This window comes from Pseudobutyrivibrio xylanivorans, from assembly GCF_010906925.1.
Taxonomy (GTDB): Bacteria; Bacillota; Clostridia; order Lachnospirales; family Lachnospiraceae; genus Pseudobutyrivibrio.
Genome location: NZ_VTVE01000003.1, coordinates 173,015 through 230,685 on the forward strand (window position 1 = coordinate 173,015; position 57,671 = coordinate 230,685).

46 protein-coding genes (2 of these 46 running past the window's edge) are annotated in these 57,671 nt (G+C 37.7%); 44 read left to right on the top strand and 2 right to left on the bottom strand.

The annotated features are described in order from the left end of the window. From F0Q01_RS10170 to F0Q01_RS10275, 22 genes are all read left to right on the top strand, one after another. A protein-coding gene (locus tag F0Q01_RS10170; protein WP_242869255.1) for a glycosyltransferase family 4 protein crosses the window boundary here: on the top strand, positions 1–611 show its 3' portion. It extends 589 nt beyond the left edge of the window; only the last 611 of its 1,200 coding nucleotides appear in the window; its start codon lies off the left edge, out of view; the stop codon is at positions 609–611. A gap of 90 nt (positions 612–701) precedes the next feature. Beyond that, positions 702–1,340, top strand: a complete 639-nt coding sequence (locus tag F0Q01_RS10175) for a PIG-L deacetylase family protein (protein WP_090488614.1) — start codon at positions 702–704, stop codon at positions 1,338–1,340. A gap of 110 nt (positions 1,341–1,450) precedes the next feature. Beyond that, complete coding sequence (locus F0Q01_RS10180; protein ID WP_090488616.1) at positions 1,451–2,269, top strand: glycosyltransferase; 819 nt, start codon at positions 1,451–1,453, stop codon at positions 2,267–2,269. Continuing rightward, a complete protein-coding gene (locus F0Q01_RS10185) occupies positions 2,259–3,308 on the top strand; it encodes an N-acetylneuraminate synthase family protein (protein ID WP_090154300.1) in 1,050 nt (349 codons plus the stop codon). The genes F0Q01_RS10180 and F0Q01_RS10185 overlap by 11 nt, the downstream gene beginning before the upstream one ends. Before the next feature lie 200 nt (positions 3,309–3,508). Beyond that, on the top strand, positions 3,509–4,207 hold the full coding sequence (locus F0Q01_RS10190) for a cytidylyltransferase domain-containing protein (RefSeq protein WP_090488618.1): 699 nt from the start codon (positions 3,509–3,511) through the stop codon (positions 4,205–4,207). A gap of 32 nt (positions 4,208–4,239) precedes the next feature. Next, complete coding sequence (locus tag F0Q01_RS10195) at positions 4,240–5,421, top strand: DUF6077 domain-containing protein (RefSeq protein ID WP_090488620.1); 1,182 nt, start codon at positions 4,240–4,242, stop codon at positions 5,419–5,421. Then, positions 5,409–6,953: a ComEC/Rec2 family competence protein gene (locus F0Q01_RS10200; RefSeq protein ID WP_090488622.1), complete on the top strand. Its 1,545-nt coding sequence runs from the start codon at positions 5,409–5,411 to the stop codon at positions 6,951–6,953. Before F0Q01_RS10195 ends, F0Q01_RS10200 begins: the two co-directional genes overlap by 13 nt. Before the next feature lie 2 nt (positions 6,954–6,955). After that, positions 6,956–8,230, top strand: a complete 1,275-nt coding sequence (locus tag F0Q01_RS10205; protein ID WP_090488624.1) for an O-antigen ligase family protein — start codon at positions 6,956–6,958, stop codon at positions 8,228–8,230. After that, positions 8,227–9,312: a Gfo/Idh/MocA family protein gene (locus F0Q01_RS10210; RefSeq protein ID WP_090488626.1), complete on the top strand. Its 1,086-nt coding sequence runs from the start codon at positions 8,227–8,229 to the stop codon at positions 9,310–9,312. Before F0Q01_RS10205 ends, F0Q01_RS10210 begins: the two co-directional genes overlap by 4 nt. A gap of 12 nt (positions 9,313–9,324) precedes the next feature. Then, positions 9,325–10,689 (top strand): sugar transferase, encoded by a 1,365-nt coding sequence (locus tag F0Q01_RS10215; protein ID WP_090488628.1) that lies wholly within the window; start codon positions 9,325–9,327, stop codon positions 10,687–10,689. A 179-nt stretch (positions 10,690–10,868) separates the two neighbouring features. Next, positions 10,869–12,026: an N-acetyl sugar amidotransferase gene (locus F0Q01_RS10220; RefSeq protein WP_090154284.1), complete on the top strand. Its 1,158-nt coding sequence runs from the start codon at positions 10,869–10,871 to the stop codon at positions 12,024–12,026. A gap of 210 nt (positions 12,027–12,236) precedes the next feature. Next, the gene (hisH, locus tag F0Q01_RS10225) at positions 12,237–12,848 is read left to right on the top strand and encodes an imidazole glycerol phosphate synthase subunit HisH (RefSeq protein ID WP_090488630.1); all 612 of its coding nucleotides are present in this window, start codon (positions 12,237–12,239) and stop codon (positions 12,846–12,848) included. Positions 12,849–12,867: 19 nt separating this feature from the next. Beyond that, the gene (locus F0Q01_RS10230) at positions 12,868–13,638 is read left to right on the top strand and encodes an AglZ/HisF2 family acetamidino modification protein (RefSeq protein ID WP_090488632.1); all 771 of its coding nucleotides are present in this window, start codon (positions 12,868–12,870) and stop codon (positions 13,636–13,638) included. A 50-nt stretch (positions 13,639–13,688) separates the two neighbouring features. Then, positions 13,689–14,918, top strand: a complete 1,230-nt coding sequence (locus F0Q01_RS10235) for a glycosyltransferase (RefSeq protein WP_090488635.1) — start codon at positions 13,689–13,691, stop codon at positions 14,916–14,918. A gap of 85 nt (positions 14,919–15,003) precedes the next feature. Then, positions 15,004–16,161, top strand: coding sequence for a glycosyltransferase family 4 protein (locus F0Q01_RS10240; RefSeq protein ID WP_090488637.1), 1,158 nt, complete (start codon positions 15,004–15,006; stop codon positions 16,159–16,161). 47 nt (positions 16,162–16,208) lie between these two features. Next, positions 16,209–17,171 carry a GNAT family N-acetyltransferase gene (locus F0Q01_RS10245; protein ID WP_090488638.1) on the top strand — a complete coding sequence of 321 codons (963 nt, stop codon included), beginning with the start codon at positions 16,209–16,211 and terminating at the stop codon, positions 17,169–17,171. 48 nt (positions 17,172–17,219) lie between these two features. Beyond that, positions 17,220–18,239: a hypothetical protein gene (locus F0Q01_RS10250; RefSeq protein ID WP_143096656.1), complete on the top strand. Its 1,020-nt coding sequence runs from the start codon at positions 17,220–17,222 to the stop codon at positions 18,237–18,239. Between the two features lie 26 nt (positions 18,240–18,265). Then, a complete protein-coding gene (locus F0Q01_RS10255) occupies positions 18,266–19,231 on the top strand; it encodes a glycosyltransferase (protein ID WP_090488641.1) in 966 nt (321 codons plus the stop codon). A 6-nt stretch (positions 19,232–19,237) separates the two neighbouring features. Beyond that, positions 19,238–20,659, top strand: a complete 1,422-nt coding sequence (locus F0Q01_RS10260) for a hypothetical protein (protein WP_090488643.1) — start codon at positions 19,238–19,240, stop codon at positions 20,657–20,659. Positions 20,660–20,882: 223 nt separating this feature from the next. Next, positions 20,883–21,551: a cytidylyltransferase domain-containing protein gene (locus F0Q01_RS10265; RefSeq protein ID WP_090488645.1), complete on the top strand. Its 669-nt coding sequence runs from the start codon at positions 20,883–20,885 to the stop codon at positions 21,549–21,551. Positions 21,552–21,594: 43 nt separating this feature from the next. Then, the gene (locus tag F0Q01_RS10270; protein ID WP_090488646.1) at positions 21,595–23,154 is read left to right on the top strand and encodes an aldolase catalytic domain-containing protein; all 1,560 of its coding nucleotides are present in this window, start codon (positions 21,595–21,597) and stop codon (positions 23,152–23,154) included. Between the two features lie 123 nt (positions 23,155–23,277). Then, positions 23,278–23,835, top strand: coding sequence for a hypothetical protein (locus F0Q01_RS10275; RefSeq protein ID WP_090488648.1), 558 nt, complete (start codon positions 23,278–23,280; stop codon positions 23,833–23,835). Between the two features lie 59 nt (positions 23,836–23,894). On the opposite strand, the gene F0Q01_RS10280 is transcribed toward F0Q01_RS10275, so the two are convergent. Further along, complete coding sequence (locus F0Q01_RS10280; protein ID WP_090488650.1) at positions 23,895–25,748, bottom strand: sulfatase-like hydrolase/transferase; 1,854 nt, start codon at positions 25,746–25,748, stop codon at positions 23,895–23,897. Between the two features lie 202 nt (positions 25,749–25,950). On the opposite strand from F0Q01_RS10280, the gene F0Q01_RS10285 reads away from it, so the two are divergent. Continuing rightward, entirely contained in the window at positions 25,951–27,654 is a 1,704-nt protein-coding gene (locus F0Q01_RS10285; RefSeq protein WP_090488652.1) for a glycosyltransferase family 39 protein, read from the top strand. Between the two features lie 5 nt (positions 27,655–27,659). Next, entirely contained in the window at positions 27,660–28,733 is a 1,074-nt protein-coding gene (locus F0Q01_RS10290; RefSeq protein WP_090488654.1) for an acyltransferase family protein, read from the top strand. Between the two features lie 57 nt (positions 28,734–28,790). Here the strand turns inward: F0Q01_RS10290 and F0Q01_RS10295 are convergent, their stop codons facing one another. Further along, positions 28,791–31,115, bottom strand: coding sequence for a YfhO family protein (locus tag F0Q01_RS10295; RefSeq protein ID WP_090488656.1), 2,325 nt, complete (start codon positions 31,113–31,115; stop codon positions 28,791–28,793). A gap of 101 nt (positions 31,116–31,216) precedes the next feature. Here F0Q01_RS10295 and F0Q01_RS10300 point away from each other — a divergent pair, with 101 nt between their 5' ends. The 20 genes from F0Q01_RS10300 to F0Q01_RS10395 all read left to right on the top strand — a co-directional run. Next, positions 31,217–32,716: a hypothetical protein gene (locus tag F0Q01_RS10300; RefSeq protein WP_090488658.1), complete on the top strand. Its 1,500-nt coding sequence runs from the start codon at positions 31,217–31,219 to the stop codon at positions 32,714–32,716. A 34-nt stretch (positions 32,717–32,750) separates the two neighbouring features. Then, positions 32,751–34,238: a DUF6056 family protein gene (locus F0Q01_RS10305; RefSeq protein WP_090488660.1), complete on the top strand. Its 1,488-nt coding sequence runs from the start codon at positions 32,751–32,753 to the stop codon at positions 34,236–34,238. A 54-nt stretch (positions 34,239–34,292) separates the two neighbouring features. Then, entirely contained in the window at positions 34,293–35,312 is a 1,020-nt protein-coding gene (locus tag F0Q01_RS10310) for an acyltransferase family protein (protein WP_090488662.1), read from the top strand. A 179-nt stretch (positions 35,313–35,491) separates the two neighbouring features. After that, positions 35,492–36,826: an MBOAT family O-acyltransferase gene (locus F0Q01_RS10315; protein ID WP_205467978.1), complete on the top strand. Its 1,335-nt coding sequence runs from the start codon at positions 35,492–35,494 to the stop codon at positions 36,824–36,826. 12 nt (positions 36,827–36,838) lie between these two features. Beyond that, positions 36,839–38,218 (top strand): hypothetical protein, encoded by a 1,380-nt coding sequence (locus F0Q01_RS10320; protein ID WP_090488666.1) that lies wholly within the window; start codon positions 36,839–36,841, stop codon positions 38,216–38,218. Continuing rightward, the gene (locus F0Q01_RS10325) at positions 38,215–39,849 is read left to right on the top strand and encodes a hypothetical protein (protein ID WP_090488670.1); all 1,635 of its coding nucleotides are present in this window, start codon (positions 38,215–38,217) and stop codon (positions 39,847–39,849) included. The genes F0Q01_RS10320 and F0Q01_RS10325 overlap by 4 nt, the downstream gene beginning before the upstream one ends. Then, positions 39,833–41,485 (top strand): hypothetical protein, encoded by a 1,653-nt coding sequence (locus F0Q01_RS10330; RefSeq protein WP_090488672.1) that lies wholly within the window; start codon positions 39,833–39,835, stop codon positions 41,483–41,485. Before F0Q01_RS10325 ends, F0Q01_RS10330 begins: the two co-directional genes overlap by 17 nt. A gap of 26 nt (positions 41,486–41,511) precedes the next feature. Continuing rightward, positions 41,512–43,143, top strand: a complete 1,632-nt coding sequence (locus F0Q01_RS10335; RefSeq protein ID WP_090488674.1) for a hypothetical protein — start codon at positions 41,512–41,514, stop codon at positions 43,141–43,143. A gap of 138 nt (positions 43,144–43,281) precedes the next feature. Beyond that, positions 43,282–44,574 carry an MBOAT family O-acyltransferase gene (locus F0Q01_RS10340; protein ID WP_242941867.1) on the top strand — a complete coding sequence of 431 codons (1,293 nt, stop codon included), beginning with the start codon at positions 43,282–43,284 and terminating at the stop codon, positions 44,572–44,574. Positions 44,575–44,586: 12 nt separating this feature from the next. Beyond that, entirely contained in the window at positions 44,587–45,489 is a 903-nt protein-coding gene (locus F0Q01_RS10345) for a hypothetical protein (protein ID WP_090488678.1), read from the top strand. Positions 45,490–45,500: 11 nt separating this feature from the next. Further along, positions 45,501–46,910, top strand: coding sequence for an MBOAT family O-acyltransferase (locus tag F0Q01_RS10350; RefSeq protein WP_090488680.1), 1,410 nt, complete (start codon positions 45,501–45,503; stop codon positions 46,908–46,910). A gap of 2 nt (positions 46,911–46,912) precedes the next feature. Then, on the top strand, positions 46,913–48,400 hold the full coding sequence (locus tag F0Q01_RS10355) for a hypothetical protein (RefSeq protein ID WP_090488682.1): 1,488 nt from the start codon (positions 46,913–46,915) through the stop codon (positions 48,398–48,400). Beyond that, the gene (locus F0Q01_RS10360; RefSeq protein WP_090488684.1) at positions 48,397–50,562 is read left to right on the top strand and encodes a hypothetical protein; all 2,166 of its coding nucleotides are present in this window, start codon (positions 48,397–48,399) and stop codon (positions 50,560–50,562) included. Before F0Q01_RS10355 ends, F0Q01_RS10360 begins: the two co-directional genes overlap by 4 nt. A gap of 2 nt (positions 50,563–50,564) precedes the next feature. Further along, positions 50,565–52,184: a glucosyltransferase domain-containing protein gene (locus F0Q01_RS10365; protein WP_163927227.1), complete on the top strand. Its 1,620-nt coding sequence runs from the start codon at positions 50,565–50,567 to the stop codon at positions 52,182–52,184. 38 nt (positions 52,185–52,222) lie between these two features. Then, positions 52,223–53,827, top strand: a complete 1,605-nt coding sequence (locus tag F0Q01_RS10370) for a glucosyltransferase domain-containing protein (protein WP_090488688.1) — start codon at positions 52,223–52,225, stop codon at positions 53,825–53,827. A gap of 33 nt (positions 53,828–53,860) precedes the next feature. Next, positions 53,861–54,787: a glycosyltransferase family 2 protein gene (locus tag F0Q01_RS10375; RefSeq protein ID WP_090488690.1), complete on the top strand. Its 927-nt coding sequence runs from the start codon at positions 53,861–53,863 to the stop codon at positions 54,785–54,787. 2 nt (positions 54,788–54,789) lie between these two features. Continuing rightward, the gene (locus F0Q01_RS10380; protein ID WP_205467979.1) at positions 54,790–56,091 is read left to right on the top strand and encodes a DUF4910 domain-containing protein; all 1,302 of its coding nucleotides are present in this window, start codon (positions 54,790–54,792) and stop codon (positions 56,089–56,091) included. Positions 56,092–56,106: 15 nt separating this feature from the next. After that, a complete protein-coding gene (locus F0Q01_RS10385; RefSeq protein WP_090488692.1) occupies positions 56,107–56,961 on the top strand; it encodes an AAC(3) family N-acetyltransferase in 855 nt (284 codons plus the stop codon). 8 nt (positions 56,962–56,969) lie between these two features. After that, the gene (locus F0Q01_RS10390) at positions 56,970–57,209 is read left to right on the top strand and encodes an acyl carrier protein (RefSeq protein WP_090488694.1); all 240 of its coding nucleotides are present in this window, start codon (positions 56,970–56,972) and stop codon (positions 57,207–57,209) included. A gap of 24 nt (positions 57,210–57,233) precedes the next feature. Next, positions 57,234–57,671 carry the 5' end (the start) of an HAD-IIIC family phosphatase gene (locus F0Q01_RS10395; RefSeq protein ID WP_090488697.1) on the top strand. The gene runs 1,353 nt beyond the window's last position, so only the first 438 of its 1,791 coding nucleotides appear in the window; it begins with the start codon at positions 57,234–57,236; its stop codon lies beyond the right edge, outside the window.

A 57,671-nucleotide genomic window follows, 5' to 3' on the forward strand; every position in this document is an offset into this window, starting at 1 on the left:
GTTTTTGGCCTCAGTATGCGGAGGAGTTTTATCAGCCACTTCCTAAAAAGGAGCATCAGGGCTTTAATGTAATCTTCACTGGCAATATTGGACAGGCTCAGGGCTTGGAGATTCTTCCTGAGGCTGCGAAAATCCTTAAAGAGCAGGGTAAGAAAGACATTTGCTTTACAATTGTTGGCGACGGTAGAGCAAGAAAAAGCTTCGAGGCTGCCATTACTGAAAATGGCGTATGGCATATGTTTGAATTTGTAGGTAGGGTTAGTCCTGAAGAGGTTCCATCACAGCTTGCCAAGGGAGATGCGGCCTTTATATCTTTTGCCGACGATGAGCTTTTTGCTAAGACTATTCCTGCTAAGCTTCAGTCATATATGGCTTGCGCTATGCCTATTATTGCATCTGCAAAGGGCGAGACAGCCAGAATCATCAGCGAGGCTGACTGCGGTATGTGCTCAGATATTGGAAATGCTGAAGAGCTTGCAGAAAATATTTGCAAGATGGCAGCTATGTCTAAAGAGCGCTTAATGGAAATGAGTGAAAACGCGAAAAAATATAACGATAAAAACTTTAATAAAAAGCAGCTTATGGACCAAATGGATTCTTATTTGAGATAATTTGTCTAATAAGCGCATTGACTTTTAAAGTCCAAAAATATATTTTTTGTACATATACTAAGTTTATTAATTACCCGAAGGAGGTATGACATGAATAATATTTTAGTTATCGGAGCGCATTTTGATGATGCGGAGCTTGGTGCAGGCGGTACTATGGCAAAATATGTTGCTATGGGACATAATGTATACAAAATCACATTGACAGATACAGAAGTTAAGTCAGACTTGATGAACCTTGATATCAAAACAGAGACAGGTAGAGAGAACAGTGCTAATGCATGCGCAGCTATCGGCGCAAAGGAAATCGATTTCCCAGCAGCTAAATATGGTAATTTGACTTACACACAGGAGACTATGCAGGCTCTTGAAAAGGTTATCTCAGATTACGACATTGATACATGTATTTTCCACTTCAAGGAGGATTACAACACAGATCACTTAGCAGCTAATCAGATTTGCTATACTGCAGCTAGACACTGTGACAACCTTCTTATGTTCCAGTCAAATCCATATATCATTGGCGAATCATTCTATCCAAATGTTTTTGTGGATGTGACAGATTACGTAGAGAAGAAGCGTGCAGCACTTCAGTGCTATGAGGCAGCTCACAACAGACAGGGTAACTTGTTTGAGACAAATATCGAGCGCAATAAGATTTGGGGCTACGGTAACCACTGTGGATATGCTGAAGGATTTGTAGCTGTAAAATTAAAATTAGAAGAGCACTAAAATAGAGTGTAGGATTTTGTTTTTCATCAGTAAAACAAAAGGTTATAATAATTATAAATTGACATTTAAGAAGGCGAGCAAGGCTCGTCTTCTGTTGTAAAGGGAAAAATATGAAGGTAGCATTTGGGACAGTTATTTACAAGCAGGCACGAGAATATTTTGATGATTTGATGTACTGCGTCTTTCATCAGACTGATTCGAAATTTGATGTGTTGATTGTAAATGACAATTATTCAAAAGATGAATTAAAAAATCTTAATATGGATGCAGATGTGTTCGTAGACCTGGAGCCAAGGCATGTATCTATTGCTCAGACACGTATTGAGATGATTCGTGCTGCAAAAAAAGCAGGTTATGATTTATTAGTAGTTTCAGATGCAGATGATACATTTGCTCTCAACAGAATTGAAGAGTACAAAAAGGCGTACCAATTAGACAAATCATACGCTTTCTACTATAATGAATTAGTTACGGAAGATGGAAAAGTAGTGCTTGAGAATTTGCCTGACAGGGTGGATTCCGCTAGAGCTATTTCCCAGTCAAATTTTATCGGAATGTCTATTGCAGCTATTAATCTAAACATGATTGATGATGCATTTATAGATACCTTATCAGAGGGGGATTGCCCTGTATTTGACTGGTATTTTTACACAAGACTTCTGATGGATATTGGTCCTGGCAAGCTGGTCAAAAATGCAGCTACAATCTACCGTATTCACGACAACAATCAGGTGGGTACCACACATGATGTGCAGCAGGAACTTAGCGTCAAGCTGACCCACTACAGTAACTTAGCTAAACGCTATCCATACTTTAAGCATCTTTACGATGATCTTAAGGCATTGGATATTAATAAAATAGATACATCAGTCAGCCACAATGGCTACTGGTGGAGCAATATAATTATGGAGGATTCCTATGAGATTTAATTATCAGGATATGGTAGCAGGTGGCAAGAAGCCATATGTTATCGCAGAGCTTGGAGCTAATCACAATGGTGATATGGAGCTTGCCAAGACAATGATTAAGACTGCAAAAGAGTGCGGCGCAGACTGCATCAAGCTTCAGTCATTTACAAAGAGCAATGTATTTTCAAAGAAGAACTACGAGGACAATTACTTCCTTGGAGACGACTATAGAAATCGTACAGACTATACACTTGAGTCAATCGTAGAGGCATATGCACTTACACGTGAGCAGCATTTTGAACTCAAGGCATACTGTGACGAGCTTGATATCGACTTTACATCAACACCATTTGACAAGGCTGGTGTTGATCTCCTTGTAGATGAGCTTCATGTTCCATTTATCAAGGTAGCATCTATGGATGTTGAGAACGTTCCATTCCTTAAGTACATCGGAAGCAAGGGCGTTCCAGTCGTTATCTCTACTGGCCTTACTGGTATGGATGATGTAGTTAATGCTATCGCAGCTATCGAGGCAGGCGGATGCAAGGAGATTTGTGTACTTCACTGCGTATCAATCTATCCACCAGCTGATGAGCAGGTTAACCTTAACAATATCGATATGTATCGTATGGCATTTGGCTATCCTACAGGATATTCTGATCATACATTTGGTGTGGTTGCACCAATCATGTCTATTGCTAAAAATGTTTGCATCATTGAAAAGCATTTCACAATGGACAAAAACATGAAGGGTTGGGATCACAAGATTTCAGCCAACCCAGAAGAGATGAAGATCATCTGCGATGCAGCAGAGCAGGGTTACAAGATGATGGGCTCTTATCGCAAGATAGTTAACGAGAGCGAGCATCAGAGAGGTGAGTACAAGCGCTCTATCGTGGCAGCTCACGACATGAAGGCAGGCCACATCCTTACAGAGGATGACCTTGATTACAAGCGCCCTGGTACAGCCATTTCACCTAAGTTCTACGAGATGTTAATCGGCAAGGAATTAAAGCGCGACATCACAGCCGACGAGCTTTTCCAGTGGGGTGACTTCTAAATAAAACGTTATAGCAAATTTCTTTTATATTTTTAAGAGAAGATTTGCTTTCTATTGTTGATAGAATTAGAGATAAATATTGCATTTGTATTTAAAGATAGCTTGTAAGTATCAAGCTCTGAGTGTTGCTGAAGGAGACGTGTTAGTCGACGCAAGCAATATCTCAGGCTTGAGACTGTAACAAGCGAGGAGTAAATAATATGTTATGTATAATTCCAGCTCGAGGTGGAAGTAAGGGAGTCCCAGGGAAAAATATAAAAGAGATTTGCGGCAAGCCTCTGATTGCTTGGACAATTGAGGCTGCTAAAAAGGCTAAGGGCATCGATAGAGTTATTGTCACTACAGATGATGAAGCTATCGCCAATGTAGCTAGAGAGTATGGGGCAGAGGTTCCATTTATGCGTCCTGCAGAGCTCTCAAGCGACACAGCTTCAGCTATCGATGTGTATCTTCATGCAACAGAGTTTGTTATGAGTGAGACTGGCCAGCAGATTGAGAAGTTTATGGTACTTCTTCCAACAGTTCCTCTCAGAAATGAGAAACATATTGAGGAGGCATTGGCTCAGTTTGAGGCAGATGGTGCCACAACTCTTATTTCATTTGCAGAGGCAGAGGTACCAGCCAGCTGGTATCACAAGCTAGATGAAAATGGTCGAGTTCATAATGCGGGATTTGGTCAGGGCATCACAATGACTAATCGTCAGAACAACGAGACATATATTGTGCCTAATGGTGCTATTTATATCTTAGATTATGACTTGCTTAAGACTAAGAGAACTTATTACTGTGACAACACAGTTGCTTACATTATGAAGCGTGAGGATTCAATCGACATTGATTATCCGATTGATTTTGAGTTCGCAAAGTGCTTGATGCAAAAGAGATTTGAAAACAAATAGTTTAATCTAAATCTACGATGAAAGAGAACTAGATGATAATAATTAGAGCGATAGCCTTTTTGCTACACTTTACAATCATTCCTGTAGCACTGGGTAGACTAATTACATACAAGCAGACAGATAACAAAGATTCAGCCATAGCAACCTATATAATTGGGTTGTTTGGCTCTTTTGCTATATTTTATGTGTTGTGTTCTTTACTTGAGTGGCATCAGTACTGGAACACTTTTACCGAGCCATTTACGGGTTGTTTTACAGTTCTATGCATTGCATATTCTGTTGTAATTGCTATATTGCTCATAGTCTGGATGGTAAAAGACAAGACTGCAATCAAGGCAAGCATAGGAAATATTAAAAAATGGCTTTCAGAGAAATTAAATCAAATCAAGGCTAATAAGTTTCTTGGAATTTACATGATAGCTTTTGCAGCTATACTGATTGTTCAGCTATATTTTGCATTTGCCTACGAGATTAATGAGTGGTCTTATGATGACTATGACTACGTGGTAAATAGTCAGGATACTATTACGACAGATACTATCGCATATGCGAATTTTATTAACGGAGATATGCCATATACAGCAACAAAACGAGCTGTATCTTCATGGCCTACATATATAGCGTATTTGGCTCGCTTATCTAGCTTTGAAGTGACAACAGTTTGCCACACGATTTTACCTGTGATATTGCTGCTAGTTGCATACTTGGCATACTATTATATCTCCACATTTTTGTTTTCGGATATTGAGAATAGATTTATATTTTTAACATTATTAGCAGTGGCTTATATGTTTGGCAACTATTCTCACTATTCAACTACATTTAGAATGTTTGGAGCTATATGGCAAGGAAAAGCTGTGCTTTCTGCAATAGCAATTCCGTTTTTTATGATGTATTTATTTGATGCATACGGTAAAGGCTATACAAAAGGAAGAGTAATTCCGATTGCACTTATTTCACTTGGAGCATGTTCTTTGACTAGCATGGCGGTAATCATGGTAACAGCCTCTGTGGTTAGCATATGGCTTATTATGTGTATTTATTATAGAAAAATCAGTGGAATTAGATATTTGATAGCTAGCTTAGTAGGTCCGCTATTTTTGATTATCTTTTATAAGCTGATGTCTATGCTGATTTCAGATATGCACAGTGTAGAGAATCAATATTTTAAACGTGGTAGAGATATAAATTGGTGGTACAAATGGTTTGGTTAAAATTTATGGTTGGTATCACTAAGACATACTGGGGAGGCGTAGGATTTCTTGCCCTCTTCGCCATAGCTCTATTAGGGATACTATTATTTGAAAAAGAAAAAATAAAACGATATGCATTCCTGTGGTATACAGGGATGATGTTGGTTTTCATATATAATCCGATTACATATATCATCAGTAAGAGGATATTAGAGGAATCTACCTTTGAACAGTACTATGTACGCTTCTTTGGTTTGATACCTATCATAGTGGTGATTGCCTTTGGATTGACTACACTTATTGGTAAGACTGCTGGCAAAAAGAAGCTGCTTGCTACAATTATTTCTATAGCACTTGTGGCTATAATGGGTAATCTGATTTACGCAGAAAATTGGTACACAAAAGCAGAAAATCGAAACAAGGTTCCACAGGACGTAGTTACAATCTGCGATATTTTTGCTGATTATCAAGGTGACAAGATTAATATCATGGCACCTCAGGACATAGCTGTTTATTTAAGACAGATGGATTCCAGATTTTCTATGCCATATTCTAGATACTTACCAGATGAGGCCTATGAACTGACAAATGAGAATCCGGATACCCAGCTGATTTCAGATTACTGCGTTAGCAAAAAGCTTGATTTTCTTGTGGTATCTGCAGCTGAGAGTGTTTTAAATGCATATACAGATGCAGGGTTTGAAGTATATGGAAGGACACCATATTATGCAGTGCTTACACCACCGGATTCAGCATGGATTCTTATGAACTATGCGGACGAATCAGGGGACCAGGGACTTTGCTACTTCATGTACAACCAAAAGGATGGCTCACTCATCGTAGTTGATGGTGGTCATGCTGAGGATGAGAGTTTACTTCGATATGTGATTAATCAGTATGGTGGCCATGTAGATGCTTGGATATTGACCCACTATCACAAGGATCACATTGATGGATTTAATACAATCTATGAGGACCCACAGGGGATTACAATAGACAATATTTATGTCACTCCTTTAGATTCAGAGCTTTTCCATTCAGTAGCACAGGAATGGGATGATGTGGATAGCTATGATAAATTTATGGAGCTCACAAAGGATGCTGACAATATTAATTATATTCATAGAGATGACGTGCTGGAGTTTAGTGATAATCTAAAGCTTACATTCTTTAATGCTTGTGACGATGTGGTGATAGATTCTGCAGAGGATATTCCAAATGATGCATCGCTAGTATTTAAGATGGAGACTGAAAATCGCAGCATATTAATATGCGGAGACTGCCATACAAAATACATGGGAGACTATCTAGTTGAGACTTATGGAGATAAGCTCCATGCGGATATTTTACAGTGCGGACACCATGGAAACAATAGTATTCCATTTGATACAGGTTTCTACGAAGCGGTAGATCCTCAGATCGCTATTTTTGATACGCCTGAATGGATTATGACCAGCGCTAACTACACAGCGGGAGCATTGGCGGGCCAGTTGAAAGAAATGGGTGTAGAGATTAGATATTACAATACTTCACCAAATGGATTTAGGTTTTAAAAATGATTGAACGAATAAAAGACAACAAGAAAATAATTACAACAATAATAGTTGCATTGCTATTGTTTTGCAGATGTAATCTTGGCGTTATTAAAACACCATTTATGTTGCTTAACTTAGCAATTAATGGAATCGCTTTTTTATATTTAATTGTTCTTTCTATAGGTGATTTTGAAAAGACAAAAAAGGGATTATTAAGCGCAGCAATTCTTTGGGTGGTTGCATTTCTTGTTATGGAATATGCATACATAGCATTTCATATTGGAACACCATCTTTGGAGATTTACAGTAGACAGTTTAGAATTCTTACCGTTGGACCAGCTATATTGATTTTTTTCATGCTATGGCACTGCCGTGAGGATATGCTTGAGATACTATGCAATGTTGGAGTGTTAATCATTGTAGCTACTCTGATATTGACATTCTGCTATGATCCACTGTGGAAAACATGGATTGATGGTACACAATATAGATTTGGTGAGACTCCAGGTGGAACAGTTATTGATTCGGGAAATCTGTACATGATTATGTTGATACCGATTCTATACAAGGTTACTGTTGACAGAGAGTTCAAAAGATATTTGCTTCCATCTGTTTTAGGTGTGGCAGGCATTATTATGTCAGGAACTAAATCAGCACTTTTTCCAATTGTTTTTGTAATTGGAATATATATTGTTTTTGGTTCTAGCGATAAGAAGGCAATGCGCAGAAATCTTATTATATTGCTTGTGCTTGTTGCCATAGTTACTGTGATGTGCTTTACAGTACCTATAATGTATTGGCTGGTGGCTGATAGAATTATCGAGCTGTTCAAGGGAATCAATGCTACCGAGTGTGATTATCATACAAGTACAGGTCAGCGAATGGCTATTATCGCAGCCTTCAAGCAGCACTTTGGAGAGCATCCTTTCTTTGGACATGGTTTCTACGCTTTCAAGAGCATGCCATACTCAGCGGTTACAGAAGTTGAGATTGGTGTTAATGAGTTGGGACAAAAGGTATATGAACTCCAAAATTCCCAGACTCATATGAATTTCCTTGAGCTATTATTTAGCTTTGGTATTTTTGGATTTGTTATGTACTATTGGTTCCCAGTGAAACTGATAGTTGATAGTATAAAGAGTAAAGACAAAGCGGCAAAAATGGTGGCTGCATCATACCTTGTGACATTCTTCTTTATGGATTTAGGTATTGATATGTTCTATCCATATATCACACCATTCTTTGTATATTTTGTAATATATTGTCTTTTAAAAAGGAGTGAAAAAATATCATGAGTTTAAAGTATGCAATTATCGGATGTGGACGTATTTCGCCAAACCATGTAGTGGCATCACAGAAGACAGGTCTTGATTTGGTGGCACTTTGCGACTTGGATCTTAAGAACACAGAGGATAAAATCAAAAAATTTGATTTAGATGCAAATTATGTAAAGCAGTATACAGATTATAAGGAAATGCTTGCAAATGAGAAGCCTGAGCTTGTTGCTATTGCTACAGAGTCAGGTAAGCATGCTCAGATTGCCCTTGACTGTATCGAGGCTGGCTGCAATGTAATTATTGAAAAGCCAATTGCCCTTTCTCTCAAAGATGCAGATGCAATTATTGAGGCTGGACACAAGAAAGGTGTCAAGGTATGTGCTTGCCACCAGAATAGATTTAACAAGTCAATTCAGATGATTAGAGAAGCTCTTGAAAAGGGCAGATTTGGTCGTCTTTTATATGGTACAGCTCACATTAGATGGGCTAGAGATCATGAGTACTATGACCGTGCCGCATGGCGTGGAACATGGGAGCAGGATGGTGGTGCACTTATGAATCAGTGTATTCACGATATCGACCTTCTCCGTTGGATGATGGGTGACGATGTAGTGCGTGTTGTTGGTATGACTGACAGATTAAAGCATGACTATATTCAGGCAGAGGACCTTGGTATTGCTCTTGTTCAGTTTGCTAACGGAAGCTATGGTATCATTGAGGGTACAACAAACGTATATCCTAAAAACCTTGAGGAGACTCTCTATATCTTTGGTGACAAGGGAACAGTTAAGGCTGGTGGAGATGCTGTCAACCTTCTAGAAGAGTGGAATTTCTCAGATTACGTGGACGACCCAGTTCAGGTAAAGAAGGAATGTTCAGAGCTTCCTCCAAATGTTTATGGATTTGGTCACTCAAAGCTCTATAGAGATGTAATTGATGCTATTGAAAATGACAGAGAGCCATATGTAAATGGTGAGGCTGGCCGCCGCGCTCTTGAGATGGTTCTTGCAATATATAAATCAGCTGCAACAGGTGAGCCTGTAGAGTTCCCGATGAAGGATTGCAGCACAATGGATTTTGTTGGACGCTTCGACAAATAAAGGGAAAATAGATTGAAGAATAAAAACACTATAAGAAAGATAGAAAGCATATTAGAGCTTGCTATAATGGCAATTGCATATTACTTCGTTTGGAAGTACAAAATATTTGACAAGGCATACTTTTATCCCTTCTTAGGACGTGGTAAGTATGTGCTGATGGGCATATATTTTATTCTTATGCTTGTAGTTATTCACTTATGCGAAGGATTCAAATACGGAATCCTCAAAATAGCAGATGTTCTGTTTTCACAATGGATTGGAATTATCATTGTAAATATGGTGACATACTTACAGTTGTGCCTTATGGCAAATGCAATGATTTCAGCAAAACCACTCCTCTTGCTTACATTGGGAGACTTTGTGATTTCAGGAATATGTGTCTATATATTCTTTGCCATCTACGAGCGCCACTCTAAGGCAAGCAAGCTTTTGATGGTATATGGCAACAAGGAATCAGTTGGCCTCAAGCTTAAAATGGACACTCGCGCAGACAGCTACAATATTAAAAAGATTGTTAGCATTGACGAGGGCATAGACGCCATCTTCAAGATGCTTGATGATTTTGATGGACTAGTTATTTCAGATGTCAGTGCTGAGCAGAGAAATGATTTGTTAAAGCACTGTTATATGCACAACATCGAGACATATATCACACCAAAGATTTCTGATGTAATTATTGCAGGAGGCGAGGGAATTCACCAGTTTGATACTCCTCTTGTGATGATTAATACAACTGGCCTCACTCCAGAGCAGGCATTTGTTAAGCGATTCTTTGATATTGTGTTGAGTCTCATTGCGATAGTACTAGCAGCTATTCCGATGCTTATTATTGCTATAGCAATTAAGCTAGAGGATCATGGCCCAGTTTTATATAAGCAGGCTAGAGTCACTAAGGATGGCAAAGTATTTGATATACTTAAATTCAGAAGTATGGTTGTGGATGCTGAGCAGCGCCCTACCACAGATGATGATGACCGTATCACAAAGGTAGGTCATGCCATTCGTGGTATTCGTTTTGATGAATTGCCACAGCTTTTCAATATTTTAAAGGGAGAGATGTCAATAGTAGGACCTCGCCCTGAGCGTACCGAGCATGTAGAAAAGTACACTGCAGCCATCCCTGAATTCGAATTCAGAAGTAAGGTAAAGGGTGGTCTTACAGGTTTCGCTCAAATCTACGGCAAGTACAACACATCAGCTTACGACAAGATTAAGCTTGATTTGATGTATATAGAAAACTACAGTTTCTTACTTGATATAAAGCTCATCCTCATGACTGTTCGTGTATTATTTAAGCGCGAAAGCACAGAAGGGTTTGATAAAGTGGTAACAGCCGACGAAATCCTTGAGGAGCTGGAAAGCGGTAAAGAAAAATAGTTATCAAGCTCTGGATATTGCCGTGGGCTAAAACAATAGTATGTTCAGTTAATGGAAATAGTAAAATATTTAAATGAGTCTGTAGCTATCAAGCTCTGAGTGTTGCGTAGCGAGACGTGTTAGTCGAGCGGAGCGATATCTCAGGCTTGAGAGCGTAACAGACGGATTAGAGGTATTACATGCCAATATATGTTCCTAAGATTAAGAGAGAATTTCAACGCTGTACGCAGTGTGTTATGGACACTACGGATTCAATGATTGAATTTGATGAGAATGGTGTCTGCGACCACTGTCGCAACTTTGAAAAGAATATAAAGCCATATTGGAATCCTAACAAGGAGAATCGTGAGGAGCTTGAAAAAGTAGCAGCTCAGATTCGTAAGGATGGAGAGGGCAAGGATTACGATTGCATCCTTGGTATGTCAGGTGGAGCAGATAGCTCATATCTTGCATATATTGCCAAGGAGGTCATGCACCTTCGTCCTCTTATTTACGTTGTAGATACTGGTTGGAATCTTAATGTAGCTGTTGAGAATATCGAAAAGATTGTTAAGGGGCTAGACCTTGATATGTATACTGATGTTATCAACTGGAAGGAAATGAGCGACTTCCAGCTTGCTATGTTCAAGTCAGGTATCAGTAGCTGCGATGCCCCACAAGATCAGGCAATTTTCGCTTCTCTTTACAATTATGCAGTTAAGCATAAAATCAAATGGGTTCTCACAGGCTCTAATAATAGTACAGAGTTTGTACGTCCACCTGTTGAGTGGATTTATATGAACGATAAAATAATGAATAACGACATCCACAAGAAGTTTGGTAAGCGTCCATTTAAGACTTACCCTCAGTGTGGAATTTTAAAATATAGATTGCTTTACAAGTATGTGTATGGAATGAAGAGATTCTATCCACTTGACTATGTTGTCTATGACAAGGCCAAGGCAGAGGATTTCCTTCATGAGAAATATGGCTGGATGAAATACGAGAACAAGCATTACGAGAATGTATTTACCAGATTCTTCGAGGGATATTATCTTCCTTACAAATTTGGATTTGATACTAGAAAAAATGTATTCTCAACTCAGATTCTTGCTGGCACAATGACTCGCGAGGAGGCTCTTGAGAAGCTCAAAACTAATCCATACGACACAGACCAGATGGAACAGGACAAAGAATACATCGCCAAGAAGCTTGGCATCACAACAGAAGAATTCGATGAGATTATCAATTCTCCAGCCCACACCCCAGAGGACTACAAAAACTCTATGTGGATAATCAAATTGGGCTTGAAAATTTGTAAACTTTTAGGTATAGAAAAGAGGAATATGCGATTCTAAAGGACTGGTCAAGGTTGAGACTGAGTGTAAATACGGCGAATCTTGCTTGCAAGAATGAGCAGTATTTATGCTCAGGATTAAGTCCTGCATTGCAGGACCAAACCGACATGAGTATTTTTGCGAAGCAAAAATGCGAATGCGGTTTGACCTTGAACAGTAGAAAATAAATAGAAAGATTAGCCTGTAGTAACAGGCGACGGGTTTAGATTGATGATAGCAATTATAAACTACGGTCTAGGTAACCTAGGCTCAATAGCCAACATGTTAAAAGTTATAGGCGAAAAGAGCGTAATTACTGCAGACCCAGAGAAAATAAAATCAGCAGACAAAATCATCTTACCAGGTGTAGGTGCATTTGATGCAGGTATGGGCAAGCTGAACGAGACAGGCCTTGTGGACCTTATCAAGGAAGAGGCAAGAAATGGCAAGCCAATCCTTGGCATCTGCCTTGGTATGCAACTCCTTGGAAATGGTTCTGAGGAGGGACAGCTTCCTGGCCTTGGACTCATTGATTTTGAATGTAAGAGATTTAATATTCCGGCGGAGATGAACCTTAAGGTACCTCATATGGGTTGGGATATTGTAGAGTTCAAAAAAGATGTTCCACTTTTTGATGGTATTGAGGGTCGTCAGCGCTATTACTTCGTACATACGTATCATGCGGTATGTGCTAATCCAGAGGACGTGATGATGACTTGCGATTATGGATATGAATTTGCGTGTGCAGTTCATTCAGGCAATGTATACGGCGTGCAGTTCCATCCAGAAAAGAGCCATGATTTTGGAATGAGATTATTAGAGAATTTCGTTAAGAAATGCTAAAAAATGTTAAGAGGTTGCTATGTTTAATAGACCAAGAATTATCCCAGTTCTTCTAATTGATGACAGGGACTTAATTAAGACAATAAATTTCAAAAAGCCAACATACCTAGGAGATCCAGTTAATGCTCTTAAGATTTTCAATCGTAAGGGTATTGATGAGATGGCAGTGCTTGATATTTCAGCAAGCAAGAGAGGAGTGGAGCCTGATTTTGAGCTCCTTACAGATATGGCATCTGAGGCATTTATGCCACTTTCCTATGGTGGTGGAATCAAGACCCTTGATCAGGTGAGAAAGCTTCTTGCTATAGGCTATGAAAAGGTAGTTTTAAATACAAGCCTTGTAGAGGATGAGCAGCTTGTTAAGGATGCAGTAGCACTTGCTGGTTCTCAGTCTGTTGTAGCATCAATCGATGCAAAGCTTGTGAAGGGTCAGTACAAATGCGTTATTTGCGATGGTACAAAGGTTATCGACATGACTCCAGTAGAGCTTGCGAAGCATGCTGAGGAGCTTGGGGTAGGTGAGATTTTCCTTAACAGCATTGACAGAGATGGTATGATGTCTGGCTACGATACAAAGCTTATCAATGAGGTGGTAGAGGCAGTTAGCATTCCTGTTACAGCATGTGGTGGAGCTGGTGGCATTTCTGATTTGAAGGATGCCCTCCAAAATGGTCATGCCCATGCAGCAGCTGGTGGTAGCATGTTTGTATTCTACGGTAGATTAAAGGCGGTGCTTATCACAGCACCAACTGAGGAAGAACTTACAGAAGCTGGTATATATACAGAATAATTTTCAAATCATAAATAGAAACTGTCAGTACTTTTGACTGATGAGGTGTTATGAAAATATTATTGATAGATGTTAATTGCAAATATAGCTCCACTGGTAAAATAGTCTACGATTTGTATTCTCGCCTTAATGCAGATGGTCATGAGGCTAGGATTGCATACGGCCGTGGAGATGTTATAGATGAACCAGGCATTTACAAATTTGGCATAGATTTAGAGACAAAAAAGCATGCGTTGCTTGCTAGGATTACAGGAAAAAATGGATGCTATTCTCCAAAATCTACAGCCAGACTTATTGAATACATAAAAGAGTTCAAGCCAGACTTGATTCATATACATGAGCTACATGCTTATTTTGTAAATCACGGTCAGCTTTTAGAATTTTTAAAAGAGCAGCAGATTCCGGTAGTATGGACTTTCCACTGTGAATACATGTACACAGGTAAATGTGGATTTGCATACGAGTGCCAGCAGTACAAAAGTGGATGCGGAAAATGCCCTTATATCCATGAGTATGTTAGTTCCTTTGGAATAGACAGGACTGCTAAGCTTTTATCTGAGAAGAAAAAGAGTATGGAAGGTCTCAACCTTAAGGCTATAGTCACTCCATCTAAGTGGCTTGCCGACAAGACAAAAGAGACTTACCTTTATAAATATAATATTCAGGTCATTCACAATGGAATAGATACTGACGGTATCTTTTATCCAAGACCTTCTGATGCAGAGCTTAGGAGTGAATACGGTATAAATCCAGATGATAGGCTAGTTCTTGCAGTAGCTCCAAACATTATGGATGTGAGAAAGGGCGGCCAAACAGTTCTTGACTTGGCGGAGACAATGCCTGATACTCAGTTTGTTTTAGTAGGAGCAGACGAGACTAAGAGACAATCTGACAATGTGCAGCTTATTGCTCGCACCAAAAATCAGGACGAGTTGGCTCGTTGGTACTCAGAGGCAGATATTTTTATAATCTGTTCAAAGGCTGAAAATTTCCCAACCACATGTATTGAGGCTCTTTGCTGTGGAACACCAGTTGTGGGACTTGATGAGTGCGGAACAAAAGAGACTGCGCCAGAGCCATACGGTACATTCGTAAAGGCGGATATAGCAGGTGATGCAGATGTAAAATATGTCGCTACTTTAGAGTTGCTTAAGAAAGCTGTGGAGACTCAATTGGCAAAGGGACTATCATCAGAGCAGATTAGAGAATTTGCAGTCAGCGCTTATGACAATAAGGTAATGTATAATAATTACCTAAACATATATAACATTTGTAGCTAACAATCTCATAAAACACGGAAGATGTCCGGTTAGTCTAATGAAGTGTTACTAAGGATTGTTAAGGTAACAAATGCAAGGAGAATTTATGAAAATATTACATATTGCTTTACCTTCTCATTTTACAGAGGGTATGCTATATCAGGAAAATGTCCTGATTGATATGAATAGAAAAGATGGTCATGACACTACTATTATCACTGATGTATATCATTATGAGGGCAGTGAGCTTGTAGAAGGTCCAGAGGAAGACCGTATAATGGAAAATGGTGCTCGCATCATTCGTCTTAAATACGATAGAGTTTTATTTAGTGATTTATGGACAGAGAAAATCCAAAAATGTCGTAGACTTAAAAAGTATTTGGATGAGATACAGCCTGATACTATTTTATATCACGGTGTCTGTGGCTATGAGATGATGGATGTTGCAAAGTATTGCAAGGAGCATCCAGAGTGCCTATTCTACATGGATAGCCATGAGGACTACACCAACTCAGCCATGACATTTGCCAGCAAGACATTTTACAAATTTATCCATGGGCATTTTGTTCACAAGGCACTTCCTCAGGTTGATAAGGTTTTATACATAGGCATTCAAATGAAAGAATGGCTCAAGGACATATATGATATTCCTGATGACAAAATGGAATTTATGGCATTAGGTGGCATAATTTATTCGAATGAGCAACAGATGAGTGCTAGACAGGAAATCATCAATAAATATGCATTGCCAAAGGATGCAATTATTTTGGCTCACTCTGGAAAGCTTTCTGCCGGAAAGAGAACAGAGGAGCTTTTGAAAGCATTTACACAGGTCAAGGATCCACGACTTGCACTGTTTGTATTTGGCTCAATTCCTTCAGAGATGGAGTCTATACTTAGACCACTTCTTGAGTCTGACAGTCGTATCCATTTCATGGGATGGAAAGTAAACAAAGAAATCGAGGAATTTTTGGCAGGCGTAGATTTGTATTGTCAACCAGGAGGACAGTCATCTACATTTGAAACAGCTATATGCTGCGGATGTGTTAATATGACATATCCTCATGCCACATATAAGGACGCTACTTATAGTGATTGCAATGGAGATAATTATTTCTTTGTTGATGGCACAGAGGACATGGTTAATGTCTTTAAGCAAATAACAGAGAATCCAATGATATTAGAGCAGAAAAAGGCAAAATCTTTTGCATTTGCCAAGCTTCAGTTTGATTATGAAGTTATTGCAAGAAGGATATATCAATAGTATTTCCTTAGAGAGGAATATGGCAAAAGCCAGGTAGATTGTTAATTATGAGTAATAAAGAATTATTTGATAAGTTTTGCAAAGAGGTATATGTATGCATATATTCTCAGCCTTGGTGGCTAGATGCCATCATTGGTGCTGACAATTGGGATGTGTGGATATATGAGAAAGGTGGCAATGTTTTTGCTGCCATGCCTTATTATCTTGAAAAAAAGAATGGCATTACTAGAATTACAAAGCCACCTCTTACCCAGACCAACGGACTTATTATAAATTACAAAGAGGCACCACAGAATATCGCTAAGATTCAGGCCTATGAGGAAGAAATTTGTAATGCAGCAATGGATTTTATTGAGTCCATGAACTTAGATTTATATGAGCAGAATTACCAGTACAGATTCCAGAATTTCCTTCCATATTTTTGGAGAAGATATACAGTTTATCCTCGTGTGACATATGTAATCGAGGATACATCTGATATGGAAAAGGTAGAGGCTGGTATCACTAACAAATATAGACGTAATATCCGCAAGGGTCAGAAGAATCTTTTTAGAATTGGCGAGATTGATGCTGATACATTCTACACAGAGCATGAAAAGATTTTTGCAAAGCAGGATCTTCCAGTTCCATTTACTAGGGAACAGTGGAAGAGCCTTTACGCAGCAGCTTATGAGCATGAGGCAGGCAAGGTTATCGCTGCTTATGATGAAAATGATAACGTAATGTCGGTATTATTCCTTTGCTGGGATGATGATGCAGTATATTTAGATGCAGGCGGCCCTATGCCTGAGTATGCTAAATTTGAGACCTATGAAGCCCTAGTTTATGAGGGAATAAAACTTGCTCATGAAAAGGGCCTTAAATTTGACTTCGAAGGAAGCGTTGTTAAGCAGATTAACCACAGCTTTAGAGAATACGGCGGACGTCCAGTTGAGTATTATCGTTTCCGCAAGGTATTTAACCCAGAGATAATCAGAAAAGAGGCAGAAGAAGCTATCGCTAGACTATAGCTTTTAGAGGTGCTAATGAACTTAAAAGATAAAAATATATTAATCATAATGCCAGAATTTTACTCCTTCCAGACCAACCTCAAGGATGAGCTAGAGTCACGTGGAGCTCATGTAAAATTCTATGATGAAGAACCAAAAAAGGCTAAGTTTTTAATCCTAAAAAATATGGAGAGTATTTTCCATAAAAAGGATGTCTTTGGAAAGTTTAACAGACAGTTGACCAATCAAATAATTGCAGAAAAGCCAGCAGAGGGTTATGACTATTTCCTTGTAATCAGGGGCAATGTTCTTTCAGAAGAGACCATTATTACTATCAAGGAAAGAGCCCTTAAAAATGGTGCAAAGACGATTTATTACACCTGGGACCCTGTTGAGTACGTGCGACACAAGGGCAAGCTGGGACTTTTGTTTGATAAGAGATATGATTTTGACTCAGTAGATGTTAGAAATACAGATATGGGATACGAGTTGCTTCCGCTTTTCTATACAGATGAGTTTGATGCAGCAGATTGGCAGAAGCCAGATGAGTACTTGTATGATTATGTAAGTGTATCGGCCTTCTTCCCATACAGATACAGATATTTAAAAGCATTCAAGAAAGCTAATCCAGACAAAAAATTATTGTTCAAATTGTACCTAAGTCCGGTGGTATACTGGGGAAAGAAAATCAAGGATCCAAAGCTTGTTAAGAATCTGGATATGGATATTATCACTTTCAAGCCATATACCCATGATGAGATGCGTCAGCAGTGCAAGGAGACTAGAGCAATCCTTGATTTAACACAGGAGCATCAGCAGGGACTTACAATGCGCACTCTTGAGACAGTAGGCGCCAAGCTAAAGCTTGTAACCAATAATGCATATATAAATGAATATGATTTCTACAATGATAATGATTATGTAATCATGTCTGATTTATCAGCAAAGGCTGATGAGGCTGAAAAGACAGGGGATTACAGCGCTTTTATCCTCCCTGGAGAAGATTGGTTGAGCAAGCCATATCAGGAGAATGAAGAGATTCGCAGGAGTTATTCTATTCATGCTTTTATCGAGAAAGTTTTTAACTAAGCCGTAACCGGCGGATTGGAGAATTGATGAAACCAGTACTTTATATAGTTATTCCATGTTATAACGAGGAAGAGGTTCTTCCTATTACTGCTCCAGAATTTTTGGCTAAGATCAATGAGCTTGTTAGCCTTGATAAGATTGATGATAAGAGCCGTGTTATGTTTGTAAATGATGGCTCTAAGGACAAGACTTGGGAGATTATCAAGGACCTTTCAAAGCAGGATGAGCATTATATCGGCATCACTCAGAGCCGCAACCGTGGTCATCAGAATGCGGTACTCGCAGGTCTTATGGAGTCAAAGGATCTTTGCGATATTACTATTTCAATCGACTGTGATGGGCAGGACGATATCAATGCTATGAACGAGATGGTTGATGCCTATTTGGATGGCTGTGATATAGTATATGGCGTCCGCAACAGTCGTCAGACTGATACATTTTTCAAGAGATTTACAGCAGAGAGCTTTTACAAGCTTTTAAATAAAATGGGAGCTGAGGTTGTATTTAATCACGCAGATTACAGACTTGTATCTAGCAGAGTGCTTCAAGAGTTTGCTAACTTCAAGGAGGTTAATCTCTTCCTTAGAGGTATGTTCCCTCTTGTAGGTTTCAAGAGCACAAGTGTGTACTATGCAAGAAATGAGCGTATTGCTGGAGAGAGTCATTATCCTCTTTCAAAGATGCTTTCCCTTGCATTTGATGGTATTACATCTCTTAGTGTCAAGCCTATCCGTATGATTACTGGATTTGGTATTTTTGTAGCATTTATTAGTTTGGTACTTTTGGTTTATTCAATAGTTCAGCACTTCCTTGGGCATACTGAGACAGGCTGGTCTAGTATGATGGTTGCCATCTGTTTCCTTGGTGGTATCCAGCTTATTTCACTTGGTGTAATCGGCGAGTACGTGGGCAAGACATACATGGAGACAAAGCAGAGACCTCGCTACATCATTTCTGAGAGAACATATGAAGTGAATGAAGAGAAGGAATAATTTGTAATGAAGGAATCAACAATAGAAAATTTCCTTGAATTTGAAAGAACATATAAGTGTAATTCCATTTGTGTTGATGGAGTCCCAATTTGGTCTTTGTATCGCTATGAGATTCATAATGCTATTAAGAGAGATACCGTGGGACGAGTGGATGGCCAGCAGACTGCATTTCAGAAGAAAGAGCTATTTCAGATGCTTAAGAATGCATGCAGACCATTTACATATAAAAATGTTGATGTGCTATTTGTCTGCGATGGTGCAAGAAATAAAAATATAGATACTGGTTATTTTGAAAACATCTATTTTGATGAGGTTTCAAAAAAATATAAGAGTGTGATACTTGAACATCCAATTAACCATGGGCACAAGGAGCCTAATGGTATGGATAATGTGTATTTCACAGATAGAGTGGCATTTAAGACTAATTTAGCAGTCAAGCTATCTAAAAAGTTTAATACCAAAAAGCGTCGCAGATACGAGGCTGAAATTAGAGAAAAGTTCACTGACATATTTGCAGCTATTAAAAATGAATTTGGTCCAGATCTTTTAGATGAAATGGTTGAGGCCATGACTGATAGAATGTATTACTTCGTAATTACGAAGGACTACTGTGCTAGGATTTTAGACAAGGCACAGCCAAAGCTTATTATGGAGCTGTGCTATTACTCCATGGAATCATTTGCTATGAGTGCACTTGGCAAGGAGCGAGGCATTCCAACTGCAGAGTATGCCCATGGATTTGCATTTCCAACTCATACACCTATGCAGTTTAATCCTGAAGAGAGGATATCTGTGCTTCCTGATTATGAGCTTATTTATAGTCATTCCCAGGACAATATAGTTCATCTTCCTGATAATATTCCACTTGTTACAGTGGGCTTTCCTTTCTTTGAGAGAGAGCGTGAGAAATACAAGGCCAAATATCCTAGAGATGAGAAGACAATTTGCTTTATTTCCACACTTGCTGAGGGTGAGCAGATTAGTAAAATAGCAAGTGAGCTAGCTGATAGAATAGGTGATGAATATCACATCATCTATAAGTTACATCCACATGAATTTAGCTATTACAAAGAGCGTTTCCCATGGCTTGTAAATGATAAGCTAGAGGTGATTGATAATACAGATAATCACATTTTTAAGTACTTAGCAGAGAGTAAGCTTTGCGTGGGTACTAGAACAGCCTCTATTTGGGAGGCCATCGGTTTTGGATGCGAGACAGTGCTTTTGAATTTTGGCGATACAGCTATTAATATGCGCTATTTTATAGAGGAGAAAAATGTTCCTTTAGTTGATAATGTAGATGAGCTTATCTCACTTATAAAAAATGATGGCGCAGGCAAAGTCGAGCCAGATGGCATGTTCGAACCTAACGCCATGAAAAATATTTGTAATTTTATAGATGGTATTTTGGCTTCGCCAAAATCGTAAAGTCAGAATATTATTTATTCAAATACTAAAAATAGGCAGTAGTTCACAAGCTAGTATTTATTCATAGAGTATAAATAGCTAGTAGGCGTCAAGCTCTTAGTGCTCTTTGTAAGCACGTGTTAGTGCGACAAAGAGTATCTAAGGCTTGTTGCCGTAACTAGCGAGATATACACTAAGGCTTGTGAATGTAACTGCCGAGAGAAAGACTAGGAGATGAAATAAAATGAAGACAGTAGCTTTTGTTCCTATTAAGATGAATAATGAGCGCCTTCCAGGCAAAAATACAAAGTGTTTTTCAGATGGCACTCCACTTGTTAGAGTAATCACAGAAAAGCTTGCAGCCCTTAAGGGCGATTGCATTGATGAGGTTTATTGCTATTGCAGTAATCCAGCCATAAAAGAATATTTGCCAGAGGGTGTAGAATTCTTAGAGCGTCCTACATTTTTAGATGACAAATTCTGCAAGGGTCGTGCAATTTATGAGGAGTTTGTAAAGACAGTTGAGGCTGATGTATATATTCTCTGCCATGCTACAGCACCATTTACAAGTGTTGAGCATATTAGGGAATGTATCGAAGCTGTACAGCAGGGCAAGGCTTCATCTGCATTTGCAGGTCAGAAGCATCAGACATTCTTCTGGAAGGATGGCAAGCCATTTAATTTTGACTTGAGCAACCCTCCTCGTACACAGGACATGGAGGCATACTATACTGAGAATCCATCTCCATACGTATTTACGAAGGAATGCTTTGCAGAGACTCACGCTAGATGTGGTCTTAATCCATATATTGTTGAGTGTGATGCAGCAGAGTGTGTTGATATTGATAATGCAGATGATTTTGAGCTGGCAGATGCAGTATATACATTCTTAAAATCAAAGGGTAAGTTATAAAAGGAGTTCCAAACCCGGAAAAAGATTTAGAAAGGGATTGTTTATGGAACAGCATATTAGATTATTAGATTGTACTCTTCGTGATGGAGGGCACATAGTACAGGGAAAATTTGGCGAGAAGGTAATTAAGAACACAATAAAGAGCCTTGTTGAAGCTGGTGTAGATATTATTGAGGTTGGCTTTTTATGGGATAGTGTTTGTGACAAGGACACTGCTCGCTATTACACAATTGAAGATGTAAAAAGAATTCTTCCAAAGGACAAGGGACGTTCTCATTTTTCTTTAATGGCAGATTTTATTGACCTTGAACATTTGGAACCATGTGATGGCACTATTGAGTTTATCCGTCTTTCATTTAAGAGATGGAGACTTGACTGGGGTCTAAAGACTGCGCGTATCCTGATGGACAAGGGATACAAGGTATTCATTAATCCAGTTAATAATAACGTATATTCGGACAAGGAATACATTGAGGTCCTTGAGAAGGTTAATGAGCTTCATCCTTATGGATTCTCTATTGTAGATACATTTGGCGTTATGCGTGTAAATGACTTGTCTCATAGATATTATCTGGTAGAGAACAATCTCCTTCCAGATATCACTATAGGTGTTCATCTTCATGAGAATCTTGGACTAGCGTACAATTTGGCACAGCATATGACTCAGATTGCTAGTCCTACTAGAAAGATTGTTATAGATGGTTCATTACTTGGAATGGGTCGTGTTCCAGGAAACCTTTGCATAGAGCAGATTGCAGACTACATGAACGAACAGTATGCTACTGGCTATACTCTCGAGCCTATTTATGATGCTATCGACGACTATATTGCACCAATTAAGGCTAAGGAGCCATGGGGATATGCCATCCCATATGCATTATCTGCCAAGTATTATTTACATAGGACTTATGCAGAGCATTTGATTAATAAAAAGCGTCTTAAGACAAAAGATATACAGCGTATTTTATCTCAGGTAGATGCAAGCGAGGCCGAGACATTTAACGAAGAATACATTGATAAGCTTTACATGGACTACATGGATGTTAAATACGATGATAAAGAAGATAAAAAGACTCTCAAAGAGATTCTTGCAGGATATAAGAATGTGCTTGTTATGGCACCAGGAGAGAGCCTTAAGACAGCAAAAGACAAAATCCAATCAATCAACAAAGATGATACTTGTACAATAGCTGTCAACTTTATTCCAGAGACGGGAGCTGACATCGTCTTCCTTACAAACATGAAGCGCTATGACAGTATTACAGATGCTCGTGACAATACAAAGCTTGCTATTACTTCAAATCTTATGCGAGATATTGAAGGCTACGATATGGCATTTGAGTACAACGAATTAGTTTATTTTAACGATGAGTATAATGATGATTCCACACTTATGCTTATCAATCTTTTATCAAAGCTTGGACAAAAGGATATTATGTTTGCCGGTTTTGATGGTAGAAAAAATGGTAAGCTCAACTTTGTAGATGATTCATTAGACGGTCATCAGGATGATCCGGGAAGAAGTAAAAACACTAAGAGAATATTGGATTCAGTGTTTGAAGGAATCAATAAAACCTTTATCACCGAATCCGAATATCAGTAATTCACCACTTTTTCAGAAAAATAACTTGATTTAGACATTTTTAAACGTTACACTCATGTTAGAGTATGTTACTCTACATTAAATTTGAGGTATTAGTAATATTACATAATGAGAGGTGGAAATATGAAAAAATTCAAATTTACAAAAATCGTTTCTTTTGCACTTGCAATGTTTATGGCATTCTCAGTATTTACTGTAAATGTATCAGCTGCAAGTAGAGGTGATGCTTACAAGAGAGAGCTTACAGCAGAAGAAATCGCTACTATCAAGACTGTATTTGATGCTAAGTACTACGGCTCAGTATACTTGGATGTAGTTCATTTCTATGGATATGACTACTATACTCCAGCAATTGATGATATTTTATTTGCTCATTTCATCAACTGCGGTATCTGGGAAGAGAGACAGCCTAGCGCAGCTTTCAACGTAGATGTATACGCATCTAGAAATACAGATCTTCAGCCACAGCTTGGCGACAATATCATTGGCTATTACATGTACTATGCTACACACCTTAAGGAGCAGTCATGGAGAGTAGTTCCTACTTTAAATGATGCTTGGGCAAAGCAGGCTACAATTTATAGCGTATATGATTTCCAGGTTGGACAGGTTGGACCAAAGGCAGGCGCAGTTGCAGTTCAGACACCTGACTCACCAGCTTTCAAGATTGATGAGAACTAATTAAATCAAATCATAAAAATGGATGTACTTCATATGAAGTACATCCATTTTTTTAAGTCTTACTCTATTGAATTATCCATTTTTATATCCCATATCTTAAATACTACAGGAGCAAAGTCCTTGAATATATAATTCTCATAATCTCCAATTGAGATATAAACACGACACATTAACTGGTCTAGATGATCATACGGAATCTCTGAATGGACTACACCACACCAGCCAACGCGGTTGGCTTCTATATCCATATCGAAATCATATATCTTTTCATTATCTGCGTAATCTACGACAGATAGCTTTAGGCTTCTTACATCGGACATATTAAGTGTATCAGCATCTTGTAATCTAAAGCGAATAGTACCATCTTCATCGGCAACTTCCATATATGATACTTCTTGAGCTTTTGCCAAATCCTCATCTGTAAAAGCATCATTTGCTAGGTCCATAATTAGCTTAGACGGTTTGCTAAACTCATCATTACATTTATCCTTGCCATATTGCTCAATTAAGGTCTTATCAGAACTATATAAATTGGTACCACAACCTAGGCGATTAGATGACATCTCAACTCCAAGTGCTGCAAGTGTGGTTGGGAATAAATCCATGGTAGCATATTCTCTGAATTCTTCTTTTTCTGGTGAAACTGTTGAATTAATAATACAGGTGTAAGTCTTGCGCTGGTATTCATCAGCTACGTCATCGCAAAAATCAGAATCCATAGTAGTGTGGTCTCCGGTAATTACTATGGTAGTGTTGTCGTAGAAATCTTGCTGCTTAATCCAGTTAACAAAATCTGTAACCTGTCTATCCGAACATGCCATTACATTTGCATATTGATTATCTCCAAATTCATGACCACATAGCCTACATACATAGCCGTCCTCAAAATGAGTATCTATAGTAAACATTGTATAGTTAAATGGCTGGTCTGATTTGGAAAGTTCTAGTAAATCTGTCTTTGCATAGTCAAATAGCTTTTCGTCCTCATAGCCCCAGTTTACATAGTAGTCGGAAGGGATTAATCCTTCTTCGTATGCCCAGTTTAAATCGTGGATGGTAAAGTCTCCGTGATCCTTAAAAAATGCTGCGATAGCACCAAAGTTGGCGGATGAACCAAGCTGAACCATATTTTGATATCCCTCATTTTGAAGGATGTCACCGATGGCAGTCATATCAGTGAAAAAACCATCGCTCTTATCAGATTTGGATTCGTCAACTCCCATTTGCATAGGCAATCCACTGGATTGAGCAAATAATGCAGCTGTAGTCCATTGCATGCCGGGAAGAATTATTCCACCGTTAAGTGTGCTACTATCACCGGAAAAGTTATCATTTTCCTCACTTAGTTTTGTGAGATTTGGAATACAGTTAAAATCAAATCCGCCGCCATTTTCTTTATCAGCATAGGTCATTTCCATGGATTCCAAATATATATAGATGAGATTTCTCTTTTTCTCAGGGAAGGTAAGTGACACGGTTGCTGGATCAACATAATTTTCTCCAACAAAATCTGGGCCGGTAATTCCCTTTTTGGAATTAATATAATCTGTAATAACGTTGGTTTTGTTGTTGAATCTAATGATATTAAAAATGTTTGCCACTAATAACACTAAAAGCATACCGGCAGCTACTATCATTTTTATCTTAGGATTCTTTTTCTTAACTATATGAAGAATAACGACTAGTACAACGAATAGGAAAAGCATTGGGATGCCATAGTGTACAAGTCCTGAAATTATCATATCAGGGTTAGTTCCTTCGATAGATGTCTTTAGGTGAAATAGAATCTCTTGATATGTAAGTTCTTTCCAAGTGTTGGTAAAATAAGAGATTGTTCCAAATAAAACTAGTAGTAATGCGAGGAAGAGGTATACCAAAATATTAGGTATCATTTTAAGAATTGGTTTTTTCATTATTGTTCATAACTCCTCTAATCAATAATGTTAATTTACATGATTATCAGAATCAGTATAGTAATTTTTTTTTCGATTATCAATTTAATTTTGCACTATTTTTTATAAGTATACTGAGCTTATAAAGGCATAATTACTAGCATAAGCTACAGTAATAGTATAAAATGTTAGAGAATGTATATTTATACACAGGAGAGTAATTATGCGTGAAGCGATTGATAATAAAAAAATAATTTTCAAAGTTATAATCGGCATCTTCGTATTAGTATGGTCTTTTAACGTGCTAAACGTGGGCTTCTATGTAGATGAAAATGGATTGCTTAGCATTTACAAGGGGTTTTATCAGGGACAGAGACTCTTTACAGATAGTTGGGAGGCTCTTCAGACTGGGGGCATTTTGGCCTATCCACTGTTGGCTCTATACTATCAAGTGCTAGCGCCTTTATTTGCCAGTGCAGGTATTAATATAGGCCTAGTATTGTATATGCGAATCGTATATACGATTTGTAGACTGTTGGTTGCTATATATCTATACTTTACAATCAAAAAGACGGTCTACGAAGATGGAGCTTTTGCAGCTAGTATCTTCTACTATATGTTTGTGATGGGATGGAAGAATTTCTCTTACAAATCATATTGTGATTTGGCAATCATGCTTCTTATTTGTTTTATCATCAGATATCAGGAGACAAAAAAGAACTGGTATTTTATTTTTGCTGGAATAGCTACCTGTGTGGCGATTTTGGCATATCCTACCATGATAATTATGGCATTTGCCATAACTGCGTTACTGATAGTGGGCATATATAGAAATGAAATCCAAAAGCAAAGTCTAGCATTATATATCATCACTTGCTTTGTAATAGGGATTGCAGTTGTGGTTTATATTCAATGCACATCTGGTCTTGGAAATGTTCTCAACCAAATTGGAAATTTGGGAGATCAGGACTATGAAAATGGCTTGCTATATAGATTGGGAGTACTCCTTGTTAGCTATTTGGTTTTTGCTGTTATCGCTTATTTACCAATTTGTGCTATAGCTATCATAAGAAGATTTAGATATGTGTCAGAAGTGGCTGAGGCTATTGTCCTTACACTATATTGGTTTGGATTTTTAGCAGCTGTATGCTTGGTAAGGATAAATAGTATATCAAATTCAAGATTTATTTATGCTATTTTGATACTGTTCTTTTGGTTCCCATATTTGGCTTTTGAAAGAAAAGATAATGAATTTACAAGAATAGGAGCATACAACAATACAAATAGTGATGAGCTATACGTTCTTTGGGTTATGTTTGCAGTTTCTGCTGTATCCCAGTTTGTTTGGTCTTTATCTACCAACCAAGATATCACAGTGCCAGGACACATGGCAGTGTATGTAGTTGTAGCAGATATACTAATCATCACAAAGAATAAAGAAATTTTATCAGGATTAGTCGGTCTTATAAATTTAGTAGCTCTATTCTTTATGGGATTTTGGGTTGCAGAGCACAATGGTGGATATGAAGATGTATTATCCCTTAGATATATGGTTACAGATGGAGAATTAAAGGGCATAATTCTTTTGCCAGAAGACTACGACGCAAATGAAATTTGCTATAGATTAGTGACTGAAAATGTAACAGAAGATGATAGACTTTTAGTTGCATTCGGAAGCAATAGTACGGGTTATTTAAATAGCAATGCAAAACAGGGTACATACACAGTTTTCGCTAGGACTCAGCTTAATACAAAGCTACTAGATTACTATGAGATTAACCCTCAAAATCAGGCTGATTATGTTTTGATTGATAAGGGAAATCCAAAGTATGAGTCGTTTTTGGAGAATGAAACGGGCAAGTACCTTGTAGAAAACTATTCAACTGTTGTTGCAGAAGAAGGAGATTTTGTTTTACTTAGTAGGTAAGAAAAATGGGTGAAAAAACAAAACGAAATTCTAGTATTGAGCTGATGAAAGTAATAGCCATAGTGATGATTATCTTGAGTCATTCTATGCCAGATGGAGATGGCTCTCTAGGAGCTAGCTATATTGATATCGATACTGTGACCACCAATTGGCAATTACTATTAGCAGGTTTGTTTAAAAATATGGGTCAAATAGGAAATGATATTTTCCTTGTAGCATCATGTTGGTTTCTTGTAGATAGCAAGCAGGCCAAGAGGAGTAAGATAGCAGGTTTTTTAGCTGATTCATGGTTTTGCTCTATCCTAATGCTTATTGTTTTTTTGGTTCTGGGATATAGCTTTTCTATAAAGTACATAGTAAAGCAATTTTTTCCTGCTACATTCAACAATTGCTGGTTTTTAACATGCTTTGTATTGTTTTACATGATTCATCCTCTTTTGCATGCAGCACTTGAGACTATGAATCAAAAAACACTTCTTAGATTTAATATTATGTTTTTCATAATGTATAACTGTATGGGATTCATTATGGGAAATACAATGTTTTATTTTTCTGAGTTGATTGGTTTTTGCGGATTCTATTTCTTGGTAGGATATATTAAAAAATATGCCGCTGAGAAATATATGAACAAGAGCCTGAATCTTAAGATTTTATTAGCGGGAATAGGCCTGTGGCTTATGTCATTTGCAGCCACAGATTTCCTTGGATTCAAGGTGAGCCTGCTATCAGACCAGTTGATGCGTTGGGATACAATTATGAATCCATCCTTTGTACTTATTGGAATAGGCGCATTTGGTCTGGCTCATTCTGGAGATTTTTACAATCCATTTGTTAACTATATTTCAAGTCTAAGCTTGATTATATATATGCTTCACGCCAATATAATCATTCGTCAATACGGTAGATGGGATTTGTTCGCCTGGATAAAAGAAAGCTATGGATATGATCGACTTGTGTTATGGATATTGCTTTACGCCTTATTTAATATAATTGCTTCCATAGTCATAGCCACTGTATACGATAAGATTATAAGACGATATATGCAGGCGCTTTTTACAAAATGTATTGAAAAACTATAAATATAAAATAAAAGCACTCCGTGTGTTGGTTAGAATTAACCTTACGGAGTGCTATTTTTATGAGTTTTTTGTTTTTTTATTGATTGCTAGAAGAATCAAGAATATAACCCAGCAAACCAACGAAATACAGAGGCCTAATTTGTAGTATGGAGTAACATACGTAAATACGATATCATGCTGGCCCGCCGGTACCTCTAAAAGCATCATACCGCCAGATTGGATTATGTCAGCCTTGCGGCCATCTATTGCAGCTGACCAACCAGTGTCGTATGGTACGCTGAAATAAAGGGTAGAGGTCTTATCATAATTGCTTTTGCAAGAAAAACCGTGACCGTCTTTGGAAAAATCAAAAACAGCATTTTCTTTAGCCCTATCGACTAATTCATCTATTGAAGCATCTAAATTGATATCGCTAGCCGATACCGCACTTACACTAGCTGGTGCGTCATCAGAACTAGAAACAACTGCCGCTTGTAAAAGAGCGATGGCTCTGTTTTCAATTGGCAAGCTTTTTAAATCATCTTCTGAAATATAGCTATCTACTTTGTATCCAATAGGGCATGCATTTGTTTCAAGTAAATAGTAGGTAATTCCATTGGAATCATAGGTCGCCACAACATTGTTGCCATCAGCTTCAGTGGAAAGATAATATTTTCCAGCTAAAAGCTGAGCCAGACCAGTGTATTCATTTTTATTTAATCCGTTTACAGCATCTCTATAATCGAAAATCTCCTCAAATGTGGTAACCCCCACGCTGTCTGTTGAGGTGAAAAGTGAAAATCCAGAAGCATTATTAACCATAGATACTACATTGCTAGCGTTGTTTATTCGGTATTGATCATCTGGTAAATCAATCTGACATGCAACATCATATAATTCCTTGTATGAGGAAGTGTCTGAACCCTTTGACCGGTATACATATAAAGTCAAAGCTGTTGTTACCACAGCAAATCCACTGACACCAAGGATTAGAATTTTATAATTTCTCTTAAAGCATGTAAGGCAAATGACAGTTGCTACAATACCCAGGAAGGCTATGCCGGTATAGACAGTAAACCTGCTGGCTGAATATACGGTAGATGCTCCTTCTGGATCCTTAAAGAAAAAGAAAACGGTTATAAACAAAAGACCAATCAACAAGCTGTTGATTATGCTACCTACTTTAATGGCAGCTTTGTAGTCTTCAAGAGATTCAAGAACCAAACAAGATGCAAGAACCATCATCAAAACAAATGCATGCCACCATCTATTTTGACAGTCCATATAAAGGAAAAATCCATTGCCAATAGCTGGCCAAAAAGCGCCTACGAGACAAAATATTAATAATCTAGAGAGCCAATCTCTTTTTTTGATGATGTAGGCAATTACTAATACCAAACCAATCATTGGCAGATATGCGGCGGTAGAATAAAACTTCGAAGGGAAAATGGCACTCATATCCGGCATAGATTCAGCAGGTAGTATGATTCCTTTTAAATTGAAAAGAATATATCTTAAATTGTTAAACAACCCCTCTGAAGAGAAGTCAGACTTGCTTCTGCTGTTTTGCATGATGTAGAGGATGCTTGGAATGAATAGCACAGCTGCCATACCAACACCAAGTAGAGCTCCTGATATACTGCGTAGGATTTCTTTTGCCATGCCCTTTAAATCTTTTCTTGAAAATCTAAAGAGGTAATAAACTATGAGGAAGATTGTCTCCCCGATAAAGAAGAAATAGTTTAAGAAGGCATTTAAAAATACGCTTAATATAAAAAGTCGATTGTCCTTTTTCTCAATCAAAATCTCAAGTCCGATTAATAGGAGAGGGAAAAGTGCTATTACATCGTGGAAATGGTAGTACATTAAATTGACAGTTGAGAAACCGGAAAAAGCGTAAAGTACTGCTCCAAGTACTGCCCAATTCTCCTCCTTTAAAAATCTCTTTAAATAGAGGAATGAAAATATTCCTGCCACTGTGTATTTAAGCATATATATCCATGCAACAACATAAGGAAAAGCATGAACGGGAAAAAGCATGCTGAGCCAAAAGAATGGACTACCCATTTCATAGAAGCTATAGGCCTGCAGGGTGGACGAGCCTAAATCAACACACCAGCTAAATCCAGAAAGTCCGCTGTCAATAATGGAATTGTGAAGTCCAGTTGTAAATGGAATCTGCTGCTGGTTGAAATCATCTCGGATGATAAGGAAGCCATCCCCTTGGATGACAAAAATAATCAGGGACAAAAATGCTAATAAAAAGCAAAGGAGCCCAGTAAGTACCACTTTATTAGAAAAGATTTTTCTGATACTGAAATTCGATGTCATGTTAACCTCGCAAACTGTATTGTTAACACCAATTCTAGCATATTTCAGTAAGTTTGATAAGGATTCTGGCATGTGATATAATTTCTAGGATTATGTAAACTTGTGAGAAGTGTGCGAATCTATTTATTTTTAAGATATAGATATAATTCAAATGAGGCTGATTAGGAGGCACGATGAAACGTATATTAAAAAGCATGACAGCATATAGATGGATATTGCTTATTGGCTATATTCTGTTATTGGCACCATTTGTTTATGCTGTGTTTTATTCTATGCCAGCCAATGATGATTATGCTCTTGGTACCAACTGGTGGGGAGCTAATATATTTGTAGAGGCTTTCAAGCGAATGGAATGGAATTACTTGCACTGGTTTGGCCAGTCAGGCACCATCGCAATTTTAATTCAGGTGATTTTCAATCCATTATATTGGTTTAAAAATGCAGGACATAGCTTTGGTATCTTTATGGTAATAGTCTTTTTGATTATTACTATCACAACTCTTGTTGGCATCAGAAGATTGATAGCGATGATATCTGAGCGAGAGAGCCATATGGTTCATGATGTGTTTACCTTTTTGGTGGCCCTGATTATTTTTAGTTGTTATTACTACAATGACGTATACAACTGGTGGTCTGGTGTGCCGGCTTATTCTCTTATGATGATGTTTAGCATTATCAATTTCGGCAACATTGTTAAATACACTCAGACTAGGGCGAAAAAGGACTATATATGGATGATTGTCATCGGAGTAGTTACTTGTTCCAGTCTTATGAATTGCATTGCTACAGGTTCCTTCTATTTGATTTATGTTTTTATTAAAAATTGGAAGGATGGAGATTCAGTCAAGAAAAAATCGATTCCTCTTATTTTATATGTTGTAAGCGGTATCGTAACAGTAGTTGCTCCTGGTAACTATGATAGAATTGAGTATGAGAGATATTTTGGCTATGATGTGCCGGATCCTCAATTCTTTAAAGCAGCAGTAGTAACTATAGAGCGTGTAATATATAGAGGTGTGCTTACGGCTGCCAATAAACCATGGATTTTATTTATATTCCTAGGAATTATTTGTCTTGGTATATATTTAAAGCCAGAAAAGAAGCCTAGCCTATTGATTTTGATTTTGTCTGCTATAGCGGTTTTTGCTTCGGCTTTTGGCGCTGTCTATCCATACGTACTAGGCTCTAACAAAGACTTTGAGTCTGAATTTGCCAACAGAATTTATTTTGTAGAAGACTATATTGTATTTATAGGATTGGCAGTAATTGCATTTAGATTTGGTCAGTGGATGGCACTACAGTTTAATATTGAGCTACAGCTTAAGCGACTAGTTGTTTCATTTGCATGTCTGTTTATAGTTGCTTTTATTGGAACAAAGATTAATCCTTACAGCACTGCATTTGTCCCAGTAGACATATGCAAGAGGGCTGAGTTGATTAAAGAGACTTACTATTTCTGGGATGATATTTTAAATGAAATAGAAGCCAGTGAAGATGAAGATGTAAAGGTATACAGAAAAGACATTGACTGGTGTCCATATGTATATGGAGTTGGCCTTGCCAATAATGGCATTAGTGATTGGCCGATTGCTGATGATGTGTACTACTGTGGTTGCAATCAGGGTGTTGCAAGATTTTTCGGTAAAAATAGCATAGAGTTATTTATAGAATAAAATGGGATGACTCCCAATATAAAGGAGCAAAGAGATGAAAATCTTGAAGAACAATATAGGTAAGATATTTGAAGTGTTGGGTTACTTGATAGTTTTTGTGCCTATGATGTTTTGTATTTACTACGCGGTGCCAGCCAGCGATGATTTCGCTGCAGCATCACGTGTAGATGGCGGAAATATTTTTTCTCAATCGGTGTATAGAGGTTTTTCTATGTGGGCTGATTGGGGCGGAAGATGGCTTAGCCAGATTATTCAGATGTTAATTAACCCGCTGAATTCTCATCAGCATCTAGGTCATAAATATGGAATATATATGATTGTTGTATTTATTATTACGACCTTGCTTACAATCTATGGATTAAAAGCTATTGCAAAGAGAGTGCTTGGCAAAGATAGCAAGTATGTTAATTTAGTTACTTTCTTGATTATAGCTTTGCTTTATTCAACTTATTACTATAGCGAGTGCTTCAACTTCTACATCGGAGCTATGGTATATCCAATTCCAGTATCACTTGCCTTTGTGACTATTGCAGCGATGATTTATTACAATGATCGTCCTGAAAAGAAGACAAAGTACTATTGGATTATGGTTGTGGCTGGTATTTTCCCGGCAACAATTGAGACATGCGATGTATTACTTGGTATCACATATCTATATTACATTTACTATTTGAATTGGGATGAGAGAAAGAGCGAAAGCATTAAGCTTAAAATAAAGCACCTATTTCCACTGTTGCTTTACATAGCTTTGGGAGTATCTTGTGTATTGTCTCCAGGAAATTTCGCAAGAAGAGAGTACTACAATTTAGAGTCCAATTTCATGCGTTCGTTGATTCAGACTATTATTGATATAGTTGTTCGTTTGCAGGATTTGATCGTTGATCATCCTTTAGCAGTTATCTTATTAATTATTTTTATAATAATAGGAATTGTCTCTAATAAGGAATTAAAGAAGCCTACAAGAGTGATTGAGACAGCGGCACTGTTTATCATTATTACTTTTGGTGCAATGCTTCCTTATGTTTACGGAAGAGATTTTAGAAACACTTATTTAGATATTAGAATGGAGTACATTCTCGATTATTGTATAGAGATTGGACTGGCATTAATGTGTATCTACTTAGGACAATGGCTGGCATATAAATTTGACATTAAATTTTCCGGAAAAGAAAAAGTTGGTGTTACAGCTGCATTAATAATGTTTGCTTATGTGACATTGATTCAGAATTATGCATATTTAGATGTTGTTCAGGTAGATATCTTAAGAAATAGAGGTTTGATTCAAGAAAGCTACAACTTCTGGGATGGGGTAATGCTTGAAATAGAAAACTCAGAAGAAGATGATGTGGTTATTTACAGAGACAAGATATTACCATGGAGTAGATATTGCTTTGAAATGGGATTAACAGATGGGGATACATATGCAGTTGATCCAAGCATTGTTTACGATAGAGAGTTTATTATGCCAAATGTTTATTATGGCAAAAAATCAATAACACTTTATTATACTGACCATGAATAATGGTTGATGGCTGAATTAATAGTATAAAGTTATTATAAGTAGTGGAGGGAAAAATTGAATAGTAGGGAGCGTAATTCAGGAATTGATTTGCTGAAATTTGGGGCTGCAGTATTTATAATACTAGGGCATATCAATGAAAGATTTATTACACCAATACCAGTTACAGGGTTATTTGGATTTACCGATGTGGTGGAATTATTTTTCTTAATTTCAGGATATTTGTGTAGAGATTTAAGTAAGTTTAATAGTCCAAATGGAATTATCAAAAGAATTCTTCGAGTATATCCGATGATTTTTATTACTACAACTGTAGCTATAGTTCTAAATGAGTTTGCACATTTGGTATATGAAGAACCTTCTACCGGAATTTTGAATGTTCTTGCTAGCTATTTGTTGATTTTTAAATTCTCAATAATTCCAAACCAGTTGGGAATAGATGGCAATCTATGGTATATAGGCATCCTGATTTTTTGTTATTGTGTTGCCTATGTTGTTAAAAAGATAGAAGAAAAGCTAGATATTCATTATTTATTTACTTCTACAGTATTAGTTCTTGTGGGGGTATCCTGTGTATTTTCAGGCGAAAACAAGCCATTTTGGAATTACTATACTGGAAGAGGTCTAGCTGCATTTTTCCTAGGAGTTATTCTTTGGGATATTATCAATAACAGAATCAAGATAGAAAAATGGTGGATATTGACCATCGTTGAAGCTATTATTGCGATAGTAGTTGTAAAGTGGATGCTTGATATAAATATCGAGCGTATAGAGTCAATATGGGGTGTAGAGTGCTTTGTATTGTTTCCTGCAATTTTACACATAGGTATCAAACTTGGTAGTTTTATTAAAAGCACGGTATTTACTGTCCTGGGAGATATATCTTTTGAAATGTATATATGGCAAGCAATAGGTTTCTTTATGATAGAACATATTAACTTGGCCAGCGGCAGAGACAGTTTAAGTTTCAAGGGTATCCTAGCATTTTACGTGGTGCTTTTGATATGGAGTTATATCATGAATAGATTTGTAGAAAAGCCGCTTAATAAGACTATTATTCAAAAAATAGCAAAATAGTTTTATGGTTAGATTAAATTGGAGCAAACATGTTATTTAATTCGATAGATTTTTTAATCTTTTTTCCTATTGTTACTACATTATACTTTGTGTTCCCGCATAAAATTAGGAATTACTGGCTGCTTGCAGCCAGCTATTTCTTCTATATGTGCTGGAACCCAAAGTATATTTTGCTGTTAATGACATCCACATTTATCACATATCTCAGTGGTATTGTGATGGAGCGCATCAAACAGTCTGATAGAGAAGAAGATAAAAAAGTAAAACTTAAAAACTGGACAGTTGCAGCTAGTTTTGTTTTAAACATTAGCATGCTGTTTTACTTTAAATATATTAATTTTGCTCTTGATGTGATGACTGATGTTTTAGGGTTATTTCATATCAGTGTCAATGTACCAACATTTGATGTGATTTTACCTGTAGGTATTTCTTTTTATATTTTCCAGGCACTTAGCTATACAATGGATGTATATAGAGATGAAATATACGCAGAGAAGAATATATTTAGATATGCTTTGTTCGTGTCTTTCTTCCCTCAATTAGTAGCGGGGCCTATTGAAAGATCTAAAAACTTGCTCAAGCAGTTGGCAAAGCCAAATGATTTTGATTATAACAATGCTAGAACCGGTCTTCTTATGATGCTCTGGGGCTACTTTATAAAGGTAGTCATGGCGGATAGACTAGCAGTTCTTGTAGATACAGTTTACAACGATGTTTCAGCCTATCATGGCATGGAGCTTGTTGTTGCAAATCTTTTTTTTACAATTCAGATTTATTGCGATTTTATGGGCTATTCTATAATCGCAAAGGGTGCAGCCAAATATCTTGGCTACAATCTTATGAGCAACTTTGAGATGCCTTATTTCTCTACTTCTATTAAAGAATTTTGGAGACGTTGGCACATTTCACTTAGTTCATGGTTGAGAGATTACCTTTACATTCCACTTGGAGGAAATAGAAAGGGCACAGCCAGAAAATACTTTAACTTATTGCTTACATTTTTTGTGAGTGGTCTATGGCATGGAGCCAATATAACATTTGTCGTTTGGGGAATGTTCCATGGAATATGCCAGGTAATAGAAGATATCTTCAGAATGATATTTGGAAAGATATCAGATCGAATCAAGAACCAGGCAGTTGCTAGAGCGTGGAAGGGTGTCAATATATTCAAGACCTTTATCCTTGCAGCAATAGGTTGGGTATTCTTTAGAGCAAGCAATATATCACAGGCTATTCAGGTATTAAAGGCCTCTGTAAAGCTTGATAATGTATCAGCTGTATTTACTGGCGGAATATACAATCTTGGAATAGATAAAATGGGACTTATTATGCTTGGCATCGCGGTTCTACTATTATTCGTAGTTAGCATCATGCGCGAGAATGGAGTCAATCCTATTGAATGGATTTCAAGTAAGCATTTTGTGGTTAGATATGCTACATACTGGCTTATTGTTGTTTTGATTATTTTTAGTTTGGATTTAACTGGAAAAGAATTTATCTATTTCCAATTCTAAGTTGGAGTACTAATGAAAAACGTTGGGAAATTATTACTTAAATGCATATTGGCCTTGGTGCCTCTTTGGATTATATGTATTTTCATTGCAAAGAGTCCCCTTTCTTATTTGAGTTCGGATTCTGTTGGAGCATATTGGAACAAGGAGTTCACTAAGACCAAACAGGATAAATACTATGATGCGGTGATTCTGGGAGATTCAATGGCAGCCACATCATTTATGCCAGAGCTTTTGTCTGACTCCACTATTAATTTAGCATTGTCTGGCTCCAGTCCAATAGAGGGTTACTATACTCTCAAGGATTATCTTGCAAACAATGAGGCACCTACAGATGTCTTTGTATCATATATGGATTATCATTTGGCACACAATGATTTTACTTTTACAACCTGCAATCAGGTCCATAAATTTGGTATAGGTGAATACACAGAAATTTACAAGACAATAAAAGATACAGGTGTAACTGAATTTGAGAATGTTCCAATGGATGAATATTGGGATAAGGCGATAGCTAGCAGTTTTTATATGCCTAGCGAGTATATCGCATCAATTATTAATTCCATTAATGAGGGCGGCCGTTTATCGGTCAACCAGGATTCATACAATCAGATAGACATTCGCTCAGGCAGAAGTTGTATTATGACAAATAATATTTCTGAAACCTCTGGAATAAAGTATGATAATTATAGTATCTCTCCATTGCAGGGGACCTACTATAAAAAGCTTGTTCAGCTTTGTGAGGATAATGGAATTGCCCTTCACATTATCAAGCTTCCACTAGATATGAATACTTTGTTTACCGATGAGTATGTGGCTCAGGTAAATGGATACTATATGAATCTTTTGAATGATGCCAAACTTGCTGAGTTTAAATGGTATCCTGCTGATTATGCAGTAGAATGGTTCTGGGATGATTATCATATGAATCAACATGGTTCATATAGATTTAGCATGCAGTTAAAAGCAGATTATCCTAAGCTTTGGGGAGAGACTAATCCATCAGCTACTCAGATGTTGGCAGTTAACGAAGATATCAATATAGAAAATGAGCCAGCAGAGTTGTTTAAATGGGTAGATGAAAAAGACTACACTATCGTTATGTATTCCAAGTTGGATGATTTTGAAGGCTATTTCAACGGATTAATGCGTTTCGATGACCAGGAATTAAGAGAGGCAGCGGATGGCGCATACTTTGTTGATGTTAAAGGCGGCCATAATGTATCCTTTGAGGATGGCGTAGTTGAAATAGACGGAAATGTCTATGAATGGGGGGATTACAATACAGGAGATGTCAATTTCCTGATTATAGATAATACTAATAAGATAATTGCCCGTACATGTTCTACGGATTTTAATAATGACGAAGGTCGTTTTGAAAGATTTGAGTTATGAAGTTTAAAGAGTTAATTAAAGAAAAATATCATATAGTTGTTTTATTGATGATAATCATAGTGGCAAGTTTGCCTGCTTTTAGGGCAGGTGTGTGCCAAGGGCATGATTTGCCATTTCATTTGGGGCGTATTGAGGCTATTGCAGAAGAGCTTCAGATGGGTCATATCCCAGTTAGATATGAGACAAGTGCGTGGCATGGTCATGGCTACATAAGTACTACAATGTACGGTAATATTTTCCTATATGTACCTGCATTACTATTGATATGTGGAATACCACTTTGGAGAGTTTATAATATCTATATCATAGTAGTTAACGTTGCAACAGTGGCTGTAGCATATTATTGCTTTGGCAAGCTTTTTAAGACAAGAAACGGTGCACTGATGGCTGTTATGATTTATACATTTGCCGGATATAGATTATCAAATCTTTATGTTAGAGCGGCAGTTGGCGAATATACAGCTATGATTTTTATTCCACTGGTTATCTACGGTATATATCGCATATACGAAGAGAGTGACATGGGAATATGTAGAAAGGTTTGTCCTCTCGTAGTTGGTGCGTCAGGACTTATCCAGAGCCATATATTGACTACAGAGCTTGTGGCTATTTTTTCTTTGATATATTTGTTGATTAATTTCAAATCCACAATGAGCCATATAAAAGAATGGCTGATAGCGGTAGTACTTATTGTACTTATCAATCTATTCTTTATATTGCCGTTTATTTATACATATATTTCCATGCGTTTATATGCAAATACACAACTTACAAGCCAGAGCATTAGACCAGATGGACTCTATTTATGTCAGATGTTTGGTCCATTGACTGAGGGGTTTGGTAGTAGTTTTGAATGGTCAGCAGAGGGCGAGGGATATCTCAACTCTGGTATTCAGTATGTTTTGGCTTTTATTACTACGATTGTATTTGCCATCGCTAATAGAAAAAATAAGGCTAACGACAAGAAGACTCCGTTGGTATTTTGGATTTTATTTATATTTGGAATAGTTGCCATGTTTTTATCAACCGTATACTTCCCATGGAATCTATTTGCGGGAGAGAACAACAAGTTGAGCTTTCTTTCGGCTATACAGTATCCATGGCGAAATATGCTGATAGCAACAGTGTGCTTTGTTATAACAGGCGTCTATGGATTTGAGAGGCTGATTAGTAACAAGAAAAGCATTGTGGCACTTGCGGTGGTTGCAGCAGTTACACTTATGACTACAGCCTATTTTGATTACACTTTGGTATATAAAAATAAGACCTTAGTAAATGAAAAGGCAGATTCCACATGGGCTGACAAGCTTTATTTGCCGGAGGGGACTGAACGACAATTTTTAAATGTTACAGTTCCAATTTATGCTGACGACAAGGTGATTATCCCTACACTGGCCTATGATATTATTACGGTAACAGATATAGAGGATAAACCAATCCCATGGGAGACAGGATACAATGGTTGCATAGTAGTGAATCGAGAAGATTTTACCCGTGGATACAAAATCCACTTTATGGTGCCTTTTATATGGCATGTGTCAGAGATAATATCCTTGATTACGATAATAGGTCTTGTGATAGCAGTTGTGAGAAAGATGAAAAGGTTGGCAATAAATGAAGTCGTTGATTGAGAAGTATAAAGAAAATAAATTGGAATTTTTATTTCTGATAGCCTTAGTTGGCTGTCTTCTTTGCCAATTATTTATTACTTTATATTTCAATGTTTTTGAAGCAAAAGAGCACATGGGAATAGATGTGTCTTGGGAATATTTAAAAGCAAATATAGCTTTCAAAGAGCGTGCTTTTTATCCTAGTGATGTTATTAACACCACAACACAGCCTATGTTTGAGAGACATATTCTAATATTGCCATTTTATCTGATATTTAAAAATGTTTTTGTGGCATATGGATTATCTAGCTTTTTCATCACAGTGGCATGCTTAGTTGTCCTTTATAAAATAGGCACTAGCTTAAAGTTAACTTTTGGACAAAAGCTTATAATTCTCAATTTATTTATATGCCCATTTATGGCCAATGGATTTAATATAGACAATGATTTAGGCTATTTTGTATGTGTCAATGGTTTCGGCGCAATGCAAAATGTTTCCACATTGACAATATTAATGGTGATACTAAGTGTTGTTTTTGATGGCAATAGCAAGCACAAAAAAATAATTGAGATAGCCACATTGGCATTGATTGTATTTATAGGAGTATCTAAGGGAACTAGTCTTTTAGTTTGGATTGGAGTTCCTATGGCCATCTACATAGTGACTCAGGTGTTTATTAAAAATGATATAAAGTTCTTGATTAGCAAGACATCCATTTTTATGTATGCATCTGTAGTTGGGGTTCTTTTAGGTAGAATCATTGGTGGTATTCTTGGATATCAGTATTTGGACTCAAGTGTAACCTGGGCCAATGCAAGCGAGATCATGAAGAATCTAGGCAATGTACTCGTTGGAGTTCCACTTCTCCTTGGAGGGATTCCAGGGGAAGGCGTTGAGAGAAGTCCTATGAGTTTTATTGGACTTGTTTATTGCTTTGGTCTTATAATGTCAATTGTTTTGGTGGTTGCAATACTGTATTTTACAGTGCAGACCATAAAGGCAATTATCAAGGAAAAATCAGCAGATGACAGAGTTCTATTTTTGCTTGTAGTGTTTTTTGCAAACATAGCTGTCTATGCTTTCTTAGTTCCATATCACGTTGGGGCTACATTTGAAATTAGATATTTAATTCCTGCTATTCATTCGGGATTTGTCTTGATAGGATTATTCATAAAAGAGATTGATGATAGTCTTATTATTAAAAAATTTGGTTGCGTGATGCTTTTGATTTCAGTAATCGCAATGGATTTGTACTCAGATTACTTCCTTGCCATCACCGACAATAGTCAGTGGCAGACAGATCAGCTGTTAGCTGCAATTGATGACACTGATGCGGGACTTGTATATTTCTGGGATGAAGAAAAATACTTGGTTCGCCCAGAGAGAGTAATCCGTGTAATTGATTCGAGCCGTGTTTATAAAAGTATTAGTTACGGCAATGTTTTAGAGAACTTTGGAGACTATAAATACTATGATGATAGCAAGCAGTATGTAGGCGCGACAGTGCTTGTTACCGTGGCAGGACAAGAGCCTCTTGAAAAAGCTATTATGGAACAGTATGAGTTATTGGAAAATATTGGTGACTACAGTGTGTATTATTGCAGTGAAAATCCAATTGATTTAGAGTCCATGACAATCAAAAATAAAGAACTATAGTCATTTTGTTATGAGAAGGAATATGCATGAAAAAGCTTTCGTCGATTATTTTTTCAGATAAAGATATTAAACAAAACATTATAAAGGCTGTGCTTTTTATTACAGCGATTTGTCAGTTTGCCCTTATATTATTCTTTAATATTTTTGAGGCAAGGACACATCTTGGAATAGACTCTTCATGGGACTATCTTAAGACAGCTGTAGTTGCAAATAGTGGCAGCATATATCCTACTAGTCTTTTGAGTGAGACTACAGCTCCACTTATTGACCGTCTGTTTATATTTGCACTTCCCCTATACAAGATCACAGGGAATATTTGGATTTCATATGCTATAGCAAATCTTATCACTACAGTACTTATCATCATTCTTATCTACAAGATTTTAAAGATTAAAGAATGTAGCTTTACCTCGTTTTTAGTAGTGCTAAATTTATTTCTTTGCCCATATCAGTTAAATGAATTTTCATGGATGAATGACCTGGGATATTTCAGCTGTATTCATGTGATGGCAAGCGTTTACAGCTTTAGAATTCTTGGAATGCTTCTTGCATATAGGATTCTACTGATTGATAAAATAAATAAAAAAGAGATTGCTTTGATAGCTGTTTCTATTCTTTTATCAGTATTATTTGGAATTGGATCAGGAATGAGCATGATTGCTATGTTTTTCCTTCCGCTACTTTTATCTAGAATTATTCTTACATTCATAAATAATGATTGGGCTTTTCTCAAGAATAGAAAAAGCTTGTTTGTATACGCATCAATCATAAGTGTTGGAGTGGGACGAGTTCTTGGTGGTGCACTGGGACTTACTTACAAGGATGCCATTGAAAATTGGATCAGTGCAGATGGATTTTGGAGCAACTTAGGCAATGAGATTGTTGCCTTTATGCTTTTGCTTGGGGCGATTCCTGAGGCAGGAGTAGAGAGGTCTCCAATGTCACTTGCAGGTTTGTCTCACGTATTTGGATTAGTGATTTTTGTGGCAATAGTCATATCTCTTTTCTTCGTAATTGTATCTCTTGTAAAGAGCGCAAAAACAAAAGCGCTAGATGAATTCTGGGCTACACTTGTAACAGTGGTGCTTGCTACAATACTTGAGTTTTCTCTTTTAGATACCACTTATGGGGACCCAACATTTGAAAAGAGATATTTGCTTACAGCACTTGTGACAGGATTTTTCTTTGTTGCATTTTTCATTAACAAAACAGATAAAGATAGCTTGTTTAGAGGCTTTTGCATACTTGTAGTGACAGGTGCAATCATTCTCATAGATTTAGTTTCAGACTACAATTACAAAAAGCAGGGTAGTGATGAATTTCAAATGGAAGCTATGGTGGATGTGATTGACTCCACTGATGCAGGGCTTGTATATGCCTATGGCGACAATACAATTATCTATGAACGTTGTATCCGTGTTATGGATTTAGATAGATACTACAAGCAGATTAGAGATGATGGTTCATTAAATAATTGGGGTGACTATCGCTATTATGATGATAGTACTCAGTATGTGGGACCAACTATTTTGATGGTGGATGTAGATGGTAAAAAGCCATCGGATGAAATTATGTCAAAATACCAGCTTTTAGATACTATTCACAACATTGGTATTTATTATTCAAAGGATAATCCTATTGATTTGGAGGACATTTAGTTGCTGTTTAACTCGGTTTCATTTGCAATATTTTTAATAGTGTTATTCGCTCTATACTGGGTTATGCCGAGCAAGTATAGATGGGTTGTTTTATTGGTTTCTAGCTACTATTTCTATAGCTGCTGGAACATAAAATATGTGTTTATACTTTTGTTTACCACCGCAGTTTCGTATTTTGCAGGTAGATTGATATATAAGGCAGATGAGGATAAAAAGAAAAAGCTCATTATTGTGCTTTCTGTTTGTATAGAGGTCCTGGTGCTTGGATTTTTCAAGTATTTCAATTTTTTATCTCAGACGGTTGCGGATATTTTTGGTGCATTGTCTATACCGGTTCACCAGGCTACTTTGAAATTGATGGTTCCTGTGGGACTTTCATTTTACACATTCCAGACAATAGGCTACATTGCAGATGTCTATAATAGAAAAATAGAGCCAGAGAAGAACTTTGGCGTGTATGCGCTATTTGTTTCCTTCTTTCCACATATTATGTCAGGTCCAATTGCAAGAGCTGATAAGCTGATTCCTCAGCTAAAAGCTGACAGGGTATTTGATAATAAGCTGGCAGAGGATGGTCTCAAGCTCATGGCATGGGGCTTCTTTAAGAAGCTTTGCATAGCAGATGTTTTGACGACCTACGTGGACTTGGTTTATTTGGATGTAAAATCCTACGCAGGATTTGATTTATTGCTTGTGATTTTCTTCTACACAATTCAGATATACTGTGATTTCTCAGGCTACACTGATATTGCAATTGGTGTTGGCAAGCTTTTTGGAATAGAGCTAATGACCAACTTCAAGGCTCCATATTTATCTACTAGCATCAAGGAGTTTTGGAGCAGATGGCACATTTCTCTTACATCATGGCTTAGGGATTATGTATATATTCCACTTGGTGGTAATAGATGCTCTACTGCTAAAAACTACAGGAATTTGATGGCTACATTTTTAATCAGTGGTTTGTGGCACGGAGCTAATTGGACATTTGTGCTCTGGGGAGCTCTTCACGGACTTTTGCAGATTGCTGAAAAAATCTTTGCGGCTCCTATCAAGAGATTCAAGTCATATAAACTAGGCAAAGCCATTTCATGGTTTGTGGTATTTGTGCTTTGCAGTATTGCATGGGTATTCTTTAGAGCAGACTCTGTTTCAGATGCAGTTTACGTGATTGCTCATAGTCTTCAGGGAGTCACATCACCTGGCCAGTATCTTGTAAACAATATCGGACTTGGTGGAAGCAAGTACGTTACTATAGCCTTTTCACTTGCTGTCCTTACAGCATTTGATTTAATAGATGATAAAAAGGGCGTGTTTGAATCACTTTCAAAGAAGCCTACATTGATTCGTCATGCAGTTTATATTTTGCTTTTAGTTATGATAATGTTTTTAAAGGCAAGTGGCGAAGCGGCATTTGTTTACTTTAAGTTTTAGAGAGGTATAGTCTTGAAAAAGTTTTTGGCGAAGGTATCAGCCTATCTAGCCTTTTGTATAATATTGATGGTTGCTATTCCTGCAATTATTGATCCATACAATGTGTTTCATCCATTATCGGCTAGAAACAATGGCATCGAGCCTAATAAAAATTATGTAAAGATGACCTATATTTTAAAGAACCCAGATAAATACGATGCTTTTTTATTTGGTTCTTCTAGAGTAGGGGCTATACATACTGAAAAGATTGAGAATCTCAACTGTTATAACATGACATATTCCATGGGTGCGCCTGCTGAGGCGCTGGCCAATATACAGACCATGGTTGATAATGGTATTTGTCCCAAGGTCATCTATCTCGGCGTAGACAACCTGTCATATACAGTTGATCCAGAATCACACAATAATGATGCATCCACAGCAAGCTATGAGTATTTGAAATCAGATATTCAGAATTTTGTTAATCATTATTGCAATATATTTACTACAATAAAGTCCCTTTCGGTTATCATGTCGGGAGAAAAGACACCAGGGGTGGCTGAGATATATGAGTATGGCTGGTGGGCAGACTATGATTATGAATCTAGCTATGATTGGTCCAATGAGGGAATCACCAAGGGGCCTGTCAATAGAATAGATGAGACCTTAGATGAGATTAGACAAATAAAAGAGATTTGTGATGCAAACGATATAGAGTTTATCGTATTTACGAATCCTATGACATATATGACTTATGAGGATTCCATAGATAATGGATATGAGGACTTCCTTGAGGGCTTAACTGAGATCACAGATTACATTGATTTTAGTGAATTCAATGGTACTAAGGATGACCATAGCGGTTTTGTAGACAACAGTCATTATAGTGCTCAAGTGGGAGATATGATGATAGAGGTACTAAATAACTATAGATAGAGGGTATTGGCGTGACATACACATCGTTTTATTTTTATGTTTTCTTGTCAGTGACATTGGTGGCATACTATGTAATTCCAAAGGCATTTAGATGGCTAGTATTACTACTAGCCAATTTCTGCTTTCTTTGGTTTGCTACAGGAGATATAAAGAAAATAGCATTGTTTGGATTGACCATAGTTATAAGCTATGCATTTTCTAGAGCAGTTGAAAAGAAAAAAAGCAAAGGAATATTGATTCTTTCAATACTAGTATCTGCAGCTCCACTGCTTCTTAATAGAGCAATTGGATTTAGTGAGAGACTTCAAAATAGCAGTATTGCCTCTCGCATAATTATTCCGCTTGGTCTCTCCTTTTACACCATGCAGATGATTGCATATCTTGCTGATATTTACATGGGCAAGGTGGAGGCTCAAAAGAATTTCCTTAAGTATGCAACTGTGGTTTCCTTCTTCCCACAAATCATACAGGGACCAATCCCAAGACATGCTCAGATAGAAAATGAAATAATGGCTGAGCACAAGTTTGATGATAGAGAATTTATGCGAGGTGTACAGCTAATAATTTGGGGATTATTTCTCAAGTTTATGATTGCTGATAAAGCCGGAATTGTGGTGGATTCAGTTTTTGATAATTTCGAGGGTTATCGCGGCGTATATATTTTGATCGCGGGCGTTTTATATAGTCTTCAGTTGTATACTGACTTTTTGGGATGCGTTACTCTTTCTCAGGGTATGGCCCTTCTGTTTGGTATACACATTGTAGACAATTTTATGCATCCTTATTTTGCAGATTCTATCAAGGATTTCTGGAGAAGATGGCATATCTCTCTTAGCTCTTGGCTGAGGGACTATATCTATATTCCTTTGGGAGGCAACAGAAAGGGTCTTGTTAGAAAAAATATTAATCTTTTGATTACATTTGCTGTCAGCGGCGTATGGCACGGCGGCGAAATCAAATACGTTTTCTGGGGAATGATGCACGGCATCTATCAGATAGTTGAGGGAGCAGTTCCTTATTTCAGCAAAAAGTTTTCAGGTCCTGCTCACGTATTCAGAGTGGTTATCAACTTTTTCTTAGTTATGCTTGCATGGATTATTTTTAGAGCTGATACCCTTAAAATTGGTCTTAGAATGATTTACAGGATGTTTACAACATTCAATCCTTGGATATTACTAGACGGTTCTCTTTATGACCTAGGACTTCATGAGAAAGAATGGAGAGTCCTTTTTGTTTCTCTTTTGGTTCTTTTCTTTGTGAGCAGAAAGCAGGAGCATGGAGTTGCAATAAGAGAGGAATTTGCAAAATTCAATTTTGCATTTAGATGGCTTATTTACATTGCAGCGATTGTTACTATTTGGGTGTTTGGTACCTATGGTTTGGGCTATAATGCCGGCGACTTTATTTATGGAGGATTTTAGCGATGAAGGGAATACTTACTAAAATCTTTAGATCATTGGCATTTTTAGCAATCCTTGGTGCAATCCTTTATAATGTAAATGAGATGCTTGTACCAAAGACTAATCACAACAGTGTTATTTGGTCTTATACAGATAAATACAACCAGTTCTATCAGATGGAAGAAAATTCAATCGACGTATTGTTTTTAGGTTCTAGTGTTGTGGCCAATGCCATTTCACCACAGGAGATATACGACGATTACGGTATCAGAAGCTACAATCTATCTAGCAGTGGACAGAGTATATTTTTCAATTACTATTGGTTGAAGGAGGCTCTTAAATATCAGAACCCTAAGACTGTAGTGCTGGATTCAAAGTTTATTTTTTCTATGTACCCAGACAGTGCAGTAAACACAACAGAGGGTACATATAGAGAATGCGCTAACAGCATGAAGTGGTCTGCTAATAAGGTGGAGATGATTAATGAGCTCTGCAAGAACGACCCTACTCAGGACAAGCTGAGTTATTACCTCACCAACATGAGATACCACACTAGATGGACAGAGATTCAAGAAATAGATATGGACTATTCCCTTACCAACCATGACGAGCTGAAGGGACAGTCTATTATGACTGGATACGGTGCCGATAGCTACGCTCCATTTATTCCTACCGATTCAGATATAAAGGCTGATGCAGTTCCTCTTATGGAAGAGTATCTGGAAAAGATAGTAGACCTATGCAAGGAGAATGACATCAACCTAGTATTTATTTCTCTTCCAGATGTAATGACAGATGCTGTTAATAATAGAATGATAGAATATTCCAAGTCGTTCAACGTTCCTTACTATAACTTCTGCTCAGAAAAATTATATTATGAAATCGGAGCAGAGCTTCCAAAGGAAAATGTTATTGAGCATGAGAATATTTGGGGTGCGGCAAAGATGTCAAAGTATATTGGAGGAATTTTAAAAGAAAACTTTAATGTTCCTTCAGTAGAGGATGAACAGTGGAGCAGCACAAGCTATTATTATCATCATATGATTAATACTGCTGAGTTTGTAAATGTGGAGAGCATGGATGAGTATCTTGAGATGCTTATAGGGGACCCACAGTACATTACTTTCATCTCCGTAAAGGACGATGCGGTACGATTTATTACGGATGAAGATATAGTTCGCCTAAATAAATTGGGACTCAAGGCATCATATAAAGACATGTTTAGATATAGTTATGCTGCCGTGGTGGATTTGGCTGATGGAAATATAGAGGAAGTCAGCCCTGATGAGCAGGTTACTATTTCAGGAAACCTAGATGATGGCCAGCTGATATATGAGGTTACCAGTGGTGGTACCAATGCTGGTATCGCATGTTCAATCATAATAAATGGAGACAACTACGAGGTAAATGGTGTAGGATTTAACTTTGTAGTATATGATAGAGTTACACAGAAAGTTGTAGATAGTGCATGTTTCTATAGAAATGAATATGGTGAATACTGTAAGCGATGACTAAAAAGAAAAAACTAATTGTATACTTCGTTGAAATAATCATTGGAATTGTTTTTTGCGGTCTAATGATTTATAAGGGAACACACTGTAGCCAGGTTAATATTGACCTGGCTAGGTTTGCGTCTGACTATATTGGATATAATGATGGCGCATGGAGTGTTTCAGGAGGCTCTATAGAATCAGATGAAAAAATAGTTTTGCTATATGGTCCTTATGAGACTATAAAGCCTGGTTCATATTCTGTTACACTTGATTACACTGCTGATAGCAAGATGACCTGTAGACTTTTTTCCGCAGAGAGAAATGAGTTTATTCATGCAGGGGATTTTTATCTGAGTCCTAATAAATATCAGGTGACTTACAATTTTTATGTCACCCAGAGTATTTATGATTTAGAGATTAGGATAGTTGATTATTCGGGAGATGAGGCATTTACATTAAGTGGAGCAAGCATTGGTAGTACCACAAGAGATATGAGAGTTCTTGTGTTTACGTGGATTGCTTTTTGTCTGATATTTGATTTCTTTGCATTTAGCAAATTCTTTAAAAACAACAGAAATACAGTACTTGCACTTTTAGCAATAGCGTTTGCTGGTACAGTTGCCTACATGTTCCCAGGTATTGCGCCAGGACATGATTTTCCATATCACATATTGCGTATTGAGGGCATTGCCGATGGCCTTAGGAGCGGCCAGTTCCCAGTGCGGATGCACTCTGTATTTATGGATGGTTTTGGATATCCTAATGGAGTGTTCTACGGAGATGTATTTTTATATATTCCAGCCATTCTACGTATTATCGGATTTTCAATCAATACCTGCTACAAGCTGTATGTATTTGGCGTAGCCCTGCTGACAGCCGCTACGACATATTTCATGGGACGTCGTGTGTTTGCCCATGAAAAGACAGCAGTGGTGGTGGCTCTTGCATATGTTACATGTAGCTACAGACTAGTAGATGTATTTGTCCGCAGTGCTGTGGGTGAGTATACTGCTCTGGCTTTTTATCCTGTAGTTGCCGCTGCTATATGGCAGCTTTACACGGGCAAGGATTCAGAGAGAGATTACAAGAGCATTAGCCTCACACTTGCACTAGGGATGCTTGGACTTTTGTATACCCATGTGCTTTCTACAGAGATGGTGTGCATTGTTCTTGTGGTAGTAGCACTTTGCCAATATAAAAAGACATTTACAAAAGAGACAATCATTTGCTATTTGAGAGCAATTGGTATTTTTGCAGTTGCGGGATTGGCATTTATAGTGCCATTTCTTGATTATTATTCAAGGGTGGCTACAGAGATAAAGGCAACCAATGGCTCGGTAAAATTGATTCAGTCTAGAGGAGCATATATCTCTGATTTATTTGCAGTATTTAGAGATTTCTATGGCGAGGGTGAGGACTACGTTGCTATTAGAATGCAGATTACTCCAGGACTTGTTTTTATGGCTGTATTGATTGTAGCTGTATATTTGATGCTTGCAAAAAAAGCTACAAAGGAGATTAAGGGGCTCACTATAGGTACGTTGATACTCTTATTTATCTCTACTAATTTGTTCCCATGGAACAAGCTAGCCTTTGCTTCTAAGTTTTTAAATGTATTTGCTCAGATTCAGTACCCATGGAGATATATAGGGATAGCTATAGTATTCCTAGCGATTCTTTTGGGGTTGATTTTAGAATACTTTATTGAAAACGAGTTTTACTCAGAAAAGATATATGCAGTTGTGGTGGCCATGGCACTTGTAAGCGTTGCGGTATTTGTTGGCTCTGCTGAGGACAATGCTACCGGGGTTACAAAATATTATGATACAGCGCAGCTGGATAGAGGTGCTGGTGCAATCGGATACGGTGAGTATCTGATAGAGGGCACTGATACTAGTGATTTGTTTGGTATCAATTTATATAAGGGGGATCTCTCGGCAATAGATATTCCTAAATACAACTATCCATACTACAAGGCATTTGATGACAATGGTAAGGAGCTTGCTATTTCGAATGGTATTAACAACCGTATACGCGTATCTGTAGAGATCACTTATAATGGCGACGTAACAGTTAAATTTGTTGAGCCAATATTATGGAGAATAGCGGAGATTATATCTCTAATTGGAGTGGTTGGTTTGATAATATTATATAAACGCGGAGCGTTTGGAAGGAAATAAAAGTGAGACTGAATGATTCTGTAAAGAATTTCATATTTGATAAAGTGTATGTAGCTATAGTGACTATTTCTGCACTAATAGGCTATGGATACCAGATTACACACTGCTCTTACGGCGTGGATGATGTGATTTACGACTGGTATATAGATTCTGGTCGTCTTGTTTCTATGGGCAGATTTACACCATGGCTTATCAACAAATTCTTTAAGATAAATGAGTTCACACCTTTTATAATAGATTTTATAGGAGTAATCCTTATTATCTTGGCTGGCACAGTGCTGTGCGCAGTTTTTGAAGACGCCATTGGTGCTGGCAAGGTACCTAGTTGGATATACGGGGTGTTTACATCCTTGATGCTTGTATACCCAATGAACGGTGAAGTATATATCTATTACATGCACAATGGCATGGGTGTAGCATTTTTGCTGTCCGCTATCGCTGTATATCTTATGTACAAGGTACAAGGACAAAAGCTAAAGGGGCAGCTTTTAAATGATTTGATAGCAGTGGTTCTTATGGTATTTGGCCTATGCTGCTATGAATCGTTTTCTTTAGTGATTGTTACTTTAGGAGTATGCATTGTACTTTTAAAGTCTTTTTCTGGTGAAAAGCTAGGGATTAAAGCCGATGGCCTTTGGGTAGTTACTGTGGTTGTGGCTACAGCAGTTGCCATGGTTTTGCGCAGCGTAATTACGCGGATTCTTTGTGCGGCTATGGGACTGGAAGTATATCAGACAAGTGGAGGCATGATTGGCTGGCAGTTTGCGGATAATGCCGGTGAAATATGGACTACTCTCAAGAATCAGTTGATGAGCAATTATATATTCTATGGTGCTGGATATTTTCCAATCACATTGTTCTTGATTGCAGCAGCGGCCCTGATTGTCATGTGTGTTTATTTCTCAATTAAAAACAAGGATATTTGGCCAATAGTACTGGCTGTTCTTGTGGTGATTGGCCAGTTTTCAATTAGCTTTCTTATCGGTGTGATGCAACTATATAGAATGTGCCAGTCCATCGTGGTGCTTGTTGCCTTTATCGTATTTGCGGTAATGATTATTCTTTCTAAATACAAGGTTGGAAGAATAGTAGCAATGGTACTTTCAGTGCTTGTGGTATTTGAGGCGGCAAGAGAGATTAATCAGCTATTTGCTTTTGAGTACAACATGTGTGAAAGATGTGCTGACAAGGTTAAATCTATTGGAGAATATTTAGATGCTAATTATGATTTGAGCCAGCAGAAAATCGTATTTGTCGGAGATTTTACACGCTCAATTGAGGAGGCTGATTATCTATTTATTAGCGCTGGTGAGCCGGGATACAGATTTTTAAACTGGTGTGATGTACATGTATACGATTATGATCCGGCAGTGGTAGCTGCAGGCAGATTTTACAAAATAGAGACAATTACCGATGGTGATGTGCTCACATGGTCCACTAATGCCTACGGTTATCACAATTGGGCAACCCAGAGGCTTTTTGGACACTATGGATACGATATCAGGATTACAGATACTGCAGAGGAGTACTACAAGATAATAGATAAATATAAGGACGAGTATTCCGACACAGATGAGGATTATCTAGAGATAGATGGTTACGTGGTTGTTGTATTAAAATAAGATGATGCTTTAAATTAATAGCAAATGGAGGGACTTCTGTGAACATACTAAATGATATAGAAGTTTTTGGTAAAAATTTAAAAAGTAAATATAACAATAGGCAAGTTATAGGGATGCTTGCAGTCCTTATAATTGGACTAGTGGCTCATGGATATATTATTTTTAACAGAATATCCTACCATGACAATACAGCAAGTCTATTTTCTCTAGGTGCCACTTATGAGCTTGATAGATGGGGCCTTGGCATTATTTATGATTTGCAGATATTTACCTCAAGAACATTTGCTGTGCCAGTTTTTAATGGCATATTGTCAGTGATTCTTATTGCACTATCTGCCAGCAAGCTGATACAGATTTTTGATATTAAATCAAAAGTAAGCGCGGTGGTTATTGGCGCTATCATGATTGTATATCCAGTTGTGCCTAGTATTTTTTCTTTTATGTTTACATCATGGCCTTATTTCCTAGGATTGCTGTTTTCGGTGGAGGCCGCTGGTGCGCTAATAGGTGCTAGACAGGAAAATGGTAAATTTAATGTAAAACAAGTTTTGGTCGCAGTGATATTTCTTGTTTTATCCCTTAGTATGTATCAGGCATTTTTTGCAGTGACTATTTCTATTCTTCTCATTAAGCTGCTTCAGGATGTTTTGACTGACAGAATAGATACCGTAAAGGATTACGGCAAAAACGGATTTACATATTTGATTACTCTTGGTGTGGGACTTGGCCTTTGGGCTGCTATAGCAGCACTGTTTAAAAAGATAAAGCACATCGATACAATGGACTACAAGGGAATGGGAAAGGGCTATGACATTTCTCAGTTCCCAGCTAAACTAGCTCAGTGTATCAGAGAGTTCTTCACAGGAAGCTATGCGGGAGTCAATGGTCTCAAGTATCTTAGGTTATTAACATTATGTGTGATTTTGGCTACTGTTATCCACATTTTTGTATTGATTTTCAAGAAAAATGTGAGCATAGGAGTAAAGCTATCAGCTCTAGTAGGGGTGGCACTTCTTCCAGTTGGCATGAATGTGATATATATTTTATCTACAAGCGAGGAGTTCTTCGTAGATAGTCTTATGGTTTACGGTACAGCATTTGTGTTGATACTTCCTATTATTTTGATTGAGACACTGGATTTTGAGACCTTTAAGCAGGCGATTGTAGGGAAGTTGATTAAGCTAATTACCTATCTTCAGCTGATTGCAATATTCGTAATTACGGTTTCATATATTTATTTAGACAATGCAGCCTATCTCAAGGCTGACATTGCAGAGCGACAGGCTACATCATATTTCACACAGCTTGCTGCTAATATCAAGAGCTGCCAGGGATTCGATGATGATATGGAAATCGTCTTTGTAGATTTTGATAAAAATGCAGATGGCACATTTGTTGTTGTGGATGATAACGAGGAGCTTGATGCCATTAAAATTGAGAAGTTCCCAGTTTATTCTGACCTGGTTACCTATGGCAGCGCCATTAGATTTATGCAGGAACACTGCGGATTTGGCAATGAAAAAGTCGTGGTAGATGATGGCAGCCTAGCAGAGGATTCTGCAGTTTTGGCTATGCCAACCTACCCAGATTATGGTAGTATAGCAGTGGTTGATGGCAAGTTGATTGTCAAATTTGGGGAATAATTATATCAATTATAAGGAAGGTATATACTTACGATGAAAAAGTTATCTATTGTTGTTCCTTGCTACAATGAGCAGGAGGCAGCACCTATTTTTTACGATACAGTACACGGTATGGAGGACAAGCTATCATCAGTAGAGCTTGAGTTTATCTTTGTAGACGATGGTTCTAAGGATGGCACACTTGATGTTCTTAGAGGTCTTCATGCTAGAGATGAGAGAGTGCATTATGTATCATTCTCTAGAAACTTTGGCAAGGAGGCAGGCATCTATGCTGGCCTTCAGAAGTCTACTGGTGATTATGTAGTAATCATGGATGTAGATTTACAGGATCCTCCTGCTATGCTTCCAGAAATGCTTTCATATATTGAGTCTGGTGAGTATGAGCGTGTAGCTACTCGTCGTGTAGATAGAAAGGGCGAACCACCTATCCGCTCTTGGTTTGCTAGAAAGTTCTACAAGCTTATGAACAAAATCTCTAGTGCAGATATCGTTGATGGAGCTAGAGATTATCAGATGATGACTAGAAAGGTTGTAGATGCCATACTTGCTATGGGTGAGTACAACAGATTCAGCAAGGGTATCTTTGGCTGGGTAGGATTCAAGAGCAAGTGGCTTGAGTTTGAAAATGTTGAGCGCGTTGCCGGAGAGACTAAGTGGTCATTCTGGAAGCTATTCATCTATGCTATTGATGGTATCGTAGCATTCTCTACAGCACCACTTATTATGGCATCAGTTTTCGGTGTAATCATGTGCCTTGTGGCATTTATATTTATTCTTGTAATTATTGTAAAGACACTTATTCTTGGCGACCCTACTAGTGGTTGGCCATCAATGGTTTGTATTATTCTTTTAGTTTCAGGTATCCAGCTTCTTTGCATGGGCGTTTTGGGACAGTACATGGCCAAGACTTATCTTGAGACTAAGAAGAGACCTATTTATCTTGTTCAGGAAGAAGAGTAACAATGACAGTTGGACAGCAGATGTACGATTTTGCAGCAGAGCTTTTTCCACTTAATCGCAGCATCACTGGTGAGGGCGTGCGCCAGACACTTAAGATGTGCAGCGATAGGATTGCTGAGGCTGACGGAGTCGGATTTGAAATAAAAAATGTAGCTAGCGGTACAGAGGTATTCGACTGGACTGTACCAAAGGAATGGGCTATTAGAGAGGCCTATATCGAGGATGAATCTGGCAATCGCATAGTGGATATGGCTGTGAGCAATCTACATGTGATGGGCTATTCTACACCTGTTGATGAGTGGGTGGACCTTGATGAGCTTAAGGAGCATGTGTTTACACTGCCAGACCAGCCAGACATTGTGCCTTATGTTACTAGCTACTATAAGGAGCGATTTGGATTTTGTATGAGCCAGAAGCAGCTAGATAGTCTAGCACCTGGCAAGTACCACATGTACATAGATTCAGAACTTTTTGATGGCAACCTCACATACGGAGAATTAGTGCTTCCCGGTGAGAGCGATGAGGAGATTTTCTTTTCTACATATGACTGCCATCCATCTATGGCAAATAACGAGGTCTCAGGACCTGTGCTGATGTGCGAGCTTATTAAGTATGTTAAGTCACTTAAGAATCGCCGCTACACATATAGATTTATCATCATTCCAGAGACAATAGGTGCTATAACATATCTTGCTACAGGTGACCACCTGAAGCATATGAAGGAGCACATTGTTGCTGGATTTAATATCTCATGTGTAGGTGATGACAGAGACTATTCCATCGTACATAGTAAGTATGCAGATACACTTGCAGATAGAGTGCTTTCAAATGTATTAAAGAGTCACACTGATGGGAAATACAGCGACTATAGCTTTTTAAAGAGAGGGTCGGATGAGAGACAGTACAACTCAGCAGGGGTAGACCTTCCTGTAGTATGTTTCTGCCGTAGTAAGTTTGGCGAGTACCCAGAGTATCATACTAGTGCAGATGATATGACACTTATTAGCCCAGAGGGATTCCAGGGTGGCTATGATGTGATGACTCAAGTGGTAGATGCTCTTGAGTACAATCGTATATACGTTATGACTCAGCCATGTGAGCCACAGCTTGGCAAGCGTGGACTTTTCCCTACAGTTAGCAAAAAGGGAAGCTACGATGCTGTTATGGCTATGATGTATTTCATGACCTATGCAGATGGTCGCAATGATTTGATTGGCATTTCAGAAATCACAGGAGTTCCTGTAAAGGAGCTTACTGAGATAGTGGACAAGCTCTATGCCAATGGACTGATAAAGATATTGTAATTAGTCGAGGATATAATGACAGATATAGAACTTCTTAATGATATAAAGATAAAACTTAATGAAATAGGTGTGAGGGCAGGTGACACAGTATACGTGGCATCTGATATCACTGGGCTACTTTATCTTGCCAAGACAGAGTGCGATGTTAAGATAAAGCAGCGGGATGAGTTTTTAAATAAATTCGTAAATACGTTACAAGAGATGGTTGGTCCAGAGGGCACTCTGCTGTTTCCTGTGTTCTCATGGGACTTTTGCAGAGGTAATGGATTTGATATCCGCAGTACTAAGGGCGAGGTAGGAGCACTTAATAACTGGATTCTTAAGAATAGAGAGGATTTCATCCGTACAAAGCATCCTATGTATTCATTTTTAGTCTGGGGCAAATACGCCCATAGACTTGCTGCTATGAACAATCAGGATGCCTGGGGTGATGCAGGTCCATTTACTTTTCTTAGAGACAATGATGGCAAGCAGCTCTTCTTTGATATTCAGGCACATCAGGGCATCACATTTGGTCACTATGTTGAGCAGTGTGTGGATGTTCCATATCGCCATCCAAAGTATTTCTTTGGTAGCTATACTGATAAAAATGGCGTCACAGAGACTAGATGCTACAGCATGTATGTACGTGACTTGAATGTGATGCAGGAGATTAGCATTACCAACGAGTGGCTTATAGAAAATGGGGTTGCAGCAGGGGCTGAGAGTCATGGATTGACCCTCACATACTGTGATTTGGCAAAAGCATATCCCCTATTGTATAATGACATGAAAAATAATAACGGAGCCAATACTCTATCCTTTGAAAACTATGAGCTAGACTGGAGTAAGGAAAAGACTATTCCATTTGAGTTAGGTGGATTGGCGTAGGAGATAAAATGACTAGAGAAGAAGTATTAGTAAAGATAAACGAGATTTTTAGAGATGCATTTGATGACGAGAGCCTTGAGGTAAGTGATGCAACTACCGCAAATGACATTGCTGATTGGGACTCACTGATGCAGATGAACCTCATCGAGATGGTAGAGGATGAGTTCGGATTCCAGTTTAGTATGGATGAGGCAGCAGGTCTTAAAAATGTAGGCAGCATGGTAGACGTAGTCTTAGCACACTGCTAATTTGTTAAATAAAGGGTGTAGATTATGGATTGTTTTAATTATCCGATAGACGTAAAAACACTGAGAAGGAAGAAGGCCTCTATAAGGCGTACCCTTTTAGAGCAGCCTAATCTTATAGAAAAGAAGATAGCAGTTCTGGGTGGTTCCACCACAAATGAGGTGGTTGACCAGCTGGAACTGTTTTTGTTGTCTTATGGAATAAAGGCAGATTTCTATCAGTCAGAGTATGGAAAATACTGGGAAGATGCCATGTTTGGCTCTCCAGAGCTAGATGGATTTGAGCCTGATATTATATTTATCCACACCAATTGGAGAAATATAATTGATTTTCCACAGATGAACATGGATAAAACACAAGTTGATGATATGCTTGAGGCCGAGTATCAGCGATTTGAGGGAATGTGGCAGAGACTATCAGAGAAATTCAACTGTCCTATTATCCAGAACAATTTCGAGCGTCCA

What these genes read in the sequence shown, in the direction of transcription:
- F0Q01_RS10330 (WP_090488672.1), top strand. Translation starts at nt 39,833, where the DNA reads ATGAAGTCGTTGATTGAGAAGTATAAAGAAAATAAATTGGAATTTTTA.
- F0Q01_RS10195 (WP_090488620.1), top strand. Translation starts at nt 4,240, where the DNA reads ATGATAATAATTAGAGCGATAGCCTTTTTGCTACACTTTACAATCATT.
- F0Q01_RS10205 (WP_090488624.1), top strand. Translation starts at nt 6,956, where the DNA reads ATGATTGAACGAATAAAAGACAACAAGAAAATAATTACAACAATAATA.
- hisH (WP_090488630.1), top strand. Translation starts at nt 12,237, where the DNA reads ATGATAGCAATTATAAACTACGGTCTAGGTAACCTAGGCTCAATAGCC.
- F0Q01_RS10325 (WP_090488670.1), top strand. Translation starts at nt 38,215, where the DNA reads ATGAAGTTTAAAGAGTTAATTAAAGAAAAATATCATATAGTTGTTTTA.
- F0Q01_RS10385 (WP_090488692.1), top strand. Translation starts at nt 56,107, where the DNA reads ATGACAGATATAGAACTTCTTAATGATATAAAGATAAAACTTAATGAA.
- F0Q01_RS10260 (WP_090488643.1), top strand. Translation starts at nt 19,238, where the DNA reads ATGAAGGAATCAACAATAGAAAATTTCCTTGAATTTGAAAGAACATAT.
- F0Q01_RS10250 (WP_143096656.1), top strand. Translation starts at nt 17,220, where the DNA reads ATGCCAGAATTTTACTCCTTCCAGACCAACCTCAAGGATGAGCTAGAG.
- F0Q01_RS10295 (WP_090488656.1), bottom strand. Translation starts at nt 31,115, where the DNA reads ATGCCAGAATCCTTATCAAACTTACTGAAATATGCTAGAATTGGTGTT.
- F0Q01_RS10245 (WP_090488638.1), top strand. Translation starts at nt 16,209, where the DNA reads ATGAGTAATAAAGAATTATTTGATAAGTTTTGCAAAGAGGTATATGTA.
- F0Q01_RS10185 (WP_090154300.1), top strand. Translation starts at nt 2,259, where the DNA reads ATGAGATTTAATTATCAGGATATGGTAGCAGGTGGCAAGAAGCCATAT.
- F0Q01_RS10255 (WP_090488641.1), top strand. Translation starts at nt 18,266, where the DNA reads ATGAAACCAGTACTTTATATAGTTATTCCATGTTATAACGAGGAAGAG.
- F0Q01_RS10235 (WP_090488635.1), top strand. Translation starts at nt 13,689, where the DNA reads ATGAAAATATTATTGATAGATGTTAATTGCAAATATAGCTCCACTGGT.
- F0Q01_RS10220 (WP_090154284.1), top strand. Translation starts at nt 10,869, where the DNA reads ATGCCAATATATGTTCCTAAGATTAAGAGAGAATTTCAACGCTGTACG.
- F0Q01_RS10275 (WP_090488648.1), top strand. Translation starts at nt 23,278, where the DNA reads ATGAAAAAATTCAAATTTACAAAAATCGTTTCTTTTGCACTTGCAATG.
- F0Q01_RS10380 (WP_205467979.1), top strand. Translation starts at nt 54,790, where the DNA reads ATGACAGTTGGACAGCAGATGTACGATTTTGCAGCAGAGCTTTTTCCA.
- F0Q01_RS10175 (WP_090488614.1), top strand. Translation starts at nt 702, where the DNA reads ATGAATAATATTTTAGTTATCGGAGCGCATTTTGATGATGCGGAGCTT.
- F0Q01_RS10390 (WP_090488694.1), top strand. Translation starts at nt 56,970, where the DNA reads ATGACTAGAGAAGAAGTATTAGTAAAGATAAACGAGATTTTTAGAGAT.
- F0Q01_RS10180 (WP_090488616.1), top strand. Translation starts at nt 1,451, where the DNA reads ATGAAGGTAGCATTTGGGACAGTTATTTACAAGCAGGCACGAGAATAT.
- F0Q01_RS10210 (WP_090488626.1), top strand. Translation starts at nt 8,227, where the DNA reads ATGAGTTTAAAGTATGCAATTATCGGATGTGGACGTATTTCGCCAAAC.
- F0Q01_RS10285 (WP_090488652.1), top strand. Translation starts at nt 25,951, where the DNA reads ATGCGTGAAGCGATTGATAATAAAAAAATAATTTTCAAAGTTATAATC.
- F0Q01_RS10290 (WP_090488654.1), top strand. Translation starts at nt 27,660, where the DNA reads ATGGGTGAAAAAACAAAACGAAATTCTAGTATTGAGCTGATGAAAGTA.
- F0Q01_RS10375 (WP_090488690.1), top strand. Translation starts at nt 53,861, where the DNA reads ATGAAAAAGTTATCTATTGTTGTTCCTTGCTACAATGAGCAGGAGGCA.
- F0Q01_RS10240 (WP_090488637.1), top strand. Translation starts at nt 15,004, where the DNA reads ATGAAAATATTACATATTGCTTTACCTTCTCATTTTACAGAGGGTATG.
- F0Q01_RS10270 (WP_090488646.1), top strand. Translation starts at nt 21,595, where the DNA reads ATGGAACAGCATATTAGATTATTAGATTGTACTCTTCGTGATGGAGGG.
- F0Q01_RS10355 (WP_090488682.1), top strand. Translation starts at nt 46,913, where the DNA reads ATGAAGGGAATACTTACTAAAATCTTTAGATCATTGGCATTTTTAGCA.
- F0Q01_RS10280 (WP_090488650.1), bottom strand. Translation starts at nt 25,748, where the DNA reads ATGAAAAAACCAATTCTTAAAATGATACCTAATATTTTGGTATACCTC.
- F0Q01_RS10305 (WP_090488660.1), top strand. Translation starts at nt 32,751, where the DNA reads ATGAAAATCTTGAAGAACAATATAGGTAAGATATTTGAAGTGTTGGGT.
- F0Q01_RS10315 (WP_205467978.1), top strand. Translation starts at nt 35,492, where the DNA reads ATGACATCCACATTTATCACATATCTCAGTGGTATTGTGATGGAGCGC.
- F0Q01_RS10335 (WP_090488674.1), top strand. Translation starts at nt 41,512, where the DNA reads ATGAAAAAGCTTTCGTCGATTATTTTTTCAGATAAAGATATTAAACAA.
- F0Q01_RS10360 (WP_090488684.1), top strand. Translation starts at nt 48,397, where the DNA reads ATGACTAAAAAGAAAAAACTAATTGTATACTTCGTTGAAATAATCATT.
- F0Q01_RS10320 (WP_090488666.1), top strand. Translation starts at nt 36,839, where the DNA reads ATGAAAAACGTTGGGAAATTATTACTTAAATGCATATTGGCCTTGGTG.
- F0Q01_RS10200 (WP_090488622.1), top strand. Translation starts at nt 5,409, where the DNA reads ATGGTTTGGTTAAAATTTATGGTTGGTATCACTAAGACATACTGGGGA.
- F0Q01_RS10190 (WP_090488618.1), top strand. Translation starts at nt 3,509, where the DNA reads ATGTTATGTATAATTCCAGCTCGAGGTGGAAGTAAGGGAGTCCCAGGG.
- F0Q01_RS10300 (WP_090488658.1), top strand. Translation starts at nt 31,217, where the DNA reads ATGAAACGTATATTAAAAAGCATGACAGCATATAGATGGATATTGCTT.
- F0Q01_RS10265 (WP_090488645.1), top strand. Translation starts at nt 20,883, where the DNA reads ATGAAGACAGTAGCTTTTGTTCCTATTAAGATGAATAATGAGCGCCTT.
- F0Q01_RS10230 (WP_090488632.1), top strand. Translation starts at nt 12,868, where the DNA reads ATGTTTAATAGACCAAGAATTATCCCAGTTCTTCTAATTGATGACAGG.